Source organism: Brevibacillus brevis (assembly GCF_022026395.1).
GTDB lineage: Bacteria > Bacillota > Bacilli > Brevibacillales > Brevibacillaceae > Brevibacillus.
On record NZ_CP041767.1, the window covers coordinates 5,615,343 to 5,673,013 of the forward strand.

The following is a 57,671-nucleotide window of genomic DNA, read 5'->3' on the forward strand; positions in this document are numbered from 1 at the left end:
CAAAGGGATGAGCACGATGCGAAAGATCGTAAGCAAATTAGGAAGATTCACGGACATCCCTCCGTATTCAAATCGTCACTTCCTTTTTCAACCACTCGACCTATTATACTCTGTGGACAAACACCACAACAAGTCCCCGAAAAAATAGGAGCCCCAACCAAAGGTTCGGGCTTGTCCAGCTTCATTTTTACGTATCCTCAAACATTAAATCCCACATATGTTTGTAGGTTCCTGGATCGAATACTTCAGACATTGGCTTCTTGCCAACTCCACCGTATCCGATCATCAGACCAACGACCAGAGAGAAAAACAGCAGGAGTGGGACCAGCACCATCTTGGCAACTCTCAGCCGCCAATTTTTGCCGCTCCGTTCCCGCTCTCTTGCTTTTGACTTAACCTCTTCGGTCTGACGCGGGAAACGTTTGCTCTTCCCTTGTTCCATGCTCCTCTCCTCCGTCATGTTGAATTTATATGGCTTTATCTGCTTCTCAATTGGTTCGCAATACCCATCATTTGATCACTGATACCAATTGCGCGTGAGTTCAATTGATACGCACGCTGAATGTTCACCAGTTGGGACATTTCTTCTGTCATGCTGACGTTTGATGACTCGAGAGCACCTTGGCGCAATGTTACACCATCATCATATGCACTGGTGTATTTACTTTGCGGTCCTGCTCCGAAAGCCAATTCGGCATCAAACAGATTCTCACCGACTTGCTTTAGCTGATCAGGGTTCTCTACATTCCATACACCAATTTTTACAGGTGCCGGCATTCCGTCCGCACTGAAAGTACCATCAGGGGAAATCGAGATATTTTTTACTGGCTCCGGGAATACGATATTCGCACCATTTTCGTCTGTCAAAATATGGCCAGACGTGGTGTGCAGTACGTATCCCTTGTCATCATCATCATAAGACAGCTTAAAAGAACCATTACGCGTAAAGCGACTTTCTTCATCCACGGTGATCTTACTCGCATCTTTGATTTTACGAGTGACCAAAAAATAGCCATCTCCTTCAATCAAAACATCTGTTGGCACATCTGTCTGCTTGAGACTGCCTTGACCGAGATCCAGCTTGGTCATGGCAAGATGCGCTCCACTACCGATTCTTATCCCCACTGGTGTATTGCGATTTTGGTTATCCGCTGCCGGCTGCTCATTCATTGAGTCTGTGAGAAGCTCGGAAAACGATGCTACCCTGCGCTTGTACCCAATCGTATCAATGTTCGACAGGTTGTTGGCTGTATTGTCCAACGCTTGCTGAATACCGCGCATAGCTGATGTGGAAATATTAAGCGACTGCATCCTTCCTACCTCCTATTATCCATTAACCCGACCAATTTCATTAGCAGCCTTGTCCAGCGTACCGTCAATCGTGGTAATTACCCGTTGGTTCGCTTCATAGGCGCGAAGCACACTCATCATACTCGTCATGGTTTGTGCTGGGTCTACATTCGACCGTTCACGCCAGCCCTGTTGTGTACCGAAACGTCCCGCGACCATAGGGGTATTGTACGTACCAGCTGCTATAGCAGCCTGATCGTTGGCTTCTGCCAAATCGATCCCTTCCACTGGTATATCGCCTTCAAATCGGAAAACATTCGTTCCTTCACGTACAAGCTTTAGCGGATCGGTTACCACTGCAAGTCCCAATCTAGCATGAGTAGGAAGCGCCGTATACTGTTCTGCTTTGGTGATTGGATCAATGGTAACTTGCATCAATTCGCCACGCTCGGAAATTTTCAGGTTTTGACCGACATTGGTTCCGAGTGCGGGATCATGGTTGATTCGTATCGCCTGATTAGAGCTATCCAGCACATAATATCCTTCCGCTGTCACCAGGTACCCGTCCGAATTCACGCTCCAGTTACCATTTCTCGTATAGCGGATATCCTCTTGCTGTACTGGCTGTGCCAAATCCGCTTGTTCAATCCGTGCCACACCGTAAAACAACCGCCGCTCATTGCCATCCTGATCTGGCTGAATATTGTCCATCAACGCAATATCATATGGATTGCGTGTCTCTTCAATATCCCCCTGCGCAAAATTCGGCAGCGCCTCCGCCATGTATACCCCTGTGTTCAGACGCCCGATAATGGCAGGCTGCCCAGGCATAGTAGGGATGCCCGGAACATCCAGTCCCTCATGATCATTCATGCGCGAGAGCAATTGCTCCGGAAATGCACGCATGACACCCACGTCCTGTTTGAACCCGGGTGTATTGATATTTGCTAAATTGTTCGCCAGCGATTCTTGCCTGTTCTGCAAAGCCAGCATGCCAGATGCAGACGTATACAAGCCTCTGATCACTTAAATCTTACCCCCTGAATAATCGCTTATTCGAGTTAGCCGGCATCTTGTCCAAATAGTCCAGCATCATTCCTGTTCCTTTTGCAACGCACATCATTGGCTCGTCCGCTACCAGCACAGGAACCTTCAGCTCCTCTGCCAGAATCTCGTCAATACCGTGCAATAATGCGCCGCCACCGGTCAGGAAAACACCCTTATCAATTATATCGGCAGAAAGCTCCGGAGGTGTTCGTTCTAAAACAGATTTTGAGGCTTGTACAATCGCACTCACCGACTCAGCCAGGGCTTCCTGGACTTCATTGGAGCGAATGGTAATCGTTTGCGGCAAGCCGCTTACCATGTCTCGACCTCGAATGTCCATTTCGTCCTGGCGTCCGCCGGATACGGTTCCAATCTGAACCTTGATATCTTCAGCCGTACGCTCTCCAATCAGCAATTTGTATTTATTTTTTATGTAACGCATAATAGCCACATCGAATGTATCGCCTGCTATTTTAATGGAGGAAGACGTGACAATATCGCCCATCGACAATACCGCTACATCGGTCGTTCCCCCACCGATGTCCACTACCATATTTCCGGACGGCTGAAAAATGTCCATACCTGCCCCAACTGCGGCAACTTTCGGCTCTTCTTCGATAAATACTTCTCTTGCTCCACCGCTGCGCTCAGCTGCTTCGCGAATGGCCTTTTGCTCAACAGAGGTGATGTTGGTTGGGCAGCAAATCAAAATTCGCGGTCGGGCAAACATGCTCTTCCCACCAATTTTGTTTAAGAAGTGCTTCAGCATGGCCTCTGTGATTTCAAAATCCGCGATAACCCCTTCTCGCAAAGGTCGGATCGCTACGATATTCCCTGGGGTGCGACCTACCATGCGATAGGCTTCATTTCCCACGGCCAAAACTTTTCTGGTTTTACTATCTATTGCCACGACAGATGGTTCGTCTAGGACAATTCCCTTGCCTTTTACAAAAACCAAGACATTGGCCGTGCCCAAGTCGATTCCGATATCTTTGCCAAACATGAAAGGTCCTCCCTGATTACCAGTTACATTTCTACCTAATATCATAGGCTCTTCTACGTGAGAGGACAAGGAAATTCTTTCTTACACACTCTCCTCCTGTTCTACTCGTACTTTTTTACTACGCCGTTTGTACTTGATTTTGGTCGCTTCGCCCCCCCGAAGATGTCTGATGGCTTTGTGATATTCCAAAATTTCCTTAACCTGGTTCGCCAACTCTGGATTTATCTCAGGCAGCCGCTCAGTCAAGTCCTTGTGCACAGTACTTTTCGAAACACCGAACTCTTTGGCGATCATCCGAACCGTATTTCTTGTCTCTACAATATATCGGCCGATTTTGATGGTCCGCTCTTTGATGTAGTCGTGCACATTACTCGCCTCCTTGTATCTACATTGTCTGATACAATATATGGGTGCGTAGGGACACATATTCTACGTTTCCAAGCCTGACAAGCCAGCACGGCCGCATCTTTTTTCAACAGTTTGTACAACACGCAAAAAAACACCCGCAATTGTTGTATTTTGCAGGTGTTTTTCTACATTCATTAGTTATTGATTTTTTACTTCCGTATCAGCCTGAATCAAGTATTGCTCTGGATTGACAGGCTTTTTATCAATGCGAACTTCGAAGTGAAGATGTGCGCCAGCGTCTTTTTCAAAGGTGTTGCGTCCAGCAGACCCGATTACTTGACCTTGTGTCACTTCATCGCCTGGTTTGACTGTTACGCTTTCCAGACTTTGATAGATCGTAATCATTTTGTCTGCGTGCTCAATCTCAATCTCGTTGCCGACAAGTGGATCGTTCACCACTTTTACTACTTTGCCCGCAAGAGCCGCGACGACATCAAAGCCCTTGCCATCCGTGGATACGAGGTCAATACCTGTGTGCGGATAGAAGGAGTTGTCAAAGCTCACCAATGCTTTTTGCTGACTCTCCTTGGAGGCTTTCTCATCGTAGTAGTTCATGCCCACATTGTACTGTACGCCTTTTCCTACTGGCCAAGCGAGTGGTTGTACGCCACTTGTAGCAGGTACTGCTTCTTCGTTTTGCGGTGTAGTCGTCTCAGGAGCTGCAGGAGTTGTCACTGCCACGCCATCTGTGCCATTCGTCATTTTGGATACCGTGTCCATGACATTGCCCTGATACCACATCACAAAAGCGAGAATGATTGCTGCGGTGCCGATGTAGATTGCAGGAAACGCCCATTTCTTGCCCAAAACTTTTTTCCAAGAACTTGCCTTCTTGAATGGAATCGGTTGATTTTGATTTTTTTGATCTTCCATTTTATTCATCACCTCATCCCTCAGTATCGCCAGAATTTTGGCGTATAAACCTGAGAGAGTAGGGAAAAGTAAAAATTTGCTTTGCTTTTAAGCTGGGATGATCCTTTTATACTCTTGCAGACTAATTCCTTGATAGAAGTGTTTGACGATTTGCTCCGCGCTTTTGCCGCTTTTGGCCATTCCATTTGCTCCCCACTGGCTCATCCCGACACCATGACCGTACCCTTTGGTCGTAATGAATACCTGATTGCCGCGCAAGTCCAACGTAAAGGAAGAAGAATTCAAATTGAGCTTTTCACGAAACTCTCTTCCTGTAAACTCCTTGCCGCCAATGCTGATGGTTCCTACGCGATTTCCGGTTGTACGCGATTCGATCCGATACCAGGAACCATTGGTAGAGGCCTCCTGCGTGAGCTTGACGCCCAAATTCTTTTCTAGCTCCACCGTGGACATGACGACCGTTTCCTCATAGCGAGGAGATTGAATATCCCAAGGACTCGCAACGCTCTTCAAATAAGGAATGGGCTTTTCCCAGTATTCATCCGAGTTCTCTGTAAAACCATTACTGGTGGAAAAAAACGTCGCGTCAATGGGCTCGTTCTGGTAGGTCAGGATAATCCCTGCTGTTGCCATCACTGCTTGCTGGATGCGTTTGTTTTTCCATTCGTACTGGTCTCCCCAACGCTCACGCCGTTGCACTTCATCCATATAGACTTGATGCTGCACCGTATCCAAGACCTGCCCGCCTGAGGGCACATCATCAAACTTGCCCTCTTTTAATCGGCGCACGATATAGGTTCTGGCCGCCAACGCCTGTGCTTTTAAAGCCTCCAGCTCAAACTCGGCTGGCATTTCTGCCGCTACGACTCCCGTAATATACGTTTCTAGCGGCAATGTTTCCACGGTCTTTTTTTCTGTACGGTACACCTTTACCGGCAGAGAGGAAGCGGATTCCTTCATCGCTGGTATGGCAGGCTCCGAGACGGCCACAGTTGGCTGACTGACAGGGCTTATTGCTGGTGAAAACCAAAAGACCAGAGCAGCAGGCATCAGGACGAGCAAGATCGGCAAAGCGATAAACCACATGAGTAGATAGCGTTTCATGCAAGAGATCCTCCCCGTTACGTACTAGACACGAAAAGTCTTAAATAACCTACTAAAGTCTATGTTCAGTAACAGAGCGGTAGAACGAGAGAATGAGAGAGTCGAGAGAACGAAAAAAAGACCCCCTGCATCCGCAGAGAATCTTTCGTTTTGCCATATGGTTGACGCATTTATCAAGCAAAATTAGGAGAGAAGCTTACTTTGATGGTTTCGGAAACGGCTTTTTCACGAGCCTTTTCTTCTGGGACCACGCGTTCTACATCTGCTCCCAAAGCCAGCAGCTTTTCCGTAAAGTTCACGTAGCCACGGTCAATATGGTGCAGAGCAGAGACCTCAGTCTCTCCTTCCGATACGAGCCCAGCCAGTACAAGTGCTGCACCAGCACGCAAGTCAGTTGCTGCTACCTTGCTGCCTGTCAGCTTGGAACCGCCTTCGACGATGGCACTGCGGCCTTCGATCTTGATGTTCGCATTCATGCGGCGGAACTCTTCCACGTGCATGAAGCGGTTCTCAAATACTGTTTCGGTCACAATGCTCGTTCCTTCTGAAACAAGCAAAAGCGCCATCATTTGCGACTGCATATCTGTCGGGAAGCCAGGGTATGGCAGCGTTTTGAGGTCAACTGCTTTCAGTGGGCCAGTACGGCGTACACGAATGCCGTTTTCTTGCTCCTCAATGTCCACGCCCATTTCACGAAGCTTGGCGGTCACGGATTTGAGATGATCGCAAATCGCACCTTCCACAAAGACGTCCCCACCGGTAATCGCTGCAGCCACCATGAAAGTTCCTGCTTCGATACGGTCAGGAATGACACAATGTGTGCAGCCCTTCATCTTTTCCACGCCTTCGATGCGGATCGAACCTGTACCCGCACCGCGGATTTTTGCTCCCATTCTGTTCAGGAAGTTCGCCAAATCAACGATTTCCGGCTCTTCTGCCGCATTTTCGATCAATGTGGTTCCCTCTGCCAAAGCAGCGGCCATCATAATATTTTCTGTTGCACCGACGCTAGCAATATCCAGGTAGATTTTCGCACCCTTCAATCGTCCTTCTACCGTCGCTTCAATAAACCCTTGTCCGATTTCGATTTTGGCTCCCATAGCCTCAAACCCTTTTAGGTGCTGGTCGATCGGGCGTGTACCAATGGCACATCCACCCGGAAGAGCGACACGAGCTTGTCCTTTTCTGGCTAAAAGCGGCCCCATCACGAGGAAAGATGCGCGCATTTTGCGGACCAGTTCATAGGACGCTTCTACACTCGTAAGCTTGGAAGCATCGATCGTCAGCACTTCATGATCATATGTAAGGGAGATTCCCATCGATTTCAAAAGGTCGCATATCGTCCGGACATCGTCGAGGCCTGGTACGTCTGAGATGACGCAAGTCCCTTCTTCTGCCAAGATAGATGCTGCAATAATAGGGAGTACGGCATTTTTGGCGCCAGATACTTTTACATTTCCAGCCAATGCCTTACCACCACGGACAATAATTTTATCCAATGTGTACCCCTCCGCGTGCTAATATTCCACAGTGATGATTGGTGTACCTACCGTAATCCATGTTCCAGAATGGCTGTCACGATGCGTAGCCACCTGTAGATTCATCTTTTGACCGTTTAACGCGATGAATGATTCCCACATAGGGGTATACCCTGAAATGCTGACAACCGTCTCATCTTGCAAACGTTCTAATTCTGTTGCCTGGAGAGTACCAAAAATCGACAATATTTTACCCTCCTGTTGGTCAACACCCATCTTAACATTGTACAATCCGCGAATACAAGTGCTAATTTGCGGAATAAAGTCGGCGCTTTGCAGGGCATTCGTGAAGGTTTCCTGTACTTGTCCAATATATAGTAGCGAATCACGGCTTCCAGATAACTGAAGTACTAGATATACAGAAAATGCTCCATTTTTAGGCACTCCTGTCACCTCGTAGCTCAGATCCACGCCGTTTTGTGTGTATGTAGTCCCATATGCGAGTATGTTGTGTTTACGCGATTGTTCGCTTGGGGAAAACGGAATCTCAAGTTGTTGTGCCCATTTCATCGCCAACTCTTTTACTTGTTCAGCACGCAGGCCTTCTCCCATCGCCGTACGCATACGTACCTGAACCGATACACCCGTTGCGCCTGTTTCTTCTAGTACTTTCATCATTTCTGTCACAACCGGCTTTTCTTCCTTTGCTTGTACAGGCATCCAATACACGGCCCCCATCACGAGCAATAGAGCCAGCACACACCAACCAGACCATTTCCCCATTGATATCCTCTCCCTATGCTTACATGTATCTCTTTGTACTTCTCATTTTGTACATGTAGCTGGGTGGATATACCAGCGAATCGTCGTCTTTGGGTATTTAGTTGAACAAATTCCCGAATGTCAGGGACCAGCCCAAGTAATCAAGGAAAAAGCGGGACAGTTCATATCCAATCACAATGGAAAGAAAAATTTGCAACAGCTTCGCCTGAGCACCATTTGGTTTTTTCAAAATTTTATCAAAGCGAAAGGATTGCAACGCCCACCAAGCGAGCCCAATAAACGCAATCGATAAAATGATGCTCAACAAGCCATATACTTCTTGTGACATGCTAGTTACCTCCTCATTGCCCAACCGAGAATCATAGAAAAAGGGACGGCCCGATCACGAGCCATCCCTTCTATTGTACCTGAAGTGCTATTCAGTTACGAGTATCACTGAGAGCTGGGAGAGAGCATGTTGCCAAAATCAAAGGACGGATTGAAATGAATCTGGATATAGTCGGTGACCAGACCCGGGAAAGCCCCGAAGAATACAGTAGCGATTGCCATGATGAGAATAAACGTCCAAATGCCTTTTGGCACAACCATCGGTGCTTCGGTTGTCCCAGGACGCATGTACATCTGACGAATAATCCCAAAGTAGTAGTAGTAGGAAATGACGCTGGTGATGATCATAATTGCCGCCAGCCAGTAGTTTTCTACCACTAATGTACCCATGAACAGATAGAACTTCCCGAAGAAGCCAACCGTAATCGGGATACCTGCCAAGGACAAGAGGAAGATGCTCATCGCGATTGCCATCACAGGCGAGCGATGGTACAATCCGGCGAATCCTTTCAAATCCTCTGTCTCTTGCTCACGAGATACAACCATAATCACAGCGAAAGCACCAAAGCTGACCAGCAGGTAACCGAACAGATAGAAGATCACTTCGCTGAAAAAGAGAGAGGTCGGCGGTACAAACGGCACGAGCAAATAACCCGCTTGCGCAATACCGGAGTAAGCCATCATACGTTTGACGTTTGTCTGCCTGAGCGCCATCGTGTTTCCGATAATCATCGAGGCCGCTGCCATCAGCCCCAGGTAGAGGCTTCCCTCTTCGAAAAAGAACCGTCCTGATCCCGTTCCATCGGAAACGTTGAAAAACGAGATCATCATTACTCGAAAGATCAGCGCGAACCCTGCTGCTTTTGACACAACTGCCAGAAAAGCAGTGACTGGGGTAGGAGCACCCTGATAGACATCTGGCGCCCACATGTGGTTAGGCGCTGCAGATATTTTGAAGGCAAGACCTACTGCGAGAAACGCGAACGCCGTATAGACAAGGAACTGATAGCCCGCCATTCCCGCTTCTGCCAACCGGAATGAGATTTCATAAATATGTGTGGTTCCCGTGAGTCCGTACACGTACGACATCCCAAACAGGAGCACAGCCGTGGCAATACTTCCCGAAACGACGTATTTGAACGCCGACTCGTTGGAAAGCCGCGATTTTTTTCGCAATCCGACCAGTACATAGGACGAGAGAGACAATAGCTCCAGTCCCACGAACAAGGTAATCAAGTCAGCCGAAGAAGCCATGACCATAGCCCCGAGAAGCCCGGTCAGCAGCAAATAGTAATACTCGCCTCTGTGCTGGACTTCCCCCGATTTCAGATAGGACAGCGAGATGAGAATGGCAAAAGCTGTCCCTGCCAGGAAAATCAGCTTGAACGCATTGCCGTAATCATCGATCCGGATCATGTCGATCATGTAGCTATATGGCTTATCGAGAGCATTCATATTGATGATCACAAAGATCGCCGCAATGACCGTGCCCAGGAAGGATAGCCAACCGATGACCTGCTTGCCAAGACGCTTGCCCGCAAAAAGGTCCAGCAGTGATAAAAAGGTAGCAAAGCCAAGAATGATAAACTCGGGCAGAAGGTAGCTCCAGTCATATGAGAAAATATCTTTAACCTCCATGGATTACCCTCCTATTCCCGTTACGATAGGTACGATCGTTTTCAGCGCCTGCTGCATCGGATTCCCCAGAACTGCCGGATAAACCCCGATGAGAATAATACATCCCAACAGAACTACCATCGGAATGACTTCCATCGGCTGTGCATCAGCAAGTCCTGTACATCTGCCTGGAGTAGGGCCAAAAGTTGTTTTCAAGATCGCTCTGAGTAAATACACCGCGGTGAGGACAATCCCGATCGCTCCCACTGCTGCCATTACTGGCAAACGACCAAACAGACCGAGGAAGGCAAAGAACTCACTAATGAATCCGGACATGCCCGGAAGTCCGAGTGAAGCCATCCCGCCTGCCAACAACACGCCGCTGACAAACGGCATGGATTTGGCTAAACCGCCCAAATCGTCGAGCAACGATGTCTGTGTCCGATCCCAAATGACACCGATCAAGAAGAAGAGCAGTGCTGAGATAAAACCGTGAGATATCACCTGGAACATCGCTCCCTGAAACCCGATCGTGTTCATCGAAGCGAAACCGAGCAAGACGATACCCATATGGCTGATACTGGAGTAAGCCAGCACCATTTTTAAATCCTTTTGTACGAAGGCCAGCACAGCCCCATACAAAATGTTGATAATCCCCAAAACTGCCATCCACGTAGAGAAATCGTAGGCCTGCTCCGGGAAGAAGCCGATTCCCATCCGCAAAAGGCCGTACGCCCCCATCTTCAGCAAAATACCGGAGTGAATCATGACGATTGAAGGTGGAGCCTGTACGTGAACGCGTAGCATCCACGTGTGGAACGGAAATACGGGCAGCTTGATCGCAAAAGCGATGAACATCGCTAGGAAGATGCCAAAACGCATTTCCGGCGTAAGGATTTCGGTTATCGGATGCCCTGGTGTCGTCAGGATCGCCGTGATTTCATCGATATTGAGCGTCCGCATGATGACAAAGATCACGATGAAAGCCAGCAGCATGATCCCTGAACCGATTCCGTTATACAACAGGAATTTGTTTGCTGCTTGTTCGCGCTCCCCATATCCCCAAATCCCGATGAGGAAGTACATCGGTACGAGTGTCAGCTCGAAGAAAATGAAGAACAGAAACAGATTGTCTGCAGCAAAGACTCCCAACATGCCGATCAGCAGCAGGTGAAACAGGATAAAATACTCCTTCTGCCTCTTCTTGATCTGCCATGAAGCAATTGCTGCAAGGGTACCGATAATCGCCGTCAGCAAAATCAATGGCATCGAAATACCATCTACACCGAGTTCATAGTTGATCTCAAAAGCAAAGACCGTGCCTGCCTGAGCCATTCCAATCGGAATCGAAATCCAACTGTGCTTTTCTACGAACTGCAGATTGGCTGTCTCGTAATCAAACATGCCGAACATCCAACCTGCCAAGATAAGTGCCGGCAACGTTCCAAAAATCCCGACCTGCTTGATCACACCTGCATGTCGACTGGGGATAAAAGCCATGACGAGAATCGCCAGCAGCGGAGAGAACACCAGTGATGACAAAAGGATATTACCCAAAGAGTCCACCTCCCTTGGCCGTCAAACTGATGGCGATGATCAAGAGTAACAGACCGAATATGACCATTGCTCCATAGGATTGAATCTGCCCACTTTGTACTCTTGCGTGCAAAGATCCGATTCCCTGGGTGATTTTTGCTGTCAATCCAACCAAACCGTCCACAATGTACTTATCAAATACATCTAGGACAAATCCAAGCCAGCCTAATGGACGAACAATGACGTTGTGATACAGCTCATCGATGTAGTACTTCTTGTATGAGAGCTGATAGAGCCACGGCATTGTTTCTGGAATCGTGTCCGAGGAGATGGATTTCTTGCCGTATATCAGGTAAGCCAGCACGACTCCAAGAATAGAGATCAACAGTGCCACAATCTGCAACCAAGCGGCCGCGTGCTCACTGCCTTCCACAAAAATGCTCGTGATTGCCGTACCTGTTTTCGTTGACAGCAACCAATCAGAGAGTAATGGCGCGTACGGTGTATTCACAAAGCCCGCGACAACCGCAAGCAATGCCAAGACCAAGAGCGGACCAGTCATGACTCCTGGAGATTCGTGAGCTTCGTGCTTGCCACGTGCCTTCCCTGCGAATGTCAGGAAGAACAGACGGAACATATAGAATGCCGTAAAGAATGCTGCTAAGAGCGCGATGAACAGCAAATCGTAGCGATGTGCTCCGTAAACAGCCCCCAGAATCGCTTCTTTCGACCAGAAACCAGCGAACGGAAAGATTCCCGCAATCGCCAAGCAACCGATCAAGAAAGTCAAAGCGGTGATCGGCATCTTTTTCCACAAGCCACCCATTTCGAATACATTCTGCGTATGTACGGCATGGATGACACTACCTGCTCCCAGGAAGAGCAGTGCTTTGAAAAAGGCGTGAGTCATCAAATGGAAGGACCCTGCTACATAACCAGCAGCACCAGCTACTCCCAATGCCAGCATCATGTACCCGAGCTGACTGACTGTGGAATATGCCAAGACACGCTTGATATCCCGTTGGGTCAAGCCGATCGAAGCTGCAAATATGGCGGTGAATCCTCCTACATACGCCACAACTGTCAAAGCCGTATCGGATGCGATAAACAGCGGATAGGTAGCAGCGACCAAATAAACACCAGCCGCAACCATCGTTGCTGCGTGAATTAATGCCGACACAGGTGTTGGACCTTCCATGGCATCAGGCAACCACGTATGAAGCGGAAATTGACCTGATTTTCCCATGGCCCCAACGAAAATGAGAATCGCCGCGAGCGTAATCATCCATGGTTCCAGTCGTCCGAGTGCGATACTCTCAAAAATTGCTCCGTACTCAAAGCTTCCGGTCCACCAGAACAACAGACATATCCCGATGAACAAACCAAGGTCCCCGATGCGTGTAACGATAAAAGCCTTTTTGGCGGCTGCTTTTGCCTCTCTCTTGAAGTAGTAGTAGCCAACGAGCAGGAAGGAGCATACCCCTACCAGCTCCCAGAAAATATATACTTGCAACAAATTAGGCGAGATGACTAATCCCAGCATGGAGAATGTGAACAGCGCCAGGTATTGATAGAACACCGGAAAGCGTTCATCCCCATGCATGTAGCCTTTGGAGTAGATTTGGACCAACAGACTGACTAATGTCACAATGACGAGCATCATGGCATTCAGCGGATTCACTTCGAAGCCCATGTTGATCACGATATCGCCAATATGCAGCCAATCTATCACATAATTGTAATCGGTTCCCCCACCCTGGAATCTCTCCCAGAAGATGAGCACTGCAATTCCAAAAGAAACAGCCGTCAGGGTAATGCCCACTATGGCCGCTCCTTCTTTCAATTGGCGACCAAATGAGACGATCACGATGAAAGCAAGAAGCGGAAACAGAGGGATCAGCCAGGCGTAGTGCATTAGAGTATCCATCTTTGTCCTCCTTTTCAGGTTTCCCTCTTATCGTTTCATTTGGTCCATTTCATCTACATTCACAGTCTCCTTGTTGCGGTACAGCGCAATCAGAATCGCTAACCCTACGGCAACCTCGGCAGCTGCAACCGTCATCGTGAACAAGGTAAAGATTTGTCCCGTCACGGATGGATACAGACCGAACTTGGAAAAGGCGACCAGGTTAATATTTACAGCATTCAGCATCAGCTCGATTGATAACAAGACGACGACTGCATTTCGTTTCGTCAATGCGCCATACAGGCCTACACAAAAGAGAATCAGAGCGACCATTAAGTAGGAGGAAATACTTACTGTCATTCGTTATCCCCCTCCTTTTTCGCCATGATGATCGCACCGACCAATGCGACCAGCAACAGAACAGACAACAGCTCAAATGGTATGACGAATTTGGTGAATACTTCGATACCGATTTCTTTGGCATTGTCTACAGGAGCATCTGCAGGTGGCGGTGGCGCAGGCCATGGTGTATTTTGCACACCCCAGAACAATAATCCGAACAGAACGATTACGAAGAGCAGGATAAAACGGTTTTTCCATGTCCGGCCTGTTCCCTCATCGTTCGCATCGTGCTTGGTCAGCATGATTCCAAAGAGCATCAAAATGGAGATAGCCCCTGAATAAACCAGAATTTGTGCGACCCCGACGAAATCCGCTCCCAACAAAACAAACAGACCTGCAATGCTGATAAACGTAACGCCCAATGAGATGACCATGTGGACGACGCGCGTAAAGCTGATCATAAACACCGCGCCACCGATCGTCAGAAGGGACAGGATAAAAAAGGCAACGAATTCACCTGTCATACTAATTCTCCTCCCTGACGTTCGTATTGTTGTCGTCGAGCCATTTCAAGTTTTTGTACAATTCGTCCCGGCTATAGGCAGCCAGTTCGAAGTTGTTTGTCATCACAATTGCTTCCGTAGGACAAACCTCTGTACACAGATCGCATAAAATGCATAACTCAAAATTGATATCGTACGTATCGATAATCTTTCCCTTTTTCTCCGGATCAGGATGGGGCTTCCCTGTCAGTTGAATACACTCCGTCGGACAAATGCGTGCGCATTGGTTGCAGACGATGCATTTTTCAGGAGAAAAGTGCTGAATACCGCGAAAGCGAGGCGGCATTGGAAAGGGCACATCCGGATAGAAGTGGGTTACTTTTTTCTCCGTGAGCTTTTTAAATGTATACCCCAGGCCTTTGGCCAGTCCTAGCATGTGTGTCACCCCTCAGAATTTGAGAACTTGGCTGCACCACGTTTTTGACGAAAGCAAGCTTTTGACGAAGCAAGCCTATGGCGAAGCCTGCGCTATGAAAACAGTGGGACGTAGTCGTTTTCGATCAAGTCGCTACTAGAACATGCCATTTTGGTAAGAAACCACTACGGCTGTGAGCAGGATGTTGAACAATGCCACGGGCAACAGCACTTTCCAAGCAAACGACATCAGTTGATCGACACGTAAGCGCGGCATCGTGGCGCGAATCCAAAACTGGAGGAAGACGTAAACAGAAAATTTAAGGATAAACCAAACGATTCCCGGAATGAAGTCCAATGATGGATGAATCGGCAACCAACCACCAAAAAAGAGAATCGTGATCAAGGCACCCATCCCGAACATGTACACATACTCCGCCAGCATGAACATCGCAAAACGGAAACCCGAATACTCGACGTGGTAACCGCCAACGAGCTCCGACTCTGCTTCCGGCAAGTCAAATGGCGTACGATTCAGCTCAGCCTGGGCAGCAATGATAAATACAACAAATCCGATAAACTGCGGAACAATATTCCAGACATCCTGCTGCGCCTCGACAATATCCTCGAGATTCATGCTGCCCGTTAATAGAACGATACCCACCACGGACATGACCAGCGGTACTTCATAGCTGATCATCTGCGCAGCGGAGCGGAGACCCCCGATCAGCGAGTACTTGTTATTCGAGGCCCAGCCAGCCGTGATTACGCCTAATACGGTGATCCCAGACAAGGCAATATAATACAACAGCCCTATTCCCAGATCAGCGAACCGAATGCTCTCCGTAAAAGGCATGACCGCCAATACCGCAAAAGCAGGGGCATAGGCCAATATTGGTGCTAGAGTGAACAACGCTTTGTCAGCATGTTGCGGACGAATATCTTCCTTTAATAGCAGTTTGGCAACATCCGCAACCGTCTGAAGAAGTCCCAATGGTCCTACTCGATTCGGCCCGATGCGCAGCTGCATCCACCCAATCACTTTACGCTCGAAGTAAATAGCGTACGTAACGAATCCCAACACGACGGCAAGCAGTAATACTGCCGCTAGGATAAACCAAAGTGTGGTACCCCATGAGGGTGCTTGCTGCAAGAGAGTATTCATCAACAGTCAACCTCCCCGAGCACGATGTCGATACTGCCCAAGATGGCAACCATGTTCGAGAGGTTTTCCCCCTGCAACAGCTTAGGCAGAATTTGCAGATTGGTAAACGAAGGCCGTCTGAACTTCAATCTCCACGGTTTATCCTTGCCTTGACTGGCAATGTAGCAGCCAATTTCTCCCCGCGGTGACTCGATGCGCACATATGTCTCCCCAGCAGGCGGGCGAATCACACGTGGCACTTTGCCCATGACTTCGCCTTCACTCGGAAATTGCTCCAATGCCTGCTCGAGAATTCGCAGAGATTGTTCAATTTCTGCCATGCGCAGATGATAGCGCGCCATGCAATCTCCCTCAGTCGCTGTTGGCACGTCAAATTCAAAACGATCGTAAATACAATACGGTTCGTCTTTGCGCAGGTCCCACTTGACACCAGTCGAGCGGAGCATGACACCAGATAGCGAGTAATCCAATGCCGTTTTTGTATCGAACTTGCCAATCCCTATAAGACGGTTGATAAAAATCTCATTCCCTGTCACCAGCTGGTGGTAGTTATTCAATTCTTTCTTCATGTACTGGACAAATTCTTTGGCTTTGTCGATCCAGCCTGGAGGTGCATCCCATTTCACTCCACCTACGCGCATGTAGTTAAAGGTCATCCGCGCCCCGCACAGTTCATTAAACAAATCGAGGATCGTCTCCCGATCACGGAATGCATATAGGAAGGGCCCCATCGCACCAATATCCAAAAGAAACGTTCCCCACCAAACCAAATGGCTCGCCACCCGGTTCAACTCCATTGCGATCAATCGCAAAAACTGAGCTCGTTCTGGAATCTCCAACCCCATCATCGTTTCTACTGCGTGACAGAGAACGTAGTTGTTGGTCATGGCGGACACGTAGTCCATACGGTCTGTATAAGGGATAATTTGCGTATAGGTCAAGTTTTCTGCCAGTTTCTCTGTACCTCGATGCAGGTAGCCCATCACTGGAATCGCTTCTTTAATGGTTTCCCCATCGATTTTTACTACCAAACGAAATACTCCATGTGTACTCGGATGCTGTGGACCTACGTTTAATAACATCTCTTCCGTACGAAGTCCTGTTTCAGAAGAGGTATCAACATGAGTCGTGAGGATGTTATGGTTCATCTGCTAAACCTCCTCGTCGTATTGCACATAATCTTTGCGCAGCGGATACCCTACCCAATCATCCGGCAACAGGATTCGACGCAAATCCTTATGTCCCGGGAAATGAATACCCAAAAGGTCAAAAGTCTCTCTTTCATTCCAATTTGCGCCATGCCAGAGGTCCATTACAGAAGCAACTTTTGACTCTTCTCTGCTCGTTTTGACCTTTACTGCCAAGCTTTGACGATTTTTGTAGGAATAAAAGTGGTAGTATACCTCCAGGCGATCCTCGTAATCGACACCGTGAAGATCGGACAGGTACTCAAAACTCAATTGCTCATCATCTCTTAAAAATTGGGCAACTTGATGCCAACGTTCATTTTGAATGGTGAGAGTTGGAACTTCCTTACCTAGCTCGTTAATATACGAAGCCTCGATAACTTCCTGTCCAAACGCTTCGGAAATTCGTGAAACGTATTTATCAAGATAGGGCTGGTTTTTGGAAGGCACTTTCAGCGCTTCCTCTGCCGGGGTCTCATCCCCAGTTGCTTGCGTTGCTTTTGCCTTCGCTGCTGCTGCGGCGGCTGCTTTGGCTTTTGCGGCAGCTGCGGCCTTTGCCTTGGCGTCGTCATCACCGGATTCATCGCCGCCTGCTTCACGTGCGGCTTTTGCCTTGGCAGCGGCTGCGGCGGCAGCCTTGGCTTTTGCGGCAGCTGCGGCTTTCGCCTTGGCATCCGCATCTGGAGCTGATTCTGCCGTATCGGCTCCGTTTTCCGCAGCTTCTTTTGCTTCCTTCGCTGCTTTTGCCTTGGCTAGTGCTTCTGCGGCGGCTGCTTTCTTGGCTGCAGCTTTTTCCTCTGGTGTCATTTCGGACACAGGCTTTGCTGACGGTGGTGCAGCTTCTGCCTGTTCCTTTGCTGCTTTTGCTTTGGCAATTGCTTCAGCCGCTGCGGCCTTCTTGGCTGCGGCCTTTTCTTCCGGTGTCATTTCCGACACAGGTTTTGCTGGGGGTGGAGCAGCTTCTGCCTGTTCCTTCGCCGCTTTTGCCTTGGCAATCGCTTCAGCCGCTGCTGCTTTCTTCGCTGCGGCTTTTTCTTCAGGTGTCATTTCCGACACAGGTTTTGCTGGGGGTGGTACAGCTTCTTCCTGTTCCTTCGCCGCTTTTGCCTTGGCAATTGCTTCAGCCGCTGCTGCTTTCTTGGCTACGGCTTTTTCCTCTGGTGTCATTTCCGACACAGGTTTTGCTTCCGGAGCAGAGATTTCCTCTTGTGGCTCTTGAGATGCCTCCATTGGGCTCGCCTCTTGGGAAGCTTGTGCTTCCTGTTCTCTTAATTTTCGCAAAGCTTCGGCCTTGGCACGGGCTTCAGCCGCTGCCGCTGCCTTTTCCTCCGGCGTCGGCTTGCGCTTCTCGTCGCTCATAGATTGGTCACCTGCTTCCCAGTCTTCGCTTCGTAACGGATTTTTTCTTGGAGCTTATTGATTCCGTAGATCAAAGCGGCAGGGTTAGGCGGACAACCCGGAATATATACGTCGACAGGCACAATCTGGTCTACACCTTTTACCACGCTGTACGAGCGCACGTACGGACCTCCCGCTGTCGCACAGGAGCCCATGGCAATCACCCACTTTGGTTCAGGCATTTGATCATACAGCCTGCGAAGCAGTGGTGCCATCTTTTTCGTGACGGTCCCGGCTACGATCATGACATCAGATTGTCTTGGGGATGCTCGAAAAATAACACCAAACCGGTCGAGGTCATAACGCGCCCCACCCGTTCCCATCATCTCGATTGCGCAACAGGCCAAGCCAAAAGTTAATGGCCACAACGAGTTGCTGCGAACCCATCCCTTCACTGTTTCCAATGTCGTGAACATGACGTTGCGATTCAATTCCTCTTGCAATTCAGGCGCAATGCTTGTCAGGTCTAGTTCCATTCCAGCACCTTCTTTCTCCACGCGTAAATCAATCCTACGACGAGCAAGGATATAAAGATGACCATCTCGACTAAGGCAAAGAGCCCCAGTTCTTTGTAAGCGACGGCCCACGGATACAGAAAGAGTGTTTCTACATCAAAGATGACAAACATGAGGGCAAAGATGTAATACTTCACGTTGAAACGCACCCAACTGTCACCAACAGGAATGTTACCGCTTTCATAAGTAGTTTGCTTCTCCCGTGTCGGTTTCTTTGGACGAAGTAATGGACCAACAAAACTGACTGTAGCCACGGGCAACAACACACCAAGAATCAAAAAGATCGCGACAATCACATAATTGTTGGTATAGATGTCACTCACCCACGTTCCCTCCGCTCTTGAGAAAGGTATGAATCGTCTTGCGCTGTCCTCCAGAAGAAGTCGAGACTCCCTCAAAAGGGTACTGCTCGCAGCGTCAAAGGTGTAGGTATGAACGCTGTCGCTGCTAGAAAAAAATACCTTTATCATTATAGCAAATTGCCAATAGGGTGTCTAACGAAAGCCTTCCTTTTGTGCCATATAAAGGGAAAAAACTCAGAGATTTCCCCCTGAGTTTTTCCAGCATAGTATGATGACCAAACGAATATGCCCGTCTGGCTCTCTTATTCTCTTAATTATTGAACGTTGTTTGAAAATTGCTGTCCAAGGAAGTCCTCGTAAATACGTTCCCATACAATCGTGAAGTTCATCTTCTCGTCTTCTGGGATTTCCAGCATATTTTCAATCGCATCTTCCATATATGGAGTCAGCTTGATCAGAACCTCTGCCAGCATCTGGTCATTTGTGTTCAGCAATTGCTTCATTTCTGCTTTGGACATGCTGAACGTATTTTCTTCTTGCTCGTGCAGCTTCATTACGAGGCGGCTAAACATCGGATGCACCAATGCTTCCAGTTTAATATGAGCCAACGCAAGAGATTCTGCTTCACTCAGCTTGAACAATTCAGATGCATCTGGGAATGGATAAACCGGTACATCCCAGGCATCTTCATTATCGATTACCAGTCCCCACTTCACGAAAAGTTCAATTGCTTCGTCAAGAGATGTCGGATATGCATATTCGGAACGACTCATGAATGCTTTGAATCTGTTCAACAGGTTTACATAGCCTTTAAAATCCTCTTCAGACTTAAAGCCTTCTTGAACAGGCTCAGTGAATGTGCCTTTCAATGCATCGAACTCGTCCAGAGCTTTTCTCATCTCTTCTTTAGACTCATGCTTCGTTACCACATAGCACATTGCTTGGAAAAGAACATTCATTTCATGAGATAGCACGCTTGTCCAGCCATTAGCCGCAAAGCTGCTAGGAATCACTACGCCATCTTGATTGTGGCGGATATCGCGAACGGTTTGCATCAATTACACTCTCCTTTAATCCCAATAGCCAATGCCGCTTTTTCCCGCTGTTTATCATGATAACGTAGCTCGTCGGCAGGGCATTAGGTCTATTATACACAGAAACATTAGGCAATTACCAACTGGAAATATCATGCCCGATTTCCATGGCTCATCATTCATTACCCTATAACCGAAAAATCCCCGCAGCCACATGGGCGCGGGGATATCAAGCTTACGCTTTACTTCGATACGTCGAGACGTGCCATCGCACGTTGCAGCGCGCGTTCTGCACGCTTGACGTCGAGCTCGGCATATTTCTCAGCTAAACGCTTTTCAGCACGCTCTTTCGCAGCCTTCGCGCGTTCAACATCGATGTCTCCCGGCAATTCAGCCGTTTCAGCAAGGATGGTCACTTTATCGCCGCGCACTTCCATGAAGCCGCCGCTTACAGCCATCTTCACTTCTTTATCGCCTTCTGTCTTAATCCGAACTGGCGCTGTTTTCAGCGGGGTTACCAACGGCATGTGGTTTGGCATAATACCAATTTCCCCTTGCAAGCCGCGAGCAATCACCATTTCAGCCTGACCGCTGTAGACAACCCGTTCAGGAGTTACGACTTCAACTGTCATCTTACTCACTTACTCGTCTCCCCTTTCCAGGGTGTCTTACGCCATTTTCTTCGCTTTTTCTACCGCTTCTTCAATTGTACCTACGTACAGGAACGCGCCCTCTGGCAGGTGGTCATGCTTACCTTCGAGGATTTCCTTGAAGCTGCGAACAGTTTCCTTCAATGGCACGTATTGGCCTGGGTTACCAGTGAACTGCTCGGCAACGTGGAAGGACTGGGACAAGAAACGTTGAATGCGGCGTGCGCGTCCAACTACTTGCTTGTCGTCGTCGCTCAACTCGTCCATACCGAGAATCGCGATGATATCTTGCAGTTCTTTGTAACGTTGCAGGATTTTTTGAACGCTACGAGCCACATCATAGTGTTCTTGTCCTACAATATCAGGAGCCAGAGCACGGGAAGTGGATGCGAGTGGGTCTACCGCAGGGAAGATACCCAACTCAGCGATGGAACGCTCCAAGTTCGTTGTAGCGTCCAAGTGAGCAAACGTAGTAGCAGGAGCCGGGTCAGTGTAGTCATCCGCTGGTACGTAGATCGCTTGAATGGACGTTACGGAACCTTTTTTCGTGGAAGTAATACGCTCTTGCAGCTGACCCATTTCGGTAGCCAATGTTGGTTGGTAACCTACCGCAGATGGCATACGGCCCAAGAGAGCGGAAACTTCGGAACCCGCTTGAGTAAAGCGGAAAATGTTATCAACAAAGAGAAGAACGTCGCGGCCTTCTTCATCACGGAAGTATTCCGCCATAGTCAGACCAGTCAACGCTACACGAAGACGTGCACCAGGCGGTTCGTTCATCTGACCGAATACCATCGCGGTTTTCGGCAGTACGCCTGCGTCTTTCATCTCGTGGTACAGGTCGTTACCTTCACGGGTACGCTCACCTACACCAGCGAATACGGAAATACCACCGTGCTCTTGCGCGATGTTGTTGATCAGCTCTTGAATAGTAACGGTTTTACCTACACCCGCACCACCAAACAGACCGATCTTACCACCCTTGATGTACGGAGCCAAGAGGTCAATAACTTTGATACCTGTTTCCAGGATCTCAACAGTCGTTGCTTGGTCTACGAACTCAGGAGCTTTACGGTGAATTGGGTCACGACGATCTACTTGACCAAGTTCTTGCAGGTCGATCGGCTCACCCAATACGTTAAATACGCGTCCGAGGGTAATTGCACCCACTGGAACGGAGATAGCTGCACCGGTATCAACTGCTTCCATACCACGAACCAAACCGTCTGTGGAAGACATTGCAACGGTACGAACCAAGTTATCGCCCAAATGAGTAGCAACCTCAACAGTCAAGTCGATGTCGCGCTCACCGGCACTTTGTGCTTTATGTTGAATCTTGATCGCATTGTAAATGGCAGGCAGGTGTCCGCGGTCGAACTCGACGTCAACAACCGGACCCATTACCTGAACCACACGTCCATTCGCCATCTTACTTCTTCCCTCCTGTAAAGCTAAATTGGGAGCTATTCGCTGCCACTAAGCCTGTGCGTTTGCACCTGCAACGATCTCGGAAATCTCTTGTGTAATGGCTGCCTGACGAGCACGGTTGTAGCTCAACGTTAAACGGTTGATCATATCCGTAGCATTGTCTGTCGCGTTGCCCATTGCAGTCATACGGGAACCTTCTTCAGAAGCTTTTGCTTCGAGAAGTGCACTGTAAACCAGTGTTTCCGCATATTTCGGCAACAGGTCCGCCAATACTTCTTCCGAGGACGGCTCATACTCGTAATTGATTGCGCGCGCATTGTTGCTCTCGGGAGCTTCCAATGGCAGCAATTGTTTTACGGTAGGTATTTGCGAAATTGCACTTTGGAACTTGTTGTAGCACAGGTACAGTTCGTCAATCTGCTCATTCTCGAACATTTGGACTGCTGCACCGGCAATTTTCTTGATATCAGCAAAGGCTGGGCTGGTTGGCAGACCTGTTACTTCCTCCAAAAGCGGGTAGTTCCGTTTGCTGAAGAAGTCACGACCTTTGCGGCCAATCACAAAAATACCGTATTCATCCTTGGACTTGTGCTTCTCGTTAATGGTATTTACCACTTTACGGAGAATGTTGGCATTGTAACCCCCAGCAAGTCCACGGTCGGAAGTGATGACAATATAACCAGTCTTTTTCACCGGACGATTTTGCAACATTGGATGCTTGGAACCAGAGGTCCCACTCGCGATGCTTGCGATCACTTCCTGGATCTTGTCAGCATACGGGCGTGCCGCCTCAGCTTTATCCTGGTTACGGCGAAGCTTCGCAGCCGCCACCATTTTCATCGCTTTCGTGATTTGGCGCATATCTTTTTTACTTTTGATACTGCGTCGAATCTCACGTATTCCTTTAGCCACTCGTTTTCACCACCTTGAGGACGCATGCACGGGCAAATCGCCCGGCATGCATCTGATGTCTATCAGGTTAACGATTAGCGAGTTACCGAAAAGCCTTTTTTGAACTCTTCGATCGCTGCGTTGAATTCTTTTTCATCTGGAAGGTCTTTCGTTGTGCGGATGTGCTCCAACAGTTGTGGTTTGTTGGAATCCAAGAAAGACAACAGCTCTTTCTCAAAGCGGCGCACTTCTGCTACTGGAATATCATCCAGGTAACCTCTTGTAGCGCTATAGATAGAAGCAACTTGCTTCTCAACAGGCATTGGATCGAACTGACCTTGTTTCATGATTTCCATCAAGCGCTCACCACGGGTCAGACGAGCTTGGGTCGCTTTGTCCAGATCGGAACCGAACTGAGCAAACGCAGCCAACTCACGGTATTGAGCCAACTCGAGCTTGAGTGGACCTGCTACCTTTTTCATCGCCTTGATTTGCGCGGAACCACCTACACGGGATACGGAAAGACCGGTGTTAACCGCTGGACGTTGACCTGCGTTGAACAAGTCTGTCTCCAGGAAGATCTGACCGTCCGTGATGGAGATCACGTTCGTTGGAATGTATGCGGAAATGTCACCCGCTTGGGTTTCGATGAATGGCAGAGCCGTAATGGAACCAGCGCCCAGATCATCAGACAGTTTCGCAGCGCGCTCAAGCAAGCGGGAGTGCAAGTAGAATACGTCACCAGGATATGCTTCGCGACCTGGAGGACGGCGGAGCAAGAGGGACATTTCGCGGTATGCAGCAGCCTGTTTGGACAGGTCATCGTATACGCACAGAACGTGTCCGCCTTTGTACATGAAGTACTCAGCCATTGTTACACCTGTATATGGAGCCAGGTACAACATTGGAGCTGGGTCAGACGCAGTAGCAGAAACGATGATTGTGTATTCCAGAGCCCCTGCTTTACGCAGAGTTTCTACGATGTTTGCAACGGTAGATTGCTTTTGACCGATTGCAACGTAGATACAAATCATGTCTTTACCTTTTTGGTTGATGATCGTGTCGAGCGCCACTGCTGTTTTACCAGTTTGGCGGTCACCAATGATCAACTCACGCTGTCCACGACCAACTGGGATCATCGCGTCAATCGCTTTGATACCTGTTTGGAGTGGTTCGTGTACGGATTTACGTGCCATAACACCAGGAGCTGGGCTCTCGATTGGACGGAAACCGTTATTTGCGATAGGGCCTTGACCATCGATTGGTTGACCCAGTGGGTTTACAACGCGGCCGAGCAGCGCTTCCCCTACTGGAACTTCCATAACGCGGCCGGTACGTTTTACAGTATCGCCTTCCTTAATGTCGCGGAAAGGTCCCATAATAACGACACCCACGTTATCTTCTTCCAAGTTGAGTACCATACCCATTACGCCATTTTGGAACTCGAGAAGCTCCCCTTGCATGGCCTTTTCCAAACCGTGAACACGAGCAATACCGTCACCTACTTGGATGACTGTGCCTACATCCACAACTTCGATTTCAGATTTAAAGTTAGCGATCCGCTCTTTAATGAGGGAGCTAATCTCTTCTGGTCTGATTGCACTCACTTAATTCACCCCATTCATCCAACTTCTTAAAAGCCATCGAACTTTACGCTTTTTGCGCAAAGGTTTCCAACTTCGTTTTCAAGCTGCCATCGTACAGACGGTCGCCAATTTTGATAATAATGCCACCGAGAATCGCTGGATCTACGACTGCTGTCATACGCAGCTTTTTATTCAGCGTTTGTCCGAACTTCTCAGCCAGCTCATTTTGCTCTTCAGTAGAAAGCGGCTTTGCACTTGTCACAATCGCATCTGCAAATCCACGAGCTTCGTTCGCCAATTGTACAAAAGAACGGTAGATATCAACCAGATCAACTTCGCGTCCGTTCTCAATCAGGACGTTCAGAAAATTAAAGGCTTCTTCCCCTACATGGCTTTTGAACAATTCGTCAGCGAGCGTAGCTTTCGCATCTGCTGCGATGTGAGGGTGCAGCATGATCTTTTTCAGATCTTCATTGCCTTCAACCGCTTCCACGATTGCACCCAGGTCTGCTTCTACCTGATCAATCTTGCTACGTTCACTCGCTACTTCAAAGAGCGCACGAGCATAGCGTTTTCCTACTGCGCTACTCATAGGCGATCTCCCACTTGTGCGAGAAATTTATCAACAGTAGACTTTTGAGCTGCTTCGTCCAGTTCTTTCTCGATGATCTTGGAAGCCAAGAGCACGGACAGGCTGGTCATCTGCTCACGCAGTTCGAGTTTTGCTTTTTCCACTTCACGCGCCAGTTCAGCACTTGCTTCCGCTTTCATACGCTCGGATGCAGCTTGTGCTTCTGTCACGATTTTGGTTGCTTCATCAGACGCTTGCTTTGCAGCGCGGTCAATGATTGCTTTCGATTCTGCACGCGCTTCATCCAGCACGCGACGTTGCTCAGCTAGAAGAGCTTCCGCTTCAGTGCGGTTCTTCTCAGCTGAGGAGATTTGACTTTCGATATGCTGACGACGTTTTTCCATGATCCCTACGATCGGGCCCATAGCCAATTTACGAACAAGCAGCAACAACAACAAGAACACAATTGCCTGGGTTAACAGCGTTCCCCATTCCAGGGATACCGCTCCAAAGTCGAGCATTCGTTTCACTCCTTCCTGCGAAAAGAAAGATGTATCATCAAGGTTATTAGTTGTCTTTGTCAAAAATATAGGCGGGTATCAAGTGCCCGCCTATTGTTACTAAATGCTCGCTGATTACAGGCGACCGAAGAGAATGAAACCGATCGCTACAGCGATGATCGGAACTGCCTCTACCAGACCAAGACCCAGGAACATGAGACCCATCAGGCTACCACGTGCTTCTGGTTGACGAGCTACGCCTTCAATTGTACGAGAGATTACCAGAGAGTTACCAATCGCTGCGCCAAGAGCAGCCAGACCAAATACGATACCAATTGCAAGAGCCAAACCTTCCATTGTTTAAAAACCTCCTTAGTGTTTAAAAAACGAAAATAAAATCGGGTAAGCGAAATTAGTGTTCTTCATTCACTTGCTGTGACAGGTAAACCATCGCCAGCGTTGTGAAAATGAATGCCTGTACGGAACCAACGAACACTGAGTAGCCCAACCACAGGAACAGCGGAATGCTTCCGAAGATCCCTACACCCAGCAGGAAGGCGATCAAAACCTCACCCGCAAAGATGTTACCGAATAGACGCAAAGGCAGCGTCAACGGCTTGATGATGAACTCCTCCAGAATGTGAATCGGGTTCAGGAATGTATGTTTCAACCATCCGCCGAAGCTCTTCTTGATGCCCAGATAGTGAGCGTAGAGAAGAACGATGAACGCCAGAGCGAAAGTTACGCTTGGAGTCGCTGTTGGTGATTTCCACCAGCCAATGACAACGCCATGCGAGGACGGATCGGTAGAGTTCAACTCTTCTTCAAGCTTGGCCATCTTTTGTTGCTTCATTTGTTCATTCGTGGAAGCCGTCAACATGTCTTTAACCTTTTCACTTACTTGATGGTCAGGACCGTTGTGGTGAGCCGTGTTTACGTTAAATACGAGACCCAGTTGGTTTCCAAGGAAAATGTAAAGGAACAAAGTGAGTGCCAGCGAGACAAAGCCCGCAGCCTTCTTCGGTGTGATGTAGCTTTTTGTAATGCCGGTAACGAAGTCCACAATCCATTCCATCACGTTTTGCGCGCCGCTTGGAGTTGCGGAGGTCAGGTTGCGGGTCATCCCGATACACAGCAAAAGCACCACCAGAGAGGTAACCAAAATCATGAGAATAGTGGAGATGTCAAATACCATGCCCAACCATTCAAACCGCAGAGAATAATGCATGTATTTCACCCCTTTCTTCCGCGCGAGTCTATTGCTTACGTACGTGTAAAGAAAAAATATCTACTATCTATTTAAAGGAGCGATACACAAATAGGAAACTGAGAATCTGAAAGAGGAATAAACCTATCAACACGCCACCGATTCCAAACAAATGAGGAAAACGCATTGTCAAAAAGACTGCAAAGCCTGCCACAGCCAGTCGCTGCAACATACCAGTCCCTTTTGGCCGGACATTTGAATCAACAGCCATCTGACCTATGCGCCAGGTTTTGCTGAAGAGGACCGTGCCATTCACCAAACTGCAAACCATCCCAAGCAGGAGGCTTTGCAAAAAGAAACGATACGATGGCAACACCGCCCAGAGTATCGAGGCAATTGCCATACAGAAAAAGGCATAGCGAAACGTGGATCGCATTGCCGAAGAAAACGTTTGCATGTTCCATCTCCCTAGAGGTAACCGCGAACGATGCGGTAGACGCTATACACGCCTATTCCTAATCCCGCGAGCAGCCCAACCATCAAAAAAAGCGGATTGGTAGAGAAAAGACCATCCAAGTATTTTCCCAGAAGGACTCCCGAAATCACGCAAACGGCCATATCGACACCGATCAGGGTGACCAACGTGATCGCTCGCCACGGATTATCCAATTTCGACACAGAGTAACATTCTCCTTTCATACATAAGGAGAGGGCTGGTGTCAAGTGCCCCTTTGCCCTCATTCATATTAACGAAGAATTATTCCCTTTGTCAACGTTCGGCTCAGTCTGTACACAAAGCGTTCACAATTTAAAATTTAAATTTTCTCGACAATTGTAGAGACCCCTTGTCCACCGCCGATGCAAAGAGTCGCTAACCCATATTTTACCCCTTCGCGTTTTTGCAATTCATGCACGAGTGTGACCAGGATTCTCGCGCCACTCGCACCAATTGGATGCCCCAAAGCAATGGCTCCGCCGTTGACATTCAGCTTTTCACGATCAAAGCCTAGTGCTTTGCCTACAGACAGCGATTGGACGGCAAAAGCTTCATTTGCTTCGATCAAGTCGATGTCAGCAATCGACAGACCCGCTTTTTCAAGTACACGTTTGGTTGCAGGAACTGGACCGTACCCCATGATACTTGGATCAACACCTGCACTCGCATTGGCTACAATACGGGCGAGAGGCTTCACGCCCAGCTCTTCTGCTTTTTCGCGTGTCATAATCAAGAGAGCTGCTGCTCCATCGTTGATGCCAGATGCATTCCCGGCTGTCACGGTTCCATCCTTTTTAAATGCAGGCTTTAATTTGCCTAGCGCTTCGGCCGTCACGCCAGCGCGCGGGAATTCGTCTACGGCAAACAGCACCGGATCACCCTTGCGTTGCGGGATTGGAACCGGCACGATTTCTTCCTGAAAACGACCACTAGCGAGCGCTTGCTGAGCCTTTTCCTGGCTCCACGCTGAAAACTCATCCTGCTCTTCGCGTCCGATTTCGTATTTGGTGCAGAGGTTCTCTGCTGTAATGCCCATGTGGTAGTCGTTGAAAGCACACCACAGTCCGTCGCGAATCATGGAGTCTACTACTTTCTGGTCTCCCATGCGGTAGCCTGAGCGCGCACCTTCCATTAAATATGGTGCCTGACTCATATTCTCCATCCCGCCAGCCAAGACAACTTCTGCCTCACCTGCAAGGATTGACTGCACAGCCAGATGAACGGCTTTTAGACCTGAACCACAAACCTTGTTGATTGTCAGGGAGGGAACTTCATGAGCAAGGCCCGCGTGAATAGAAGCCTGGCGCGCCGGGTTTTGACCCAAGCCTGCTGACAATACGTTCCCCATAATCACTTCATCGACCGCATCCTTGGAAACACCTGCACGCTCTAGCGCTGCTTCCAGTACAATCCCGCCCAGCTTTGTCGCGCTGACACCTGCAAGCGTTCCTTGAAAGCTACCTATAGCAGTGCGCACAGCACTCGCAATGACGATTTCTCTTTGACTCATCTTCCACACACCCCTCGAATAAACAGGATAGGCAACCTTCTTAAGATTCCATCTTTTTGTGATAATTCCTGCCAGGAAATCGCTTTCTTTTCCAATTCATAAAAAAACGTCACAGCTCTTAGGAGAGAGTGACGGTCTGTATGATTTATAGAAGCGCCTCTGCAATTTCATCGACGATATTGTTGATGGCAATCGGGCCGTAATAGGCAATCCACACAGTTGTGTTTACCTCGTACACCTTATTTTCCTTGGCTGCTTTTAGCCCTTTCCAAATGGAGCTATTTTTGAATTCGTCTGTTAATGCTTGGTTCGCTTTGTCCGTTACGACAAATATGTGATCGGCATTTACCTCTGGCAGCACTTCCAGAGAAATCATCGTAGCTGTATCAGATTTATCCATCGCTGGCTTGGGAGGAGTCAGTCCCAAATCGGAATACAAGATAGCAGCCGTACGGTGTTCAACTGTGTGCAGTCGAATGGCATTATCACGCGGACGAATAAGTGCGACGGACTCACCCTTGAGCTTGGTTGCGAGTTCTGCTTTCAGTTTGTTCGTTTTCTCTTTGTAGTCTTTTACGATTTGCTCAGCTTCTTGTTCTTTTTCGAGAATTTTCCCGAATGTAAGCAGTGTATCCCGCCAGTCTTCGTTTCGGCCAAACATGATGGTTGGTGCGATTTTGGACAGGTTATCATAGATTTTGTCCTGGAACTCCGTGCAAATAATCAAGTCAGGCTCCATGGCCACGACCGCTTCCGAATTGGGCTCGTCCTTTGTCCCGAGTACATGTACATCTTTTAGCTTGTCCATGAGATACTCAGGAAACTTTGTACCGTCCCCCGTTGTAATTACACTGCCTGCAGGCAGTTCGCCCAAGGCCAGCATTTGATCTGCGTACTGCGTATCCAGCACAGCGATTCTGACTGGTTTAAAATCAAGCGTCAGCTCGCCTTTCATGTGTTTGATAGTACGTGTCTCGCTTTTCTTCACTTCTTGATTCGCGCTAGGTTGCGTGGTATTCGATTGCGTCGCTACCTGCTTCGAGGCGCCTGTTGCTGTACTCCCCGAATTGCTAGAATTCATGCCGCCAGCCGAGCAAGCTCCCAGCAGCAAGGTAAGGCTCAGCATCAGATTCAGCGCCAGCATCGCTTTTGTACTCTTATACATCGGTACGGCTCCTCCATCTCTTGAATGCGGGTGATTTTGATTTTCATTTTCAATGTGATCATTATATTTCCACAGCTTTTGACCAGCAATGGAATATCGCGACAAGAGTGATGGACTTTGGCGACGTTGTTCCGGTGTCAGAGAATATTCTTTGTAGGAAGACGGAGATATACCTGTGTATTTTTTGAAGATACGACTGAAATAATAGCTGTCGGCATAACCTACTGATTCCGCTACTTCTTTTAGTCCCAAATTCGTTTGACGCAGCAGTTCCTGCGCTTTTTGAATGCGCACTTGGATCAGATAGTCGATAGGGCCGACCGCTAGCTGGGCTTTAAAGGTGCGTTGCAGGGATCGGGAGCTGCAGTTTAAGAGCGCGGATAGATCATCGAGTGTGAAAGTCTCTGCGTAGTGCTCCTCGATATGCCTGATGGCCTGTTCGACCAAGTTCGGTACTGTTACTCCGATTCCTTGTGACTGCATCTGTGCCATTAGCTCACATACGAGTTGATAAAGCAGAGCCTTGGCTCGCAGCTTGTCCAGATTGCCGTTCTGATTCCATGCTTGCTGCATACGTGATATTGCGACAAATACATTTGCCTGATGCATGGGAGTAAAGCCGTATTGGATGTGAAAAGGTTGTGTTTTCTCCAGTAAACGCAGCAGCTCCTGCCGGCAAGGCAACGGCAAATGAGCTTTGTACAAAATCAGATAGTATTCCAGCTCATCCTTTATTTCCTCGATATCCACGTAAGTACCTTTGCCAGCATGGGCAATATAGCAATTCTTGATCGCATGCACATTCCCGTCAAGACGAATCAGACCACTGCCTCTCACCGAAAATAGAAAGGCACTAGCCGGCAATTGATAGGACCGCAGCTGTTCTCCGGCTCGCATGACGATATGCCGTACATCATGTAATCGTACACTTGCCTGATTCCATAAAAAAATATGATCATCTACGTTCATTGTCCCACATTCAACTCCTTGATAGCCCTCCCATCGTTCCTCTATTCATTCTATTTGATAACCATTCTCATTTCCATAACAAAGATCATTGATAACACACTACACCGATGAAATCGCGCGAACGTAAATAACTTCGTAGGTGACAGGGATGCCTGTTTCTCTTTTATACGTCTGCTCATAGTATTGAATCATTTCTGCAAGGAGTTTTCTGCGTCCAAGACCGCTCCCTTGCTCCATACTTGCACTGGCGCCCACAGCTTTCACGGCATGCAAAAAATCCCGTACACCCGGGTACGTTAGCCGCTCATATTTCCTAATGATCTCTATATCCGTAAACCCTGCTTGCTTCAATTGCTCACGCCAATCACGTGCAGAGAGAAACTCCAAGCCATGGCGCACTCCCTTCTCCCCCAAAATTGCATGAGCATTCGCAAACGAATCATGCAGCTCCCAAAAAGTATCGGGTCCAAATGTTGAAAAAACCAAAGGTGCTCCGGGCTTCAGGATTCTTGCCAATCCTTTTAGCGTATGCGTAGGCTTGGCAAACCACTGAAAGCATGCTCCTGAAACGATCAAATCCTTTGACTCCGCCTGTTGTTCCCAAACCCATTCTTCGGCATCAGCTTGAAAATAGGAGCAAATCAGGCGTTGCTGCTCCAGATTGTTCTTCGCCTGCTCCAACATGCCTGACGCAATCTCTACCGCCTCGTAATGGGCAGCAGAAAAATAGCTGCGAATGACGCGGGTTAACCCCCCTGTCCCACAGCCAATCTCTACGATGTTTCGCACATCATTCTCATTCGCTATCTCTATAATCATTTGACTCAAATGATCGACCATCTTCTTTTGCACGAGTGCGTATTTTTCGTATGAGACAGCCTTCTCACTAAATCGACTGCTGATTGCCCTCTTCTGCAAGCTGCTCCACCATCCTCTTTAGCGAATCTCCTACAACCTCTGGAACAAATACATGCGGGGCATGACCACAGTCAGGAATTTGCACGAAATGGGCACTCGAAAGGCTACTCGCCAGCTCTTCTCCCGCTGAGAACGAACAGATAGCATCCTCCATTCCATGAATGACGAGAGCAGGAGTAGTCAGCGAAGACAGAAACGGGCGGCAATCCTCTTCTTCTAAATAGGTCAAGCCCGCAACCAACGCCGCCGTACTCCAATTCTGGCTGTCCAGTCCCACTTGCAGACCTGTTTGTTCTCGCTCTCCTGGTGTTAGCATTTGTTTGACAAAAGTGTCCATCACACGCTCGCGTGCAACAGAAAGCTGCCTTTTCATCCTTTGCAAAACAACGGGATGCCACCCTTTACGAAGATCATGCTGTTCGCTCGTAAAGCGTGCTGTCGTGCCGATCAAAACAAGTCCTGAGACCGGGTACTGGGCAGCGAGGCGTAATCCGAGCATTCCTCCCATTGACCATCCCACTACAATCAGCTCCTGAGCCGATTGGGAGCGGACTTCCTCTTCTACTCTCTCGTAAAATTGTGAGGGGTCCGTGACGTCCGAATAAGTAGGAATGATATGCTGATAGGAAGGAAACTGTGAGCGAACTGCATCCCAGCTGCAATCTGGCATTCCCCACCCGTTTAGCCACAGCATCACTTTTCTCACGATATCGCCCCTCCTTTGTGAAGCTCGTCTCTGATTTCGCTCACTTGCTCACAAGCCCACTCCAGCTCTTCGCGCGTATGGTCAGCCATCACCGTAAAACGGATACGCGCGGTTCCTGCTGGCACAGTAGGAGGTCGAATCGCCACTGCTGCAATCCCTCGCTGCCGAAGCCTTTTGCTGAATTGCAAAGTCCACTCATTCTCTCCTAACGTGAGCGGGATAATTGGCGTATCTTCTTCGTCTACGGTAAACCCGTATGAGCGAAGCAACTGGCGAAACATGAGCGCATTCTGCCTCACTGCTTTTCTTCGCCAAGAGTCTGTTTGTACCAAAGACAACGCCGCCAGATTCGAACCAATCACAGCAGGAGGCAGAGCTGTGGAATAGACTAGCGAGCGTGCTTTTGTCATCAAATAACGAATGATGATCTCATCTGCGCATACGTATGCGCCATAAACACCAAATGCCTTGCTGAAGGTTCCCATCAAAACATCGACTTGTCCGGCGATGCCTAGCTCGTGGCACAAGCCCTGCCCTTCCTCACCACGCACTCCCCCTGCATGGGCTTCGTCAACCATAAGGATGGCATCGTAACGATCTCGCAGTTGTACCAATTCAAGAAGAGGGGCTTTATCACCGTCCATGGAGAATATGCTGTCCGTGACGATCCACTTCCGTCTTGTATCCTGGTGCTTTTTCAGCAAAAATTCCAGGTGCTCCATGTCGTTATGTCTATACCGAAAATGCTCCGCCCGACTGAGCACGATCCCATCTACGATGCTGGCGTGATTCAACCGATCACTAAAAACAGCGTCGCCTCTTCCAGCAAGCGCTGCAAGTACCCCTGTATTTGCCTGATAGCCATTTGCAAAAACAAGCGCCCCTTCTCTCTCTTTCCACGCCGCCAATTGTTGTTCCAGCTCGTCGTATAACGCGTAGTTACCATGGACGAGGCGAGAGGCAGTTCCTCCTGCCCCCCACTCCTCTGCCGCTATCTTGCCAGCTTCCACGATTCGTCGATCATGAGCCAAGCCCAAATAGTTGTTCGATGACAGGTTTAATAATGGTCTCCCTTCGACTTGAATCCACGTGCCAGCGCGATCAATGGCTGACTCTACAGTGTTCCATTCTCTTGCCAACGATTGTTTGCACAATGAATCGTATTCTTCTTCCAGCCATGTGTAGCGTTTCTTCATCACTGACCTACTTGTCCTACAACGCACACAGCTCGATTTCAAACCCGAGGTCTTCAATCATCTGATGGTCTGTCGTGATTTCTTGCCCGGGTGTCGTCAAATAATCACCTACAAACAATGAGTTGGCTGCATACAAGGAAAGCGGCTGCAAGGTGCGCAGATTCACTTCGCGACCACCCGCAACACGAATTTCTTTATCCGGGCAAATAAATCGGAACAAGGCGAGAACACGAAGAGCCTTCATTGCCGGGGTGCGTCCTTTATCCTCCAACGGGGTTCCTGGAATCGCATTTAAAAAATTGATCGGGATGGAATCTGCATCGAGATTGCGCAGGGCAAATGCCATTTCAACGATCTCCTCATCGCTCTCCCCCATGCCGATGATCACGCCTGCGCAGGGCGACATCCCTGCTCTTTTTACGGTATCGACTGTCTGTACACGCTGATCGTACGTGTGCGTTGTCGTAATCGCTTCGTAATGGTTGCGACTCGTGTTGAGATTATGGTTGTAGCGGTGAACACCTGAATCTTTTAGTCGCGTTGCTTGTTCGTCGCTTAGTATCCCTAAGCACGCGCAAATTTTCAGTGGCATTGTCTCGCGGATTTCTTTGACTGCCTCTATGACCTGCCCCAGCTCTTTTTCCGTGGGACCACGTCCTGAGGCGACAATACAGTATGTACCTGCTTTTCGATTCATGGCTTCTCGCGCACCTGCGAGCAATGTCTCCTTATCCAGCATCGTGTACTTGGATACGGGAGCATTCGAAACAATCGACTGCGAGCAGTAACCGCAATCCTCCGGGCATAGGCCGCTCTTGGCGTTGATGATCATGTTCAGTTTGACCTTTTTTCCGAAAAAGTGCTTTCTGACGCGAAAAGCTTCGTTCATGACCAGCAGCAGCTCATCATCTGGCGCTTGCAACACCTTCATAGCCTCTTCCTGCGTAAACTCTTCTTTGGCAATCGCTTTATGGGCGTATTCCTTCCAATCCAGACAGGTGCTTTGCTTCATTTTCTCGTCTCCCCTTCATTTTATTTATGGCTCCACTGGCACAGCTGTCCGATGTCTACACATTCGTGGATTAACTGTGTCAACTGCTGACGCCCTAACGGTTGGTCTATCCATGGAAGTACGCCCCATACAGGAACTCCCCCATAGCTCTCAATCATGCTCGCGTTTGTTTTGACACTCTCATCGATGACACCAGCTGAGTTGTTTTGATTCAGGATGACACCTACAACCTCGATCCCGAGTTCCCGTGCATACCAAACGGACAACAGCGTATGGTTAATCGTGCCGAGCCCAGCCCGAGCCACGATGAGCATTGGCAGGTTCAGTCGAACAGCAAGATCCGCCATCGTTTCGGTTGGAGTCAATGGCACAATCAGACCACCGGCTCCTTCGACGAGGAGTGCCGGATAACGTTCCATCAGGGGGCGTCCTCCAGCAATTACTTGCTCCATAGTCAAGCTTTTCCCCTCTGCTTCCGCAGCCAGATAAGGGGTAAGCGGTGCCGCAAAACAGAGCGGAGCTATCTCCTCACACGCGTCATGCACTCCACTCCACGATCTCAAGCGCATTGCGTCACTGCCCTCATCCTGTGCTCGTGCTCCTGACTGGACCGGCTTCCAAACCCCGATGTCCACTCCTGTCTCACGCAACACGGATGCGATTCCGGCAGTCACAATCGTTTTGCCTACCCCAGTATCTGTCCCTGTGATGAACAATCCGGAAAAGGGGCGATCAGCCATATCAATCACTCCTCGTATCGCCTGTCGTTACGTCCTGAATCGATTCCGCCAAAATCCGAACCATGTCAGCCAATTCTTCGGTTGTAGATACAAGCGGTGGGATAAAAACGATGACGTTGCCCAACGGTCGTGTCAAAAGCCCTTTTTCTCTTGCTGCCTGACAGACACGTACACCGATCCGCTCATTCCAGTGATAAGGCTCCTTGGTCTCTTTATCCCGAACCAGCTCGATTCCCGCCATCAGGCCTTTTTGCCGAATTTCTCCTACATGAGGCAGGTCGTATAACGGCCCTAGCAATTGATCCAGATCGATTGCCTTTTTTGCTACTTGTTGAACGACTCCGCGCTCCTCCATCAGCCGCAGGTTGGCGAGAGCAACTGCACAGCCGAGTGGATTTCCTGTGAACGAATGTCCGTGAAAGAAGGTTTTCTGTTCCTCATAGTCGGCGAAAAAAGCATCATAAATCTGCTCGGTTACTAAGGTAGCCGCTACTGGTAAATACCCGCCCGTGAGCCCTTTCGCAACCGCCATGATGTCCGGCACGACCCCATCATGCTCACAAGCGAACATTTTGCCTGTGCGTCCAAATCCTGTTGCTACTTCGTCTGCGATCAGCAATACATCATGGGCGCGCAACAGCTCCGCGATTTTTTTCAAGCAACCGTCTGGCATGATAATCATGCCACTTGCTCCCTGCACGACAGGCTCTACGATCATCGCCGCAATCTCATGAGCTCTTTCCCGAAGCAAGCTTTCCAGACTGCTCAACGTGGCCTGAACGGCTGCTTCTTCTCCTCCCTGCCGGTATGGATAAGGGTATGGAATGACGTGTGGAGAAAAGAGCAGTGGTTTGTAAACTTGATGGTAGAGAGGAATGGCTCCCACGCTGGTAGCTCCAATCGTATCCCCGTGATAGGCATTGTTCATCGTGATAAACGAATGCTTGCCGGTCTGCCCGCGATTTTGCCAGTATTGGAACGCCATTTTCAATGAGATTTCGACCGCCGTTGCCCCATTGTCAGAGTAAAAAACTTTGCTCAATCCTTTTGGAGCGAGCTGGATCAGTTTTTCCGCTAATAAAATGGATGGGACGTTTGCCATGCCGAGCAAGGTAGAGTGGGCAATCTGGTCGAGCTGGTCTGTGATTGCCTGATTTAGCTCGGGAACGTTGTGGCCATGGACGTTCAACCACACGGAGGAAAAGCCGTCGTAATAAGCCTTGCCGTTCACATCGAACAGCTTGATCCCTTCTCCTCTCGCAATAATCAATGGCTCCTGTGCGACGTAGTCTTTCATTTGGGTGAAGGGATGCCAAACGTATCGCTTGTCTTTGGCAGAGAGCTCTGCATAACTATTTAACAACCAAATCACAACCTTGGTTAACATATATTTGTTAACTGTTATTTTAAAATGGTTAACTCATTTTGACAAAGCTTTTTTTCGATCTTGAAAAATAAAAGGACTTTCTGGTTTGAGTCAACATAGGGGAGGAGAAGAAAAAGCGCAGTTCTCTTTGACTCTGACACGCCCGCAAAGGGGATTTACTGTCCGTCTCCACTTCCAAAAGGGGACCGTCGAGCCAAAGCCACCCTACGGACGGAAGCTTCTCAAGGAAGAAGTGTTCGACAAGCGTGGTCCCCTTTTGGAAGCTCCGACTGGGAAGGCGTTGTCAAGGTCTACGAGCCCTGCGCTTTTTCTTCTCACCAGCTTTGTCAGTTTATCGATACCTTCTAAAACTCAGGAAGGCAACAAAAAAGGTCAAGCTTCTCTTCGTTAGAGAAGCTTGACCTTTTATATTCCGATTCTATTTATCTTGATGCAGGATGCGATACAGCGCTACGACACACACTGCTCTCGTCGTCGGTTTATTTGGTTGGTAATTTGATCCAACTGGATCAATCAGACCGAGTCCGACCATGTTGTTGATAGATGTAGTTGCCCAGGATGGCCAGGTCCCTTTATCGGAGAGCTTTTTCGCCGCTCCCTTTTTATTCACGAGACGATCGAGAATGACTGCGGCCTCTGCGCGAGTCACCGGCTGATCCGGACGGAAAGTATTATCGTTATACCCCTTCACCAGACCTTTGGAAACGGCAACCTGTACGGCACCTTGCGCATAGGAAGGCACCTTATCCTTGAATTTCAGCTTTGGTGAGGAAGGGAGCTCCCACCCAAAAGAGCGCGAGAGCAGGGTGACGAACTGTGCTCTTGTCAGAGAAACCTCTGGGCCAAACGTCGTCTCCGTCAAACCCTTCACGTAGCCCTTTTCCGCCATGTAGGTGATTTCTGCCTTGGCTGGATGCTTCGTGATATCTGTAAATCCAGCGCTGCTCGTGCCTGCATTGTCCAGGTAGTACGGAATGTACTTGCCGTAGCTATTGACTTCATATACCCACTGACCTTGAGCATTCATGGTTCCCAGAAGCGGATCCAACGTATTGTTTACTTGGTTTACGTACAAGAGTCCAACTCCTTTTCCAGCGAGCCATTGCTTCGGTGCCAGTGTCAACTGAATCGACGAGGTTGAAATCGCGTCCTCTTGCCCTGCTTTTAGTTCGCCCGGCTTAATCGTAAACGAGTAATCGGCAGGTACATATCCTGGCATTGGCTGGGTCACGATCGACTCCACATCAATCAGTGCACTATCCAGATAAGATGCGGTATTTTCTAAGGAGTAATGGAGATCAAGCTCCGCTCCGAGTGACATGCTGCCTGGCAGTTCAGGGACAACCGCCGCATCGCTTGGCTGACCTGTCTGGTTGCCCAAGAGGAGCGAGAATTCGTCGAAGTACAGTGTTCCTTTGTCGTGTGTAATGCCATCATTGGCCTGGTCAACGACATACACACTCTTCAATTGCAATGGATAGGCAACATTGCTCGGGAAGTAGCCTTTCACTTGCTTCCAGCCTGTCCAATTGATCTCTTTAGCCAGATCGACGTAGACCGGCTTCCCGTTTGCATCGACTGCTTCAGCACGGAGCCAATGTCCGCTGTTGTCACCATTGACCCACAAGCCCAATCCGAGCGGCTTGCCAGGAATGGTCACAGGTTTTGCCCCCAGAACGCCGTACGAAATCCGCATGTTGTTCGCTGGTGCTCCAGAGAAGTTGTACACCAGCTTCGCTGCCTTTTTCGTGCGGAATGTCTGATCGGAAACGAGCGCAAACGAACCAGCCGAACTGATGCTGGATGGATTCGCTGCATGGTACATGCCGGCCTGATTATCGAAGGTCAGCCATGGCTGCTCAAATTGTCCAACGGCAAATGGTACGGTTGTCGCCACGCCATCATACGTAATCGTCAGGTTTCCGTTGCCCGGCTCATTGCCTGCTACCAGTTGCAGATTGTCGTTGATCGTCGCTACAGAAGAATCGATACTCGCTTTTACGCTAAGTGGTGTCGCTTGTACGGTTGAGCCCTTTTTCGTTTTGATTTTGACATCGAGAGTAAGGGATTGTCCCGGTGCAATCGTGATCGGATTCGGGGAAACGATGATTTGCTGAACATCGTTGCCGGAAATGACTTGAATGTCTTTATTTTGCGTCACATTGCCCAATCGCGCAGTCAATGTGATCTTGCCAGAGCGAGCTGGTGTGAAGTGCTTGCCATTTACGGAGCCCGCTTCGGACTGACTAGCATCCCAGCTCACATCGCCTGCATTGATCGCATACGGCTGGTAATGCACGTCATAACCTTTGGATGCGCTGAGCGGGATAGATTGTCCGATAAGCACATCTGCCGGTACATCGATTTGGAAGCCTCTCAATTCTCCCGCAGGTGCCGTGTTGTATACGGCCAGTCCAGTAGGCACTCGGCGCTCAGCACCGCCGCTCGGCTTATTCGCCAAATTTGCGTGTGTCTCACCCAGCATGCGAGCTGCCATGGTCGTAGAGCCCCCACCGTCAAAGTTTACAGCCCGATAAGAGCCGAGCTCCGCCATGATTTTTGCCAGCTCGTCCAAATAAACGCCTTGGCTCGCATCGATCGTGACCATGTACAAGGTCTTCCCGTCCTGGGAAACTCCGACCGATGTGCGTGCCGTCTTGTTGATGATGGACTTGTCCGCTTGAAAGGAAGTGAGGGCTTTCCCTTGATCAACCAAAATCACATTGCCGCCTACCGCTTGCTTTAGGTTGAGTGTCTGTGGTGTCGTTTGGTACTCAACCGCTGCAGTAGCGCCTACAGGGAAGTTTTGCTTGAGGAATGCTCCTGCTGCTCCATGTCCCCAAAGGACATAGCCGTTGTAAGGTATGTATACGCCAGGTTGATTCACACGAACTTCTTTGGCTACGTTGTCTACAAACAAAATCTCGACGACATCTTTGTAGCCCGGTATCGTCCCCAAGCTGGTTTTGCCAAAGGAAGGGGTATAGACGTTCAGTTGGTTCTGGTGACTTTTTCGTGAATCACTCGGGTTGTACTCTTCCTTGTTGACACCCTGAATCGAATAGGTAGCGCCATTAGGAGCCGTAACCTTGCCGCCAAACCCAAACTTGTCGACGATGGCCATCTTGTCGCCAGTCAAGCCCAGCGCGTACCAGTAGGAGACCAAACCCATGGACGAAATGAGTTCATCGTCTTTCATGACGATACCAAACGGCGCTCCCCGTTTGGACATGTTAAAAAAGTCGGCATTGATCGCTGCTATAGCTCCAGTTTCACGCGCCATTTGTGTAACCGTCTGCCTGTCTGTCAGCTTGCCTTTCGTTCCGTATACCGGTTTGACCTCAACGTAAGGATTATTCAGATCAACCTTGGTTACCATGATCGTGACTACTTGATTGGCAAATGATTTCGTATATTTCTGTAAAGTGGTCCCCTCACCAATTGGGGTTTGCCACATCATATTCAATGCACTTGTCTCCGCTCTGGCGTGTGCGACATTGGTCGCAAACGGCACAAACGGAACAAAAGCTCCCCAGGCCATGGTCGTAGCCGTGAGCAGCGTCACTATCCTTTGCGCTCTCATGTTGGTAACTCCTCTCCGTATTCCAAACTCTGTCTTTCTACCATCTAAGCCAAGCAACTAAATATTAGACGCAAAAGGTCATGGATAGTTTCGCCAATTCTCTCGATTCCCTATTAGAAAAACATACCAAATCATCAGTCATCGAAACCCCAAAAATCGCTCTACAACAAGAAACCCGCCCGGTTTTGACGAACGGTACCTGGCGGGTTTTCCTAGCTGTATGTTACTGACCTGGTTGGAAAGGCTCTGGTTGTTCAGCCCGCAAACCAAAATGATAGAGGATTGCTTCTACGATACGACGGGAAGCCTCGCCATCCCCATATGGGTTGACAGCATGCGCCATTGCATCGTAAGCCGCTTGGTTGGTCAGCAATTCTTTTGCCATTGCATACACTTGCTCTTCGTCGGTTCCCACGAGTTTCAACGTGCCTGCTTCAATTCCCTCAGGACGTTCTGTCGTATCGCGCAGAACCAGGACTGGCACGCCAAGAGACGGCGCTTCCTCCTGCACCCCGCCGGAATCGGTCAGGATGAGATGGGAGCGACGAGCGAAGTTGTGGAAATCAAGGGCATCCAATGGTTCGATCAACGAAATGCGATCGTGATTCCCGAGAATCTCCTGCGCCACTTCTTGTACAGCAGGATTCAAGTGAACCGGATACACAACAGCAATCTCAGGATGCTCATCCACCAGTCTTCGAACTGCACGGAAAATACGACGCATCGGCTCGCCCAAATTTTCGCGGCGGTGTGCCGTCATCAACACCAGCTTCTGACCAGCTACGCGATCAAGCACCGGATGCGTGTAATCCTCGCGAACGGTCGTTTTCAACGCGTCAATTGCAGTGTTTCCTGTCACGTAGATGCTCTTTTCCGGCTTTGCTTCGCGACGAAGGTTGTCAGCCGATCCATTAGTCGGGGAGAAGTGAAGGTCAGCCATGACACCTGTCAGCTGACGATTCATCTCTTCCGGGAACGGCGAGTACTTGTCCCATGTGCGCAAGCCCGCTTCCACGTGACCAATTGCTACCTGGTTGTAAAAAGCAGCCAGACTCGCCACAAAAGTGGTTGTCGTATCCCCGTGTACGAGGACGATGTCCGGTTTTACTTCCTTCATTGTTTCATCCAGGCTCTCCAATGCGCGAGTGGTCACACCCACCAGCGTTTGGCGATCCTTCATGATGTTCAAGTCAATGTCTGGTTGAATATCAAAAATGTCCAAAACCTGATCGAGCATTTGACGATGTTGGGCCGTCACGCAAACGACAGATTCGATCTGTTCGCTGTACTTGTTCAATTCATGGACAAGCGGTGCCATTTTGATCGCTTCCGGACGTGTGCCGAATACCGTCATTACTTTTACAGTTTTCATCCGTTTTTCCCTCTCCGACTACTTCGTGCCGTACAAGCGGTCACCCGCATCGCCCAAGCCTGGCACGATGTATCCATGGTCGTTTAAATATTCATCAACAGCTGCTACATAGATATCTACATCAGGATGCTCGTCCTGAACCAGCTTGATGCCTTCTGGAGCAGCGATGAGGCACATCAGTTTCAAGTTTTTCGCTCCACGTTTTTTCAAAGCAGTAAGAGCGGCAACAGCAGAGCCACCAGTCGCCAGCATTGGGTCAGTTACGATCAACTCACGCTCAGCAACATCGGATGGCAGCTTCACATAATACTCAACAGGCTGCAGGGTTTCCGGATCACGGTAAAGACCTACGTGTCCTACTTTGGCAGCAGGGATCAGCCTCATCAGGCCATCCACCATACCAAGACCAGCACGAAGAATCGGTACCAACCCTACTTTTTTACCAGCAATTACATTCGACTGACAGGTAGCCACTGGCGTTTCGATAGTAGTTTCCTCCAACGGCATATCACGGGTAATTTCATAGCCCATCAGAGTAGTCACTTCATCTACCAGTTCGCGAAATTCCTTGGTCCCTGTATTCTTGTCACGAATATACGTAACTTTATGCTGAATCAGCGGATGGTCAAACACATATACACGGCTCATGTCATTTCCTCCGTTTCCCTATCAATACATCCTTTCTATAATAGCTGGTGAGAGTGGTGCCGTCAATTTGCCTAATCTTCGTACTTTTTCACATCCTTGATCCCTAACGACAGCCGCGAAGTGGAAAAAAAGCAGACCCGTATGGGGAATTTCCACCGGGTCTGCTTCACGTTGCCTTGCTTAGATATTCAAGCCTTCGTACATCGGGAAGCGTTGGCACAAAGCTGCCACACGTTGGCGTGCTTCCTCGTGCTTCGCAGCATCCTCTGGATTTTTCAATGTCAGAGCGATAATCGCTGCTACTTCTTTCATTGCTTCCTCATCAAAACCGCGGCTTGTAACTGCTGGCGTACCCATGCGGACACCGCTTGTAACAAACGGGCTTTGTGTATCGTAAGGAATCGTATTTTTGTTCGTAGTAATGCTTACTTCGTCCAGCAGATGTTCAGCCACTTTACCTGTCAGGCCGATTTTGCTTACATCAACCAATACGAGGTGGTTATCCGTTCCGCCGGAAACTAGCGTCAGACCTTCAGCAGTCAGTGCCTCAGCAAACGCACGCGCATTCTTGATGATGCGATTTGCATAATCCTTGAATTCTGGTTGCAGGTTTTCACCGAAGGCAACCGCTTTTGCTGCGATCACATGCATCAACGGACCACCTTGAACGCCTGGGAATACGGATTTGTCGATGCCTTTCGCGAATTCTTCCTTGCACAAAATCAAACCGCCACGCGGTCCACGCAGAGTCTTGTGCGTCGTAGAAGTAACGAAATGTGCATGCGGTACTGGGTTTGGATGCAGACCTGCCGCAACCAGACCAGCGATGTGCGCCATATCCACCATGAAGTACGCGCCCACCTCATCCGCGATCTCACGGAACTTGGCAAAATCAATCGTACGCGGATAGGCACTCGCCCCACAAACGATCAGTTTTGGCTTGTGCTCCAATGCTTTTGCACGAACAACTTCATAGTTGATCAGGTGCGTATCTTCGTCTACACCGTAATCAACGAAATTGTACAGAGTACCGGAGAAGTTTACTGCGCTACCATGCGTCAAGTGACCACCGTGGGACAGGTTCATTCCCAATACGGTGTCTCCTGGCTGAAGAATCGTGAAGTATACAGCCATGTTCGCCTGAGCGCCGGAGTGTGGTTGTACGTTTGCATGCTCAGCGCCAAAAATTTCTTTTACGCGGTCACGCGCGATGTTTTCCACGATATCCACATACTCGCAACCACCGTAATAGCGACGGCCTGGGTATCCTTCTGCGTATTTGTTCGTCAAAACGGTTCCCATTGCTTCCATGACTGCGCGGCTTACGAAGTTTTCAGAAGCGATCAGCTCAATCTTGTCGCGTTGTCTTCCGAGCTCCAGTTGAATGGCTTCCAATACTTGCGGGTCTTGTTTACGCAAAAAATCTAGCATAGTAGTTTCTCCTCCTCTTTTATGTGCAGCTTTCATTTGGTGGTGTCTTCTCATAAACGGCGCGCGGTCCACCAATCAGCTTGGGACGTGTGCGCGCTGCTGTAACATGTGCTTGTCCAACAAGACGCTGCTTCGGACGTACCGGTACTGCCACATGCTTCAGATGCATACCGATCAGCGTATGACCGATATCTATGCCTGCATGCGCGCGAATTTGCTCCACAACGGCTGCATCCATGAACTGTGTAAACGCATGCGCAGCCATAGAGCCTCCAGCAGTCGGAACAGGAACAACCGAGACCTCTTCCAGTCCGTATCGCAATGCAACCTCGCGCTCGACGACCAGGGCCCTGTTCAAATGTTCACAACATTGAAAGGCCACAGCAAAGCCGCGCTTCTCTACAACAGACTGGATCCCGCGATACAGAGCCTTCGCTACATCTTGGCTGCCAGCTTTTCCAATATGCTCCCCGAGCACCTCGCTGGTACTGCACCCAATCACCATGAGTTGTCCTGCTGCAAGCTCTGCCAAATCGGCTACTTCCTCGACAATTTCATTGATTTGTTTTTCGATAGCGGATACATCCACTTACTTCACTCCCGCATGCTTCGCTTCAATTTGGGAAATCTTTTCTACACGGCGCTCGTGGCGACCACCTTGAAACTCTGTTTCCAACCAAATTTTCACGATATCAAGCGCAAGACCCGGTCCAATAACTCGCTCACCCATCGCCAACACATTGGTGTTGTTATGCTCACGAGTAGCGCGTGCGGAAAACGTATCATGCACAAGTGCACAACGGATGCCTGGAACCTTGTTGGCTGCGATCGACATGCCGATACCTGTTCCGCAAACGAGAATGCCTCGATCAAATTCCCCCGCTGCCACCTTTTCCGCTACTGGCAAAGCATAATCGGGATAATCAACCGATTCCTCGCAGGTGCAGCCGAAGTCTTCCGTTTGGATGTTCATGGAGGCCAGCAGAGTCTTGATCTCCTCTTTTAGCTTGTATCCACCGTGATCAGCAGCAAGTGCTACTTTCATCTGTCATCCCTCGCTTGTCTCATAATCTTCGTCTAGTATACATCAAAAAACAATAAGTAAAAAGTGAACATTTTTATCAAGTCACTAAAAAATCGTTCGTACTCTCACAAAAAACAAGGTCCTGGCTATACACCAGCACCCTATTCATCCACTGATTTACGAAGACCTGGGTCCTTGAGCATCAATGAAAGCCTTTCCAGTGACTCTTCGATTTCTTCGGCACACCTGCGATAATCCATCAGTGATCCCCCATACGGATCAGCAATATCACTAAAGCCTTCTATCCCCACGAACTCTTGTAGGGTATGCACTTTTTCAGCGGCTGAGGGGAAATACGTCAAGATCGCGCGCTTGTGACCGTGCGTCATCGTCAAAATGACATCAGACCATTCAATCAACCCATCATCTACCTTGCTGGCCTTATGATCGTGGGCAATTCCTCGCTCTTCTAATACTTGTTTGGCGTGCAAGGAGGCATCCTGACCAGCAAATGCCGCCACTCCGGCTGAGCGTATTTCAAGCCCCTGTCCGTCTGTCTTCGCACGGAACATCGCTTCTGCCATTGGGCTTCGGCACGTATTTCCCGTACAGACGAAAAGTATCCGTTTCACGTATGGTTCCTCCTCTCCTGTTAATAAGCCCGGTTATATCATAAATTTTAACCCAAAACCAAACAAAATAAGTCCACCTATTAATTCGCTGTAATCCCCAAGCCACCCTCCCACACTCCTGCCTAACATTAAACCGAAGTAAGACATCGTGGCACCCATTACTCCAAACAGGGCGATGGCCAAAATTCTATTGACCTCGATCAAGCCGAACGAGAAACCGACGGTGAAAGCATCCAGGCTGACACTAAATGCGAAGAGCATAAGTCCGAACCCTTTTGTCTTCAACACACTTTTTTGATCCCCTTGAACGAAGCCATTCCATAACATATGCAAGCCGATGATCATCAGGACCCCGCCGCCAATAAACACGGCTATATCTCCAATCAAATCGGACAAATACGCTCCAACGACAATCCCGATGATCGGCATCATAATGTGAAACAGTCCGATGGTGATACTTACTTTGATAATCTCTCGTAACCGAATCCCAACCATCCCTACGCCAATTCCCAACGAAAAGGCATCCATACTTAAGGCGAAAGCAATAATGAGCAACGTCAAAAATTGCCCCCATTGGAATAACACCTGATCCAAGCAGCTCCCCTCCCGTCTCTTCACCTTATGCGGACAAGGGGGAGTTTAGGACAGGTTTACACGGACAAGACGCGGCCTCCAGCAGCCTTTTCCAAGCGATTCATCACGGCCATACCCAACCCGTTTCGCGGGAAAGTCTCGCCGACAATATACTGTACTTCTTGATCGTCGAATTCTCGCAGCACTGCATATAGCTGTTGGGCAACCGCTTCGAGATCCGCTTGTGATCCAACCACAAGAACGACATCTGCCGCCGCGTGGCTTTTCCAAAAGGGCGCTGTTTCTTCCGTTGCCAGCACACCCGTTTTTTGACCGTGCTGCTTCGCCTGTTGCAGCATGTCTTCCATTTTTGCCCGAACTTTTTCACTCTCTCCTGATACTAGCCACATTTCCCCTTCCGGAGCGTAATGCGTATATTTCATCCCCGGAGAGCGCGGTGCCTCGGCTGCTCCCACTTGAAAAGAAGGGTCGAGCTCCACATAGCCAATCACTGGTTCCATTTGCTCCCGTGTAATGCCGCCTGGACGCAGAATCATCGGGGGGTCCTGCGTCACATCAATAACAGTAGACTCTACCCCAACACCTGTTGCCCCACCATCGACCACTCCTGCTACGCGTCCATTCAAGTCAGCCAATACATGCGCCGCAGTCGTTGGACTCGGACGTCCGGAGCGATTGGCGCTCGGAGCTGCAATCGGTACACCCGCTTCCTTGATCAAAGCCATGGCAACCGGATGATCAGGCATGCGAACCCCGACTGAATCCAGCCCTGCCGTTACCAGCGACGCTACCTGATCGGTTTTAGGCAAAATGACCGTCAAGGGTCCAGGCCAAAACGCCTCCATCAGCTTTTTCCCTTTCTCTGGAACCTCACTTGCTACTGTGGACAACTGGTCCCACGCTCCAATATGTACAATCAGCGGATTATCGCTGGGTCTGCCTTTTGCTGTAAATATTTTTTCCACTGCTTCGTTTGATAATGCATTCGCTCCCAAACCGTAAACCGTCTCCGTGGGAAACGCCACAACTGCCCCTTCTCGAAGAAAACGGGCTGCATCCACAATCTGTGCACAACTATGCTGATTTTCCACATCGTTATCCACAGACCAGACTTTTGTCACAAAATTCATTTCCATCGTTAAAAAATCCTTTCTCTAGCTCGTTTCTTTGTAAGGAGTGCCTTAAGTATAGATGTGCACCAAAAAGTTTTCAACAGGCTGTGGGTAACCTGTGAATAACTTTTCTGAACAGCGTGGAAAAAAGAGCATTGTTACCTTTTTTTAACTTTATCCGTCATAGCCTTGTAGTAGAATGAACACGAAAACAAAACAATAACTTTCCCTTTATCGAAAGGACCGTGAATGAAATGTCATCTTTTAAATCTTTAGCTTCCAGCCTGCTTGGCACAGCTGTATTGTTAACAGCCGTTGCTGCTCCAGTATTTGCAGCACCCGCTTCACCCGCAACCTCCACAAAGCCTGCTGTGCAAGCACCAAAGCCACAAGCTAACGGTGTCGTGTTCACACCAAAAACCATTACGGTCGATACGAAAGAATTTCAAGGTAAAGTATCCATCCCAGTCATTAGCGGGATGAAGGATAAAGCTTTTGAAGCAAAACTGAACGCTACGCTGCTGAAAGAAGCACAAACAGGCCTGGCAGAAGGACAAAAAGCCGGCAAAGAAGATGCGGCAGACGCGAAAAAGAACGGCTGGGAGCTACGCCCTCATGCACTCGACATCTCCTATGAGGTACACAATGCTGGCAAGCTCGTTTCTTTCTCCGTACAGACATACATTTATACAGGCGGAGCACATGGCATGACGGATGTTACGTATTACACCATCGATAATCAGGCCAAGGCAAAACAACTGAAGCTGGCTGACCTGTTCCAGCCTGGCTATGACTACCGTACTATTCTCAATCAAATCATTACACAACAAATCAAAGCAGAGACTCAGGCGGATGGCTTTAACCCTTATGATGCATTCGAGGGCATCAGAGAGGATCAAGGCTTCTCTTTTAAAGACGGCAACCTGGTTATCCATTTTGGTCAATATGAAATTGCCGCTTATGCAGCAGGAATGCCAGAGTTCACGATCCCTGCTCATCGTTACCAAAGTCTGTTGAAGCCTGAGATCCGTGAGGCTTTGTTCAAAAAGTAATAGTGGCAATTCAAAACGACACCTGCACGTGCGGCGGGTGTCGTTTTTATGTCCGGCTAGGAGAGCCAGCCCTCGATTTTTTCCCATAAGTAAAATCGCACTTCTACTTCAGGAGCAGAGGCCGTTACTTCTTCTTCTTTTTCTACCTCTTCGGTTTCTTCTACCTCTACCTTCATTTGCTCGGCATCCACTTTATTTGTTTCGGATTTCAACCCTACTTCGTTCTCTTCCAAAGGGAAGACCGCTACTTCCTTTTCCTCGGATACAGCTACTGTCGTTTGCTCAGATTGTTCCGGCTCCGGAGTTGGCTTGGCTTGTACAGCGTCGCCATTGGACATGTCAATAAAGCAGAGCGGCGGGAACAGGACACACCACCAGTTTTGACCTTTTGCCTCTCCAATTTGTACACGGACTGCTCGGTAATTACCCGCAGGATACACATAGGAGCCGTACAGCTTCGTTGGAAAAGGAACTTCGCCGAAATCGACTACTGCTTTGTATGAAAAACCGCGTTCCTTGATCGTCTTGTCTACCACTTGTTGAAGGACAGGCAATTGTGATTGAATCACTTGCTCTGCTTCCGCCAAAGTCTCGATATCGTCCGCCCACGTATTCATTTGAGCGATAATCGCATCTCTGACTTCGCGCTTTAACCATTGATCTTGGACCGAATCGCTGTTCGCAATAATGCGCAAACGAACGGATTCTTGAGGGATCGGCCCATTATCCAACACATTGGCCGAAGTAAGCTGCCCCTCCCAGCTCATCATAAGCATAAACAGGCTAAATGCCATTAACAACATCCGTTTCATCGTTATCCGTCTCCCTCTCTACTGATCTTCTCTCTTTAGCAATCAGTATGGACGGATTCACACGATTTCAAACATTCATTCCTATGTAAAAAAGGCGAGACGAGCCAGTGCTATCGTCTCACTCCGATAACAACCCGCTCGATCCCCGCCAAGTCTGGAACAATCTCTACCTCATTCATGACGCCAGATGCCCTCATCAATGCCGCTACATCCCCAGCCTGATAAATGCCTACCTCAAACGCTACGACCGCTCTTTCTTTCAATAGATTCGGCAGCGCGTCACACAAGCGACGATAGCAATCCAGACCATCTTCGCCGCCATCCAAAGCCAAGCGAGGCTCGTGTACGCGCACCTCATCGTCCAGCTCCTCGACATCGCGACTCGGGATATAAGGTGGATTGGATACGAGGATGTCTACCTTTTCGCCAGCTTCCAAAAGCGGCTGCACCAAATCCCCTTGTAGAAAGCGGACATCCGCACCAAGATGACTTGCATTTTCCCGAGCAATTGCCGTTGCCTCAGGAGACAGGTCCACCGTAGTTACACGCCATTGCGGTTTTTCTAGCGCTAGCGTAATACAGATGGCTCCACTCCCTGTGCCGATATCCACCACCGCTAGCTCTTCGCTCTCAGGCCAGAGCTTTGTAGCGGCAGCCAGCACTTGCTCCACCAGTATTTCCGTTTCTGGTCTTGGGATCAGCACCCCTGGTCGCACCGTAAAAGGACGCCCGTAAAACTCCTGTTCGCCAAACATGTATTGCAATGGCTCGTTATTCGCCCTGCGCACGCACAGTCCGTCCAGCTTCACTAATGTTTCTGCATCGATTGAATCCGTCATCGCCATTAAAAAGCGCGTCCGATCCCAGTCGAGACAATGACGAATCATTAGCTCCGCTTCGAACAAAGGATCCTTTGTCCCTTTTTCCCGCAAAAAGGAAGAAGCCCGTAATAGGGCTTCTCGAATCGTCGTGACATCAGACCAATCAAGCTGAGTGTGCATGGCTTTTCAAAAGCTCCGTTTGTTCATGCAGGATCAGGTTGTCGATCACTTCATCCAATTCGCCTTCCAATACCGATTCCAATCGGTGCAGGGTCAGACCGATGCGGTGGTCAGTCACGCGGCTTTGTGGATAGTTGTACGTGCGGATGCGCTCGCTTCGGTCACCAGTACCCACCAAGCTTTTGCGCGTAGCATCTGCTTCCGCATTTTGTTGTTGCATATAGAAATCATACAGACGAGCGCGTAATACACGCAGCGCTTTGTCTTTGTTGGAATGCTGGGATTTCTCGTCCTGACAAGAAACCATGATCCCTGTAGGAATATGCGTTACGCGCACCGCAGACTTGGTCGTGTTAACGCTCTGACCGCCCGCACCACTGGAGCAGAACGTATCGATGCGGATATCTTTTTCGTGTACTTCCACTTCCACGTCTTCTGCTTCTGGCAGAACCAGTACGGTCGCAGTAGAAGTATGGATGCGTCCGCCGGACTCAGTAGCCGGGATACGTTGCACACGATGGGCGCCGCTTTCGAATTTCATTTTGCTGTAGGCACCACGACCAGACAGCGAGAAAACAATTTCCTTGTATCCGCCGATATCGGTTGGACTTGCCTCCAGCACTTCAATTTTAAAAGCGTTGCGCTCCGCAAAACGTGTGTACATACGGAACAGTACCGCTGCAAATAGTGCAGCTTCATCGCCACCCGCAGCACCGCGGATTTCTACAATCACGTTTTTCTCATCGTTCGGGTCTTTTGGAAGCAACAGGATCTTCAAGCGATCTTCCAGTTGTTCCTTGCGTGCTGACAATTCGTTGAGTTCGAGCTTGACCATCTCACGCATCTCGTCATCCAGCTTCTCTTCCAGCATCGCTTTGGCGTCATCGATTTGACTCACCACTGATTTATATTCACGGTATGTCGTTACCGTCTCTTCCAACGAAGATTGTTCCTTGGACAGTTCACGCAAGCGTTTTGTATCACTAATGACGTCGGGGTCACATAGGAGGTTGGTTACTTCTTCAAAACGCTCTTCGACTGCAGATAAGCGTGTAAACATTTTTATTTCACCCCATCGCAAAGAATAATAGCCTTTTGGCGCAGGCGAAGCCTTGGTAGCATGTATGTTAGATATGAATTGCGATAAAATGCTATCTACCATAAAAACGGTTATAACAGATAAATTATAGGAGGAATGGCGCAAGAAGTCAAAGTGCATTATAACTGGAAATGTTTTACCGATGCCAAACAGGCCCGGCAATGCCGAGCCTTGCTACATACGTCCTGCTCACCTGTCAGCGATGGTAACCGTCATGCGAGGTTAAGTGAAAATCGTAACGCGGGAGTCTTTCCTGAAGAAGCGAAATCACCTGCTGTTCGATGGTTCGCGCTTGATTCGCAGTGATGTTATGCACAAGGTCAAGAGTAACATATGCATTGGCATCGCTGAGTGTGATGCGAGCGTTTTCCACACCTTTTACCGACATGGCCATTCTTTCCATATTGGTCACGTCGACTTGGGTATTACGTGAGTTCCAGTGGCCGATAACCATATTCGGATTCTGATTGCGCCCCATTAACGGGTCACGATCCGCAGGAACAGGCGCACGGCCTTGAAGTGTATTGCCGCTTTGATCCCCTCTGATCTTCATATTGTGCTGGGTATTCCTCGTATCCGTACTATAGCCCTGTTGCTTAGCCGTATTTCCCCCGCATCCGACAGTGAGGACAGTCGTAAGTACAACCAAGCCCAGAACGACACGCGGGCTGCGCAAAAGCCAATTTGGCTGTGTCCACATGAAAAAGCCACCTCCTGTTTTGCTTAGTCTGTGCATCGCCTTTTGGGCTCATGCACGGGACAAACAGGGGGTGGCTTATGCTTTCTTTATTCGGCAACTGGAGGGGTATAGTAATGCTTGCGACAGACGCTGCTGTATGTATCATTTCCAGCAATTTCAATCGTCTCCCCAGAGTAGACGGGTTGTCCATTTTTGAACTTGAGAATATGTGTCGCCTTTTTATTGCAGTACACACAAACTGTTTTAATTTCTTCTACTTTGTCTGCCTCGCATAAAAGGGCGGCGCTGCCAGGGAAGAGCTCATTCTTGAAGTTTTTCAACAAGCCATAGACGATTACAGGGATTCCCAGCTTGTCTACGATCCTGACGAGCTGATCTACATGGTGGCGGCTGATGAACTGAGCCTCGTCAACCAACACGCAATGCGGCTTGACTGATTCTGCCTCTACGATTTGGTACAAATCGGTCTCTTCGCTAATCGGAATCGCTTCTCGGCTAATCCCAACACGCGAAGCCACTTTTCCCACGCCATAGCGATCATCAACTGCTGGAGTAAACACTACTACTTTTTTCCCCGATTGCTCGTAGTTGTGGGCAACGGTCAATAATTGAATGGATTTGGAAGCATTCATCGCTCCATACCGAAAATATAGTTGTGCCACGTCTCTGTCTCCCTTTGCCTAAAAGTCGTTACTCAGTCTTTGCATGGCGGTCTTTTGCCTCCTGAAACAAGGCCATGACCAGCTTTCTTCTTTGTGCATGGTCCACACAAGGAAGCGGGTAGTCGAAGCCAATCCTGCAGCCTGCTTGCTCTTGGATATGCTCCGGCATGTCCCATGGTTTATGAATATATTGTAGAGGTACTTCACGCAATACGGGAAGATATTTTTTGACGAAAACACCGTCTGGATCAAACTTTTCCCCTTGCGTGACAGGATTAAAAATCCGAAAATACGGTTGCGCGTCGGTACCAGTCGAAGCACTCCACTGCCAGCCCCCGATGTTTGCCGCTTCATCGAAATCGATCAACTGCTGTGCGAAATAGGCCATTCCCCACCGCCAATCCACAAGCAAATCCTTTGTCAAAAAAGAAGCCGTAATCATCCGCAGCCGATTGTGCATCCATCCCGTTTCATTCAACTGCTTCATGGCAGCATCCACAATCGGGTAACCCGTTTCCCCTTGACACCAGCGGGCAAACAAATCCTTCCTGTTTTCCCAAGCGACCTCTTCAAATTGCGGCAGGTAAGCATGGGCAGTCGTGTGCGGATGGAAAAAAAGCACCTGCTGATAAAATTCTCTCCAAATAAGTTCCGTCAGAAAAGCTTCGATCGAGGTAACCTGCTCACCCCGCGCATCGGAAAGCACTTCCTGTACGCAATGATACACCGTCCGTATAGACAAAGTACCTGCATTTAGGGCAAAAGACAGCCGGGAGGTCGCATTCACTCCTGGCATGTCACGTTGTTCTTTATACGTATAAATGTCACCATCTAAAAATTGCTGCAATCGTTGACGTGCGGCTCGCTCCCCGAACTGCTTCATTTCCCACTCAGTGCCAAACGGTCGGTTGCGTCCGAAATCTTCCACAGTAGGAACAGGCTCACTCGGCAACTCCTTCAACCGATCAAATAGATTCCAGCTCGTCGGTTGAGGGAATGGACGGTCTTTGGGCAACGTCTGCCAAACGCGGCGATAAGGCGTAAAAACCGCATATGGTGTCCGCTGCTTCGTCATAATTTCCCCCGGCTCATGCAAAACCAAATCCTTGCATGCATGCACAAATACGCCGTGACTGCTCAACACTTCTGACACGAGCTCGTCTCGCTTGCGAGCGTCTGGCGTATAATCCCGATTGAAAAACAGCTTATTGGCACTCGTCTCTTCGGCTAATTGGCTAAGCACTTGCTGTGGTTCGCCGTGGCGAATCAAGAGACGACCTCCCAGTTGAACCAAAGCGTCGTCGAGTGCAGCTATCGCGGAAAAATGCGCATGAAGTCGCTTATCCCCTACAGCCGCAGAAAGACAAAGTAAATCCTCCACTATATAAACAGGAACAATCGGATCACCTGTGAGCATGGCTGCGTGCAGAGCAGCATGGTCGTGCAAGCGCAGATCCCGACGGAACCAGACTATGGCAGTCATCGCTTGTCCTCCCCTAAAAAATCAGTGCCAGAAAAAGACAAAACCAGGCAGATTGCTCTACCTGGTTGCTCCCATACATTCTGATTATTACAGATTGTATTTGCGTTTGAAACGGTCTACACGGCCGCCTGCATCAACGAATTTTTGTTTTCCTGTGAAGAAAGGATGGCAGTTGGAGCAGATCTCCACTTTCAACGCTTGTTTCACGGAACCGGATTCAAATTCGTTACCACATGCGCAGCTAACTGTTACTACGTTGTACTTAGGATGAATGTCTTGTTTCATCTCTTCTACACCTCTTTCCGCCCTGAATCGTTTGCCGAAACAGAGTTATATAAACACATATCAGATAGTAGCATGAAACACTGTTGAAATGCAACTGGTTGGCCGATTACGCCATGTTTTTCCTGCGCTGGAGTTGATCCGGAGGAATATGTGTAAACGAACCGATAACGACATCTGGCAGCTCCTGCTGATAAATTTCGATAGCTTGCTTCATGCCGAACACTTCGCCTTGCGCTTTTGGAATCATCGCCAAGTAGCTCTCTGGATCGATATTCAGATTTCGCAACTGGATCAGCTTAATGCCTGTTCTGCGGATGAACTCGATCATCGCTTCCATTTCCTCTTCGCGGTCAAACACACCAGGGAAGCACAAGTAGTTAATGGACGTATACACACCTTTGGATGCAGCGTATTCAGCAGAACGCGCTACATTTTCCAACGTGTAGTTGCGTGGGCGGTAGTAAGCATTATAGTGTTCGTCAATCGCACTGATAATACTCACGCGCATCAGATCAAGTCCGGCATCGACAATGCCTTTGATATGATCTGTCAAGCCAGCATTCGTATTGATGTTGATAAAGCCCATATCTGTCGTTTCCCTTACTCGACGCATAGCAGGAACAATAATGGAAGCCATCGTAGAAGGCTCACCTTCACAGCCCTGTCCGAAGCTGATGATGCTCTCCGGTGTCTTCAGGTGGTGCAGCATGACTTCCACCAGCTCGTCCTCTGTCGGCTTGAAGTTCATCCGCGTCTGCGGAGAAGGGAATCCACTGTCATCTGGTTGCTCGGAAATACAGCCGTAGCAACCGGCGTTACAGGTATAGGAAACAGGCAAGCTGCCTTCCCAGCGGTTGAAAAAGTTATTGGAGGCCGTCAAGCATTCGTACTCCAACGCACAGTGGGACAAGTGGTTCAAAATACGGTTTTGCGGAAACGTCTCCAACGTCTTTGCCACTCGCTGGCGCAGCTCATCCATCGGGAAGTTCAACGGGTCCCATTTGTAAATATCGTCACTTGCACGTCCCGTTACCCAGAAACGGTTATCCTTCCAGACGACTGCGGAGTAGCCAAACAGAGGCAGCTTGCTTTCCTTGTTCGTTTTCACGTAGCCTGGCAGCAAGAGCCTTGTAATGCCTTGTGGCACAAGTGCACCTACTGCTGTACAGCCATCCAACTTGACCATTTCACCTGTGTCGGGGTCCATTCCGATCGGCTCGGTGTCTGGCAAACTGACCAACGTCGATCCTTCCGGGAGCGGGATCAGTTCTTCTTCCAGAATTTCTGTCAATATATCTCCGTTACGAGCCACTGCAAAAAGACCTGGGTGGTCGTATACATTGCCTTTTTCATCTGCGTAAACTAAATACATGGGAAAATCGCCTCGCTTCTTTGCTTTGCCCATTGTATCGCATTGAAAAAGCAATGTAAATTGTATAGGGTTACCTGCCAAGATAGGGAAGTGGATTGATCGGCACATCATCCTGCCGCACTTCAAAGTGCAAATGGTAGCCCGTAGAGTTACCCGTTTGCCCCATGTATCCCAATATCTCACCTGCTTCTACGGTTTGACCAGGTGACACCAGCAACAGACGCATATGGGCATAAAAGGTTTGCAAGCCATCTCCGTGATCAATCACGACCATCCGCCCATACCCTGACCGATTGGCGCCAGCCTCCACAACCACTCCTGCTCTCGCTGCCAAAATCGGGGTCTTTGATTCATGTTCATTCCACAAATCCACACCCTTGTGTGTTTTTCCCCAACGTTCTCCAAATCCGCTTGTAATCGTTGCTTCTCTGACAGGCCAACTTAGACCGCCGCGAATCCTCGTGATGACTTGCCGACTTGCTGCATGAACGGCACTTCGCTTCTGCTCCGGGTCGTTGCCCAACATCGGATTGCCTTTTGCGATAGGGACATACACGACCTGTCCTACATACAGGTTGTCCGACAGCCATTTTAGCAGCGGGTTTCGTTCGATTAACGATTCCCGACTCACACCGTACCGCCTTGCTATGTAATCCAGTGTTTCTCCTTTTTTCACCATATGTCCGACTTCATCACGCTTGATGATCAGCTTCATGCCCACGCTTACCAGATGGGGATTCGTAATGCTATTCGCTTCTACCAGGTTTTTTAGAGAAAGGCCGTATCGCTGGGCAATACCAGATAGCGTATCTCCTTGCCGAACAGCGTACACCACTGAATTTCCTTTCGTTGCTGGTGCAGGTGAAGTCAGACTGGCATAGGGATTAAACGCTTGAAATAGCGCTTGCTCCACGACTGCTTGTTTCGCTTCCATCTGTGACTCCACCGGAGCGCTAACTTGCACGTACTCCACTAAGCATCTCCTCCTTCTTTTCCAGCTCCCTTCCTAACGGTATGCCAACGCCACAAAAAAAATGACGGTGAGTCATCATGAACTCACCGTCGTGCTAGCTGCTTTCCCTCTTCCCTGTTGCTTAGACTCAAGGGTTTGCAAAAATTCTTCATTTGTTTTTGTATCTGCCAACTTTTTAATAAAGGAGTCGACAAACTCATTTGTTTCATTCATGTTTTTCCGGATCATCCACAGCTTATCCAGCTCTTCTTTGGTGAGCAGAAGCTCTTCGCGGCGCGTACCCGAACGGCGGATATCGATCGCCGGGAAAATCCTGCGCTCCGCCAGCTTGCGATCCAAATGAAGCTCCATGTTTCCGGTTCCTTTGAACTCCTCGTAAATCACATCGTCCATACGGGAGCCGGTCTCAACCAAAGCAGTCGCCAAAATGGTCAAGCTGCCGCCTTCTTCAATATTGCGTGCTGAACCAAAAAAGCGCTTCGGACGATGAAAGGCTGCCGGATCAATACCACCGGACAACGTTCGACCACTTGGAGGAATAACCAAGTTGTAAGCACGAGCGAGACGTGTAATGGAATCCAGCAGGATCACCACGTCTTTTTTGTGCTCAACCAATCGCTTTGCACGCTCCAAGACAAGCTCAGCAACTTTGATGTGATTCTCAGGCAACTC

61 protein-coding genes (2 of these 61 cut by a window edge) are annotated in these 57,671 nt (G+C 49.0%); 1 reads left to right on the forward strand and 60 read right to left on the reverse strand.

Translation table 11 applies throughout. From position 1 onward, the window contains the following. From FO446_RS26480 to FO446_RS26725, 50 genes are all read right to left on the reverse strand, one after another. Nucleotides 1-57 carry the start of a CDP-alcohol phosphatidyltransferase family protein gene (locus tag FO446_RS26480; RefSeq protein WP_088909731.1) on the reverse strand. The gene continues 465 nt to the left of window position 1, outside the view, so 57 of the gene's 522 nt are visible here — the first part of the coding sequence; its start codon is at nucleotides 55-57; its stop codon lies off the left edge, out of view. 130 nt (nucleotides 58-187) lie between these two features. Next, nucleotides 188-442 carry a DNA-directed RNA polymerase subunit beta gene (locus FO446_RS26485; protein ID WP_173610485.1) on the reverse strand — a complete coding sequence of 85 codons (255 nt, stop codon included), beginning with the start codon at nucleotides 440-442 and terminating at the stop codon, nucleotides 188-190. 35 nt (nucleotides 443-477) lie between these two features. Further along, on the reverse strand, nucleotides 478-1,311 hold the full coding sequence (locus tag FO446_RS26490; RefSeq protein ID WP_173610484.1) for a flagellar hook-basal body protein: 834 nt from the start codon (nucleotides 1,309-1,311) through the stop codon (nucleotides 478-480). A 15-nt stretch (nucleotides 1,312-1,326) separates the two neighbouring features. Then, entirely contained in the window at nucleotides 1,327-2,316 is a 990-nt protein-coding gene (locus tag FO446_RS26495) for a flagellar hook-basal body protein (RefSeq protein ID WP_173610483.1), read from the reverse strand. Nucleotides 2,317-2,323: 7 nt separating this feature from the next. Beyond that, the gene (locus FO446_RS26500; protein WP_088909734.1) at nucleotides 2,324-3,340 is read right to left on the reverse strand and encodes a rod shape-determining protein; all 1,017 of its coding nucleotides are present in this window, start codon (nucleotides 3,338-3,340) and stop codon (nucleotides 2,324-2,326) included. Between the two features lie 81 nt (nucleotides 3,341-3,421). Beyond that, nucleotides 3,422-3,706 (reverse strand): sporulation transcriptional regulator SpoIIID, encoded by a 285-nt coding sequence (gene spoIIID / locus FO446_RS26505; protein ID WP_003388385.1) that lies wholly within the window; start codon nucleotides 3,704-3,706, stop codon nucleotides 3,422-3,424. A gap of 180 nt (nucleotides 3,707-3,886) precedes the next feature. Next, nucleotides 3,887-4,621 (reverse strand): M23 family metallopeptidase, encoded by a 735-nt coding sequence (locus FO446_RS26510; RefSeq protein ID WP_237899529.1) that lies wholly within the window; start codon nucleotides 4,619-4,621, stop codon nucleotides 3,887-3,889. Nucleotides 4,622-4,708: 87 nt separating this feature from the next. After that, nucleotides 4,709-5,725, reverse strand: coding sequence for a stage II sporulation protein D (gene spoIID, locus FO446_RS26515; protein ID WP_237899530.1), 1,017 nt, complete (start codon nucleotides 5,723-5,725; stop codon nucleotides 4,709-4,711). Nucleotides 5,726-5,898: 173 nt separating this feature from the next. After that, nucleotides 5,899-7,224, reverse strand: coding sequence for a UDP-N-acetylglucosamine 1-carboxyvinyltransferase (murA, locus tag FO446_RS26520; RefSeq protein ID WP_016740202.1), 1,326 nt, complete (start codon nucleotides 7,222-7,224; stop codon nucleotides 5,899-5,901). Between the two features lie 18 nt (nucleotides 7,225-7,242). Then, entirely contained in the window at nucleotides 7,243-7,986 is a 744-nt protein-coding gene (locus FO446_RS26525) for a YwmB family TATA-box binding protein (RefSeq protein ID WP_173610480.1), read from the reverse strand. A gap of 97 nt (nucleotides 7,987-8,083) precedes the next feature. Beyond that, nucleotides 8,084-8,314, reverse strand: coding sequence for a DUF1146 family protein (locus tag FO446_RS26530; protein ID WP_047069796.1), 231 nt, complete (start codon nucleotides 8,312-8,314; stop codon nucleotides 8,084-8,086). 104 nt (nucleotides 8,315-8,418) lie between these two features. Beyond that, nucleotides 8,419-9,951, reverse strand: coding sequence for an NADH-quinone oxidoreductase subunit NuoN (gene nuoN / locus FO446_RS26535; RefSeq protein WP_173610479.1), 1,533 nt, complete (start codon nucleotides 9,949-9,951; stop codon nucleotides 8,419-8,421). A 3-nt stretch (nucleotides 9,952-9,954) separates the two neighbouring features. After that, nucleotides 9,955-11,487, reverse strand: a complete 1,533-nt coding sequence (locus FO446_RS26540; RefSeq protein WP_237899531.1) for a complex I subunit 4 family protein — start codon at nucleotides 11,485-11,487, stop codon at nucleotides 9,955-9,957. Next, nucleotides 11,480-13,393: an NADH-quinone oxidoreductase subunit L gene (gene nuoL / locus FO446_RS26545; RefSeq protein ID WP_221867361.1), complete on the reverse strand. Its 1,914-nt coding sequence runs from the start codon at nucleotides 13,391-13,393 to the stop codon at nucleotides 11,480-11,482. Before nuoL ends, FO446_RS26540 begins: the two co-directional genes overlap by 8 nt. A 27-nt stretch (nucleotides 13,394-13,420) precedes the next feature. Next, entirely contained in the window at nucleotides 13,421-13,732 is a 312-nt protein-coding gene (gene nuoK / locus FO446_RS26550) for an NADH-quinone oxidoreductase subunit NuoK (RefSeq protein WP_007722089.1), read from the reverse strand. Then, a complete protein-coding gene (locus FO446_RS26555) occupies nucleotides 13,729-14,238 on the reverse strand; it encodes an NADH-quinone oxidoreductase subunit J (protein WP_173610476.1) in 510 nt (169 codons plus the stop codon). Before FO446_RS26555 ends, nuoK begins: the two co-directional genes overlap by 4 nt. 1 nt (nucleotide 14,239) lies before the next feature. After that, on the reverse strand, nucleotides 14,240-14,653 hold the full coding sequence (nuoI, locus tag FO446_RS26560) for an NADH-quinone oxidoreductase subunit NuoI (protein ID WP_007722093.1): 414 nt from the start codon (nucleotides 14,651-14,653) through the stop codon (nucleotides 14,240-14,242). Nucleotides 14,654-14,788: 135 nt separating this feature from the next. After that, the gene (nuoH, locus tag FO446_RS26565) at nucleotides 14,789-15,799 is read right to left on the reverse strand and encodes an NADH-quinone oxidoreductase subunit NuoH (protein ID WP_232773924.1); all 1,011 of its coding nucleotides are present in this window, start codon (nucleotides 15,797-15,799) and stop codon (nucleotides 14,789-14,791) included. Beyond that, nucleotides 15,796-16,944: an NADH-quinone oxidoreductase subunit D gene (locus FO446_RS26570; protein ID WP_017252346.1), complete on the reverse strand. Its 1,149-nt coding sequence runs from the start codon at nucleotides 16,942-16,944 to the stop codon at nucleotides 15,796-15,798. Before FO446_RS26570 ends, nuoH begins: the two co-directional genes overlap by 4 nt. Before the next feature lie 3 nt (nucleotides 16,945-16,947). Next, nucleotides 16,948-18,342: an NADH-quinone oxidoreductase subunit C gene (locus FO446_RS26575; protein ID WP_237899532.1), complete on the reverse strand. Its 1,395-nt coding sequence runs from the start codon at nucleotides 18,340-18,342 to the stop codon at nucleotides 16,948-16,950. Next, nucleotides 18,339-18,857, reverse strand: coding sequence for a NuoB/complex I 20 kDa subunit family protein (locus tag FO446_RS26580; protein WP_007725455.1), 519 nt, complete (start codon nucleotides 18,855-18,857; stop codon nucleotides 18,339-18,341). Before FO446_RS26580 ends, FO446_RS26575 begins: the two co-directional genes overlap by 4 nt. Further along, a complete protein-coding gene (locus FO446_RS26585; protein ID WP_015893615.1) occupies nucleotides 18,848-19,219 on the reverse strand; it encodes an NADH-quinone oxidoreductase subunit A in 372 nt (123 codons plus the stop codon). Before FO446_RS26585 ends, FO446_RS26580 begins: the two co-directional genes overlap by 10 nt. 293 nt (nucleotides 19,220-19,512) lie before the next feature. After that, complete coding sequence (locus tag FO446_RS26590) at nucleotides 19,513-20,253, reverse strand: DUF6042 family protein (protein ID WP_173610472.1); 741 nt, start codon at nucleotides 20,251-20,253, stop codon at nucleotides 19,513-19,515. A 221-nt stretch (nucleotides 20,254-20,474) separates the two neighbouring features. Then, a complete protein-coding gene (locus FO446_RS26595) occupies nucleotides 20,475-20,873 on the reverse strand; it encodes a F0F1 ATP synthase subunit epsilon (RefSeq protein ID WP_137031981.1) in 399 nt (132 codons plus the stop codon). Nucleotides 20,874-20,900: 27 nt separating this feature from the next. Next, nucleotides 20,901-22,310 (reverse strand): F0F1 ATP synthase subunit beta, encoded by a 1,410-nt coding sequence (gene atpD, locus FO446_RS26600; protein WP_015893618.1) that lies wholly within the window; start codon nucleotides 22,308-22,310, stop codon nucleotides 20,901-20,903. A gap of 48 nt (nucleotides 22,311-22,358) precedes the next feature. Next, a complete protein-coding gene (gene atpG / locus FO446_RS26605) occupies nucleotides 22,359-23,222 on the reverse strand; it encodes an ATP synthase F1 subunit gamma (RefSeq protein WP_173610471.1) in 864 nt (287 codons plus the stop codon). 74 nt (nucleotides 23,223-23,296) lie between these two features. Continuing rightward, nucleotides 23,297-24,808 (reverse strand): F0F1 ATP synthase subunit alpha, encoded by a 1,512-nt coding sequence (gene atpA, locus FO446_RS26610; RefSeq protein ID WP_106654764.1) that lies wholly within the window; start codon nucleotides 24,806-24,808, stop codon nucleotides 23,297-23,299. Nucleotides 24,809-24,851: 43 nt separating this feature from the next. Further along, the gene (locus tag FO446_RS26615; RefSeq protein ID WP_173610469.1) at nucleotides 24,852-25,379 is read right to left on the reverse strand and encodes a F0F1 ATP synthase subunit delta; all 528 of its coding nucleotides are present in this window, start codon (nucleotides 25,377-25,379) and stop codon (nucleotides 24,852-24,854) included. Continuing rightward, nucleotides 25,376-25,879, reverse strand: a complete 504-nt coding sequence (atpF, locus tag FO446_RS26620; RefSeq protein WP_015893622.1) for a F0F1 ATP synthase subunit B — start codon at nucleotides 25,877-25,879, stop codon at nucleotides 25,376-25,378. The genes FO446_RS26615 and atpF overlap by 4 nt, the downstream gene beginning before the upstream one ends. A 114-nt stretch (nucleotides 25,880-25,993) precedes the next feature. Beyond that, complete coding sequence (atpE, locus tag FO446_RS26625; RefSeq protein ID WP_015893623.1) at nucleotides 25,994-26,215, reverse strand: F0F1 ATP synthase subunit C; 222 nt, start codon at nucleotides 26,213-26,215, stop codon at nucleotides 25,994-25,996. A gap of 55 nt (nucleotides 26,216-26,270) precedes the next feature. Beyond that, the gene (atpB, locus tag FO446_RS26630; RefSeq protein ID WP_106779513.1) at nucleotides 26,271-27,086 is read right to left on the reverse strand and encodes a F0F1 ATP synthase subunit A; all 816 of its coding nucleotides are present in this window, start codon (nucleotides 27,084-27,086) and stop codon (nucleotides 26,271-26,273) included. 67 nt (nucleotides 27,087-27,153) lie between these two features. Beyond that, nucleotides 27,154-27,522: an ATP synthase subunit I gene (locus FO446_RS26635; RefSeq protein WP_173610468.1), complete on the reverse strand. Its 369-nt coding sequence runs from the start codon at nucleotides 27,520-27,522 to the stop codon at nucleotides 27,154-27,156. An 11-nt stretch (nucleotides 27,523-27,533) separates the two neighbouring features. Beyond that, the gene (locus FO446_RS26640) at nucleotides 27,534-27,743 is read right to left on the reverse strand and encodes an AtpZ/AtpI family protein (protein WP_026134010.1); all 210 of its coding nucleotides are present in this window, start codon (nucleotides 27,741-27,743) and stop codon (nucleotides 27,534-27,536) included. Between the two features lie 137 nt (nucleotides 27,744-27,880). After that, nucleotides 27,881-29,071: an acetyl-CoA C-acetyltransferase gene (locus tag FO446_RS26645; RefSeq protein WP_047069815.1), complete on the reverse strand. Its 1,191-nt coding sequence runs from the start codon at nucleotides 29,069-29,071 to the stop codon at nucleotides 27,881-27,883. Nucleotides 29,072-29,216: 145 nt separating this feature from the next. After that, nucleotides 29,217-31,205, reverse strand: coding sequence for an AraC family transcriptional regulator (locus tag FO446_RS26650; protein ID WP_237899533.1), 1,989 nt, complete (start codon nucleotides 31,203-31,205; stop codon nucleotides 29,217-29,219). A 99-nt stretch (nucleotides 31,206-31,304) separates the two neighbouring features. Beyond that, nucleotides 31,305-32,123, reverse strand: a complete 819-nt coding sequence (gene bioC, locus FO446_RS26655) for a malonyl-ACP O-methyltransferase BioC (protein WP_221867356.1) — start codon at nucleotides 32,121-32,123, stop codon at nucleotides 31,305-31,307. Beyond that, a complete protein-coding gene (locus FO446_RS26660) occupies nucleotides 32,092-32,829 on the reverse strand; it encodes an alpha/beta fold hydrolase (RefSeq protein ID WP_221867355.1) in 738 nt (245 codons plus the stop codon). The genes bioC and FO446_RS26660 overlap by 32 nt, the downstream gene beginning before the upstream one ends. Further along, nucleotides 32,826-34,025, reverse strand: a complete 1,200-nt coding sequence (gene bioF / locus FO446_RS26665) for an 8-amino-7-oxononanoate synthase (RefSeq protein WP_173610501.1) — start codon at nucleotides 34,023-34,025, stop codon at nucleotides 32,826-32,828. The genes FO446_RS26660 and bioF overlap by 4 nt, the downstream gene beginning before the upstream one ends. 16 nt (nucleotides 34,026-34,041) lie before the next feature. Then, the gene (gene bioB / locus FO446_RS26670) at nucleotides 34,042-35,037 is read right to left on the reverse strand and encodes a biotin synthase BioB (RefSeq protein ID WP_047069820.1); all 996 of its coding nucleotides are present in this window, start codon (nucleotides 35,035-35,037) and stop codon (nucleotides 34,042-34,044) included. Nucleotides 35,038-35,057: 20 nt separating this feature from the next. Beyond that, nucleotides 35,058-35,777 carry a dethiobiotin synthase gene (gene bioD / locus FO446_RS26675; RefSeq protein WP_237899534.1) on the reverse strand — a complete coding sequence of 240 codons (720 nt, stop codon included), beginning with the start codon at nucleotides 35,775-35,777 and terminating at the stop codon, nucleotides 35,058-35,060. A gap of 1 nt (nucleotide 35,778) precedes the next feature. Continuing rightward, nucleotides 35,779-37,164 carry an adenosylmethionine--8-amino-7-oxononanoate transaminase gene (gene bioA, locus FO446_RS26680; RefSeq protein WP_221867352.1) on the reverse strand — a complete coding sequence of 462 codons (1,386 nt, stop codon included), beginning with the start codon at nucleotides 37,162-37,164 and terminating at the stop codon, nucleotides 35,779-35,781. A gap of 418 nt (nucleotides 37,165-37,582) precedes the next feature. Beyond that, nucleotides 37,583-40,747, reverse strand: coding sequence for a phosphodiester glycosidase family protein (locus FO446_RS26685; protein WP_237899536.1), 3,165 nt, complete (start codon nucleotides 40,745-40,747; stop codon nucleotides 37,583-37,585). 223 nt (nucleotides 40,748-40,970) lie between these two features. Beyond that, a complete protein-coding gene (gene wecB, locus FO446_RS26690) occupies nucleotides 40,971-42,119 on the reverse strand; it encodes a non-hydrolyzing UDP-N-acetylglucosamine 2-epimerase (RefSeq protein WP_173610459.1) in 1,149 nt (382 codons plus the stop codon). 18 nt (nucleotides 42,120-42,137) lie between these two features. Next, complete coding sequence (gene upp, locus FO446_RS26695) at nucleotides 42,138-42,767, reverse strand: uracil phosphoribosyltransferase (RefSeq protein WP_047069825.1); 630 nt, start codon at nucleotides 42,765-42,767, stop codon at nucleotides 42,138-42,140. Nucleotides 42,768-42,947: 180 nt separating this feature from the next. Next, entirely contained in the window at nucleotides 42,948-44,198 is a 1,251-nt protein-coding gene (glyA, locus tag FO446_RS26700; protein ID WP_173610458.1) for a serine hydroxymethyltransferase, read from the reverse strand. A gap of 19 nt (nucleotides 44,199-44,217) precedes the next feature. Then, the gene (locus FO446_RS26705; RefSeq protein ID WP_237899538.1) at nucleotides 44,218-44,787 is read right to left on the reverse strand and encodes a TIGR01440 family protein; all 570 of its coding nucleotides are present in this window, start codon (nucleotides 44,785-44,787) and stop codon (nucleotides 44,218-44,220) included. Further along, nucleotides 44,788-45,243 carry a ribose 5-phosphate isomerase B gene (rpiB, locus tag FO446_RS26710; RefSeq protein ID WP_007725502.1) on the reverse strand — a complete coding sequence of 152 codons (456 nt, stop codon included), beginning with the start codon at nucleotides 45,241-45,243 and terminating at the stop codon, nucleotides 44,788-44,790. It abuts the gene before it with no gap. A gap of 140 nt (nucleotides 45,244-45,383) precedes the next feature. Beyond that, nucleotides 45,384-45,854, reverse strand: a complete 471-nt coding sequence (locus tag FO446_RS26715; protein WP_088909763.1) for a low molecular weight protein arginine phosphatase — start codon at nucleotides 45,852-45,854, stop codon at nucleotides 45,384-45,386. Nucleotides 45,855-45,887: 33 nt separating this feature from the next. Beyond that, complete coding sequence (locus tag FO446_RS26720; protein ID WP_173610456.1) at nucleotides 45,888-46,448, reverse strand: manganese efflux pump MntP; 561 nt, start codon at nucleotides 46,446-46,448, stop codon at nucleotides 45,888-45,890. A 56-nt stretch (nucleotides 46,449-46,504) separates the two neighbouring features. Next, nucleotides 46,505-47,584: an L-threonylcarbamoyladenylate synthase gene (locus FO446_RS26725; protein ID WP_232773917.1), complete on the reverse strand. Its 1,080-nt coding sequence runs from the start codon at nucleotides 47,582-47,584 to the stop codon at nucleotides 46,505-46,507. 230 nt (nucleotides 47,585-47,814) lie between these two features. Between FO446_RS26725 and FO446_RS26730 the strand changes: the two genes are divergently transcribed. Further along, entirely contained in the window at nucleotides 47,815-48,612 is a 798-nt protein-coding gene (locus tag FO446_RS26730; protein ID WP_237899539.1) for a DUF3298 and DUF4163 domain-containing protein, read from the forward strand. A 56-nt stretch (nucleotides 48,613-48,668) separates the two neighbouring features. On the opposite strand, the gene spoIIR is transcribed toward FO446_RS26730, so the two are convergent. From spoIIR to rho, 10 genes are all read right to left on the reverse strand, one after another. Next, complete coding sequence (spoIIR, locus tag FO446_RS26735; RefSeq protein WP_232773916.1) at nucleotides 48,669-49,424, reverse strand: stage II sporulation protein R; 756 nt, start codon at nucleotides 49,422-49,424, stop codon at nucleotides 48,669-48,671. Nucleotides 49,425-49,534: 110 nt separating this feature from the next. After that, complete coding sequence (gene prmC / locus FO446_RS26740) at nucleotides 49,535-50,425, reverse strand: peptide chain release factor N(5)-glutamine methyltransferase (RefSeq protein ID WP_173610452.1); 891 nt, start codon at nucleotides 50,423-50,425, stop codon at nucleotides 49,535-49,537. After that, nucleotides 50,409-51,485, reverse strand: a complete 1,077-nt coding sequence (gene prfA, locus FO446_RS26745) for a peptide chain release factor 1 (RefSeq protein WP_047069834.1) — start codon at nucleotides 51,483-51,485, stop codon at nucleotides 50,409-50,411. The genes prmC and prfA overlap by 17 nt, the downstream gene beginning before the upstream one ends. Nucleotides 51,486-51,720: 235 nt before the next feature. Beyond that, nucleotides 51,721-52,224, reverse strand: a complete 504-nt coding sequence (locus FO446_RS26750; RefSeq protein ID WP_173610451.1) for a sporulation protein — start codon at nucleotides 52,222-52,224, stop codon at nucleotides 51,721-51,723. Nucleotides 52,225-52,310: 86 nt separating this feature from the next. Next, complete coding sequence (locus FO446_RS26755) at nucleotides 52,311-52,886, reverse strand: thymidine kinase (RefSeq protein ID WP_007725515.1); 576 nt, start codon at nucleotides 52,884-52,886, stop codon at nucleotides 52,311-52,313. Nucleotides 52,887-52,914: 28 nt separating this feature from the next. Then, nucleotides 52,915-54,369, reverse strand: coding sequence for a cryptochrome/photolyase family protein (locus FO446_RS26760; protein WP_237899541.1), 1,455 nt, complete (start codon nucleotides 54,367-54,369; stop codon nucleotides 52,915-52,917). Between the two features lie 87 nt (nucleotides 54,370-54,456). Next, nucleotides 54,457-54,654 carry a 50S ribosomal protein L31 gene (gene rpmE / locus FO446_RS26765; protein ID WP_015893651.1) on the reverse strand — a complete coding sequence of 66 codons (198 nt, stop codon included), beginning with the start codon at nucleotides 54,652-54,654 and terminating at the stop codon, nucleotides 54,457-54,459. Between the two features lie 106 nt (nucleotides 54,655-54,760). After that, the gene (locus FO446_RS26770; protein WP_026043394.1) at nucleotides 54,761-56,026 is read right to left on the reverse strand and encodes a radical SAM family protein; all 1,266 of its coding nucleotides are present in this window, start codon (nucleotides 56,024-56,026) and stop codon (nucleotides 54,761-54,763) included. A gap of 70 nt (nucleotides 56,027-56,096) precedes the next feature. Then, nucleotides 56,097-56,999: a M23 family metallopeptidase gene (locus FO446_RS26775; RefSeq protein WP_173610448.1), complete on the reverse strand. Its 903-nt coding sequence runs from the start codon at nucleotides 56,997-56,999 to the stop codon at nucleotides 56,097-56,099. A 75-nt stretch (nucleotides 57,000-57,074) separates the two neighbouring features. Next, nucleotides 57,075-57,671, reverse strand: partial view of a transcription termination factor Rho gene (rho, locus tag FO446_RS26780; protein WP_237899542.1) — the final stretch only. It continues 684 nt past the right edge of the window; 597 of the gene's 1,281 nt are visible here — the last part of the coding sequence; its start codon lies beyond the right edge, outside the window; its stop codon occupies nucleotides 57,075-57,077.

What these genes read in the sequence shown, in the direction of transcription:
- upp (WP_047069825.1), bottom strand. Translation starts at nt 42,767, where the DNA reads ATGAGCCGTGTATATGTGTTTGACCATCCGCTGATTCAGCATAAAGTT.
- rpmE (WP_015893651.1), bottom strand. Translation starts at nt 54,654, where the DNA reads ATGAAACAAGACATTCATCCTAAGTACAACGTAGTAACAGTTAGCTGC.
- bioB (WP_047069820.1), bottom strand. Translation starts at nt 35,037, where the DNA reads ATGAAGCAAAGCACCTGTCTGGATTGGAAGGAATACGCCCATAAAGCG.
- wecB (WP_173610459.1), bottom strand. Translation starts at nt 42,119, where the DNA reads ATGAAAACTGTAAAAGTAATGACGGTATTCGGCACACGTCCGGAAGCG.
- FO446_RS26615 (WP_173610469.1), bottom strand. Translation starts at nt 25,379, where the DNA reads ATGAGTAGCGCAGTAGGAAAACGCTATGCTCGTGCGCTCTTTGAAGTA.
- rpiB (WP_007725502.1), bottom strand. Translation starts at nt 45,243, where the DNA reads ATGAAAGTAGCACTTGCTGCTGATCACGGTGGATACAAGCTAAAAGAG.
- atpE (WP_015893623.1), bottom strand. Translation starts at nt 26,215, where the DNA reads ATGGAAGGTTTGGCTCTTGCAATTGGTATCGTATTTGGTCTGGCTGCT.
- FO446_RS26530 (WP_047069796.1), bottom strand. Translation starts at nt 8,314, where the DNA reads ATGTCACAAGAAGTATATGGCTTGTTGAGCATCATTTTATCGATTGCG.
- atpF (WP_015893622.1), bottom strand. Translation starts at nt 25,879, where the DNA reads ATGCTCGACTTTGGAGCGGTATCCCTGGAATGGGGAACGCTGTTAACC.
- FO446_RS26685 (WP_237899536.1), bottom strand. Translation starts at nt 40,747, where the DNA reads ATGAGAGCGCAAAGGATAGTGACGCTGCTCACGGCTACGACCATGGCC.
- FO446_RS26580 (WP_007725455.1), bottom strand. Translation starts at nt 18,857, where the DNA reads ATGGAACTAGACCTGACAAGCATTGCGCCTGAATTGCAAGAGGAATTG.
- FO446_RS26770 (WP_026043394.1), bottom strand. Translation starts at nt 56,026, where the DNA reads ATGTATTTAGTTTACGCAGATGAAAAAGGCAATGTATACGACCACCCA.
- FO446_RS26525 (WP_173610480.1), bottom strand. Translation starts at nt 7,986, where the DNA reads ATGGGGAAATGGTCTGGTTGGTGTGTGCTGGCTCTATTGCTCGTGATG.
- FO446_RS26485 (WP_173610485.1), bottom strand. Translation starts at nt 442, where the DNA reads ATGGAACAAGGGAAGAGCAAACGTTTCCCGCGTCAGACCGAAGAGGTT.
- nuoL (WP_221867361.1), bottom strand. Translation starts at nt 13,393, where the DNA reads ATGGATACTCTAATGCACTACGCCTGGCTGATCCCTCTGTTTCCGCTT.
- bioD (WP_237899534.1), bottom strand. Translation starts at nt 35,777, where the DNA reads ATGGCTGATCGCCCCTTTTCCGGATTGTTCATCACAGGGACAGATACT.
- prfA (WP_047069834.1), bottom strand. Translation starts at nt 51,485, where the DNA reads ATGTTTACACGCTTATCTGCAGTCGAAGAGCGTTTTGAAGAAGTAACC.
- spoIIR (WP_232773916.1), bottom strand. Translation starts at nt 49,424, where the DNA reads ATGAAACGGATGTTGTTAATGGCATTTAGCCTGTTTATGCTTATGATG.
- spoIID (WP_237899530.1), bottom strand. Translation starts at nt 5,725, where the DNA reads ATGAAACGCTATCTACTCATGTGGTTTATCGCTTTGCCGATCTTGCTC.
- nuoN (WP_173610479.1), bottom strand. Translation starts at nt 9,951, where the DNA reads ATGGAGGTTAAAGATATTTTCTCATATGACTGGAGCTACCTTCTGCCC.
- FO446_RS26750 (WP_173610451.1), bottom strand. Translation starts at nt 52,224, where the DNA reads ATGTGGACACAGCCAAATTGGCTTTTGCGCAGCCCGCGTGTCGTTCTG.
- nuoI (WP_007722093.1), bottom strand. Translation starts at nt 14,653, where the DNA reads ATGCTAGGACTGGCCAAAGGCCTGGGGTATACATTTAAAAAGCTCACG.
- glyA (WP_173610458.1), bottom strand. Translation starts at nt 44,198, where the DNA reads ATGCTAGATTTTTTGCGTAAACAAGACCCGCAAGTATTGGAAGCCATT.
- FO446_RS26575 (WP_237899532.1), bottom strand. Translation starts at nt 18,342, where the DNA reads ATGAGCGACGAGAAGCGCAAGCCGACGCCGGAGGAAAAGGCAGCGGCA.
- FO446_RS26730 (WP_237899539.1), top strand. Translation starts at nt 47,815, where the DNA reads ATGTCATCTTTTAAATCTTTAGCTTCCAGCCTGCTTGGCACAGCTGTA.
- nuoK (WP_007722089.1), bottom strand. Translation starts at nt 13,732, where the DNA reads ATGACAGTAAGTATTTCCTCCTACTTAATGGTCGCTCTGATTCTCTTT.
- bioA (WP_221867352.1), bottom strand. Translation starts at nt 37,164, where the DNA reads ATGTTAACCAAGGTTGTGATTTGGTTGTTAAATAGTTATGCAGAGCTC.
- FO446_RS26635 (WP_173610468.1), bottom strand. Translation starts at nt 27,522, where the DNA reads ATGCAAACGTTTTCTTCGGCAATGCGATCCACGTTTCGCTATGCCTTT.
- FO446_RS26555 (WP_173610476.1), bottom strand. Translation starts at nt 14,238, where the DNA reads ATGACAGGTGAATTCGTTGCCTTTTTTATCCTGTCCCTTCTGACGATC.
- FO446_RS26500 (WP_088909734.1), bottom strand. Translation starts at nt 3,340, where the DNA reads ATGTTTGGCAAAGATATCGGAATCGACTTGGGCACGGCCAATGTCTTG.
- FO446_RS26645 (WP_047069815.1), bottom strand. Translation starts at nt 29,071, where the DNA reads ATGAGTCAAAGAGAAATCGTCATTGCGAGTGCTGTGCGCACTGCTATA.
- FO446_RS26590 (WP_173610472.1), bottom strand. Translation starts at nt 20,253, where the DNA reads ATGCAAACCGTTCGCGATATCCGCCACAATCAAGATGGCGTAGTGATT.
- prmC (WP_173610452.1), bottom strand. Translation starts at nt 50,425, where the DNA reads ATGCACACTCAGCTTGATTGGTCTGATGTCACGACGATTCGAGAAGCC.
- FO446_RS26490 (WP_173610484.1), bottom strand. Translation starts at nt 1,311, where the DNA reads ATGCAGTCGCTTAATATTTCCACATCAGCTATGCGCGGTATTCAGCAA.
- FO446_RS26725 (WP_232773917.1), bottom strand. Translation starts at nt 47,584, where the DNA reads ATGGAAATGAATTTTGTGACAAAAGTCTGGTCTGTGGATAACGATGTG.
- atpD (WP_015893618.1), bottom strand. Translation starts at nt 22,310, where the DNA reads ATGGCGAATGGACGTGTGGTTCAGGTAATGGGTCCGGTTGTTGACGTC.
- FO446_RS26570 (WP_017252346.1), bottom strand. Translation starts at nt 16,944, where the DNA reads ATGAACCATAACATCCTCACGACTCATGTTGATACCTCTTCTGAAACA.
- FO446_RS26510 (WP_237899529.1), bottom strand. Translation starts at nt 4,621, where the DNA reads ATGGAAGATCAAAAAAATCAAAATCAACCGATTCCATTCAAGAAGGCA.
- FO446_RS26650 (WP_237899533.1), bottom strand. Translation starts at nt 31,205, where the DNA reads ATGAACGTAGATGATCATATTTTTTTATGGAATCAGGCAAGTGTACGA.
- FO446_RS26760 (WP_237899541.1), bottom strand. Translation starts at nt 54,369, where the DNA reads ATGACTGCCATAGTCTGGTTCCGTCGGGATCTGCGCTTGCACGACCAT.
- bioF (WP_173610501.1), bottom strand. Translation starts at nt 34,025, where the DNA reads ATGAAGAAACGCTACACATGGCTGGAAGAAGAATACGATTCATTGTGC.
- atpB (WP_106779513.1), bottom strand. Translation starts at nt 27,086, where the DNA reads ATGCATTATTCTCTGCGGTTTGAATGGTTGGGCATGGTATTTGACATC.